The following is a 57671-nucleotide window of genomic DNA, read 5'->3' on the forward strand; positions in this document are numbered from 1 at the left end:
ACTGGGCAGCCCTTGCCTTTGGCTAACGGGCTGGTGCCACCTCGCCCGTATTGGACTTTCACCAACAAGTCAGCGCCCATGCTGGGCGCACCGCGCAAACCCCGCCGGGGGTTCCCGGCGGGGCAAGACCTGTCTGCGGCTTCCAGGACCGGGGCGAGCCGGGCCGACGGCTCTCCGGATGTATCGCGCCTCGCGCGCTCACGGCCGGGGCGGCACGTAGCGGGATGAGGCGCCAGGCCAGCGGATCACGTAGACCGCGTTGCCGTCCCAGCCGGCCGGGAGCCCGTCCCCCAGCTCGGTCCACGTGCCGTCGGCCAGGCTGTACACGAAGACGCCCTCCCACGGGCCCCGGGCGCCCAGGATCCGCCCTCCGGTCCCATCCCAGAAGGCCCGGCCGAACAGGGCGCCGGGGAGCGGGACCGCGGGGCTGCCGTCCAGCGGGATCACCCACGGGTTGTACCCTTCCGCGAAGGCCAGCACGCTGGCGCCGCCGGGGCTCCAGGCGAGGCGCGCCCCCCAGGCCAGGAGCGGCACCGGCTCCGAGGCGACCTGCCGCTCCCCCAGCTCCAGGTCGTAGACCACCAGGGCGCTCCGCCCGGCGCGCGCCAGCGGATCGAGCGCCGCGATCCTGCGCCCGTCGGGGCTCCAGGCCACCCACCGCCGCACGTCGCCCTTGCCCCGGAACCAGTTGCGGGCGAACCCCTCCACCACCTGCCGCTCGCCGGTCGCCACGTCCAGCAGGACCAGCGGCATCCAGAGCGGATCGTCCCCATACGGATCACCCTCGGCCTCAGGGCCCAGGTAGGCAGCCGTTCGCCCGTCCGGGGAGAAGACGGCCGTCCCCGGCACCGGCTCGTCCGGGACGAACGGCAGCGCCGCCGTATCGGGCGCTCCCGGAGCCCAGGCCTCCCAGCCTCGGTCAGCCACCCACCAGGGGGGGTGGTTGAAGAGACGGCCGCCGGCCCACTGGAGCGTGCCCGCCGGCAGCGGGGCCTCCAACAGGCGGTTCGCCGCGAGGTCGACCACCGCGCCCCGCTGCTCCCACATTTCGTTTCCCACGGCCTGCCACCCGCGCAGGGCGATGTAGGCCCCGTCCGGCGAAGGCCAGGCCTCGGTGATCTCCGGCGGCAGGGTCAGGAGTCGCTCGCCGGCGCCCGTGGCCAGGTCGACCCGCTCCAGGTAGGGCAGCGACGCCTCGCTGCGCAGCGTGACCGGGGAGTGGGCCACGGGCAGCCCGCTGCCCGATGCCACCACCCGGCGCAGGTCCAGCGTCATCCGGGCGGGGACCTGATCCATCTCCACCACCCAGCGGCTCGCGGACTCCTGCCTGACGATCAGCGGGTCGCCGACCCGCGCCTCCACGTCGGCCAGCCAGGCTGCCAGGCTCCCCTGCTCCACCGGCCGGTCGAACGACAGCTGAAGCCAGAGCGGGCCGTCCGGCAGCACGGCTTCAGCCCCCTCCAGGGACTGGAGCGCGCCGTCCGCGGCCCGGTAGGTGATGTATACCGTGGGCTCCGGCGCCCGGAGCAGCTTGGTGTGCGACCCGCCCACGCCCTGGAGCCACGCCTCAAACCGGTCCGGCAGCGGCGCGGCGAACCGGGCCTGGATGACCCCCAGCACCGTCCGGACCTCGGCGGGCTCGGCACCGCTGGTGCGCAGGAGCGCGCTGTACGGGCCGGCGTCGTGGGTGTCCAGCTGCCACGTGATGAGCACGTCTCCGGAGCCCACCGCCACCTCGGACTCCCATTCCTCCAGGGTGACGGCAGTCACGCCGTCGACGACGTCGGGCAGCGCAGCGGTGGGCCGGTAGACGATGCGGCCGATGAGGCGCGGCACGGCACGGGGCTGTCGGCCCTCGCCGGACGCGGCAGAAGCCGCGCGGTCAGCGCCGGCCCCGGCGGCAGATGCCCCGGCGGCCGCCCCCCCGCCGGGGGCAGCGCTGCCGCCATCCACCGGGGGCGCCTCCGGCACGACGGGTCCGCGGGAGGGCGAGGCACAGCCCACCAGCAGCAGCGACAGCGCCAGGAGCCAGCCCACGGGCTTCCGTCCCATCGTCGTCACCACCCTTTAGTAGTGTGACGATACAGGGCGGCGAGCAGTTCTCGCGGTCTTCTGACGACGGGGTGCTGCAACAGCAAGCGCAGCCCCCGCGCTGCGCGCGGCAGGCTGCCCGGCGGTTCATATCGCTTTCATCCCCTCAAACGGCTGGTGGCAGCCGTCGCAGTAGTAGATCGAGCGGCAGGCCGTGGGCCCGAACAGGTTCTCCAGGTGCGTGTCCAGCGAGCCGCAGTAGGGACAGGCCGGCGCCTCCGCCAGCGAGATGAGCGGCCGGGCCTCCGACGCGCACGGCGGCGGCGCGATGCCGAAGCTGCGCAGCCGCTCCCGGCCCTCGGGGGTGATGCGGTCGCTGCTCCAGGACGGGTCGAGGACGAAGTCCACCTCCACCTCGCCCACCCCGTCCAGCGCGCGGAGCCGGGAGACCACGTCCCGGCGGATGATGCCGAGCGCCGGACAGCCGACGAAGGTGGGAACGATCTCCACCCGCACCCGCACGATCCCGGTGTCACCTCGCTGCACCAGCACGCGGTGCACCATGCCCATGTCCACGATCGAGACCGGCGGGATCTCCGGGTCCTTCACGTCCGCGAGGGCGGCCCAGACGGCCGCCTCGCTCACCATGCCGCACCGGGGGCGATGCGGTAGACCTCCCCCATGGTCTCCAGCAGGCCGTCCAGGTCCGGCGTGTGCTGCCCGCGGCGGCCGTCCGGCCCGGTGAAGCCGCCGGGGACGGGACTGCCCGGCCAGTCGAACCCCACCTCGGCGAAGAGCGGCCGCATCGCCGCCGTCCACCGGTCGACCATCTCCTCGGCCGTGGCGGGGAAGAGCGGCCCCGGGACCACCTCGCCCAGGGAGAAGAGGCCGCCCACGTCGGGCCACGCCCGCGCGACGCCCGCCGCCAGCCGGCGCCGCGACTCGTCGGTACCGTGGGCCAGCCGGCGGAACCAGGTGGTGTGGTGGATCAGGTGGTACCGCTCCTCCCGCCGGATCCGGGCTGCGGCCTGCGCCAGCGGGGCGTGGCTGGAGCCGGCCAGCACCTCCAGCCGGATCTGGTCGAACAGGTCGTAGGCGAGCCGCCGGGCGATGGTGTAGCCCCAGTCGAACTCGGGGCGGTCCAGGTAGCTGCCCGGCCCGTTGGGCCGCTCCAGGAGCACGGCGTTGCGCCGCGCTGCGGCCGGCCGCAGGAAGGCCAGGTCGTCGGCCCGCCCCTCGCCCAGCTCCTCCAGGAGGTGATAGTAGAGGTTGGCGTGGCCCACCTCGTCCTGGGCGATGGAGGAGAAGGCCACGTCCTCCTCGATGTGCGGGGCAAGTCCCAGCCATTCCGAATCCCGGTGGCCGATCACCAGCTCGTCGTCCGCCAGCTGGTAGAGCAACGCGATCAGCGTCGGTCGATCCATCCCCATCCCCTCCCCCGGGCGCGGGGCGCCTAGTCCCGCACGAAGTCCTGCTCCAGGTCGAGCAGCGCACGCTTGTACCTGCGCCAGCGCTCAGCGTTGGCCTTGCTGTAGCCGGCCAGCGTGCGGTAGCGCTTGTCGGTCTCCTGGGCAAAGAAGTCCCGGTCGGCGTAGTCGGTCCGGTGGATGGCGCCCTGCTCCACCGCCCAGAGCGAGACGGCCGGGTCCCGGCGCAGGAACGACTCGCGCGCCAGCACCAGGGCGTCCTCCGGCGAGCCGGCGTCCACCGAGCCCACCCAGACGTGCGGGCTGCCGTGGTCCTTCTGCACGAAGATCTCGTACACCCGGAACTGCCGCCGCTCCTCCGAATGCCTCTGCTCCGCCACGGTTGATCCCCTCCTAGACCGCCTGCTTCGCCGGGGCCATAAGGGCCTCGCGCACCCAGCGCCCCTGTTCATAGGAGAGCCGCCTGAGGCCCAGCCGGTACTGGGAGAGCGGCCCCTCGTTGCGGGCGATGGCCTTCAGCTTGGACCAGTCCGGCGGGGTGTAGATCCACCTGCCGGCGGCCTCGTCGTACCGCAGGGCCGGGTCGGGGATGGTGAGGCCCAGGGCCTGGATGCGGGGCACGTACTTGGTGAGGAACTTCTGGCGCAGCTCCTCGTTGGTCTTGGTGCGGAAGCGGTACTTGAGCAGGATGGTGGCCGACGGCGAGTTGGTCTCCGCCGGGCCGAAGAAGAGCAGGAGCGCCTCCCACCACCGCTCCAGGGCCTCCTGCAGCATCTGCCGCTGGGCGGGCGTCCCCTCGGCCAGGGCGAGGCAGATCGACTCGCCGTGCTGGATGTGGAACCCCTCCTCGGCGCACACCCGCTGCAGGACGCGGGCGTAGGGGGCGTAGGAGGAGCCGAGCAGCGCCGCCTGGGAGATGACGGCCGCGCCGTCCACCAGCCAGCCGATGATGCCCGCGTCGGCCCAGGTGGGTGCGGGCATGTGGAAGACGTTGTGGAACTTGCACTCGCCGGTGAAGAGCTCCCCCACCAGCTCCTCCCGGCCCTTGCCCAGCGGCGCGGCCAGGTCCTCCGCCACCCGCAGGATGAGCTGGGCGTGGCCGACCTCGTCCTGGACCTTGGCCATCAGGCTCAGCTTGCGCGCGAGCGTGGGTGCGCGCGGCACCCATTCCTTCTCGGGCAGGGCGCCCATCAGCTCCGACAGGGCGTGCATCTGCATGAACCTGATCATGGTGGTGCGGTACTCCTCCGGCATCCAGTCGGTCGCCTCGACCTTGCCGCCGCCCTCGACGTGGGCCAGGAACTCGGCCCGCCGCTCGTCCGTGCGGTCCACCGCTATCCCTCCTGTTGGGCCCCTGCCGTCCGTGCACACCCCGGCAGGCGCTCACTCATATATCAAGTTTATTCTCACTACTCAGAACCGGTCAAGCGCCACTGACCGCCTCCCGGGCCACCGGGCCGCATCAGGGGTGGGCAGGCAGGAAACATGGATTCAGAAGGAGAATCGTATGGAGACTTTCCCCCAGGCAAGTGTACGACCAGCCAATTCCGGGAAGTATGGGATAGACGGAGGGATACCACCATGGCCGAAACCGCAGCCGCCGGCCGGGGCGAGGCGTACTATTCCACCGCCCGCACCCTCGGCACCGGTACGACCAGCACCGTCACGCTGCAGATCTGGCGGTTACTGGACGACTTTCTCGTGCAGCACGGGCGCGCGATGAGCGCTACGGAGCTTTCGGAGGCGACGGGGCTGACGGTCGAGCAGATCGACCAGATCTTCGCCCAGGAGTACTACCAGAAGCACTACGGGTTCCGGCGCTTCAACAGCCTCGAGGAGTGGCGGGCCTGGGCGCTGGAGACCGGCGTTCTCTACAATCCGGAGCTGCACAAGCCCGACCCGGTCCCGGAGGAGGAAGCCCCCGCTCAGGAGGAGGGCGCCGCCGGGGAGAGCGAGGCGTAGGACCCGGCGCAGCGGGCGCAGCCAGAAGAAGACCGCAGGGCAGCTTCCCTGCGGTCTCTTTCTGTCTGCTGTGCGGGTCAGCGGCCCAGCCCGAGGCGGGCCAGGCGGACTGTGTGCGCCGCGGCCCGCCGCAGCAGCTCACCGGCCCGGTCCATCGCCTCCTCGAGGCGCATCGGCCCCGTCGCCGTGCTGAAAAGGGCCGTGACGCCCTCCTCCACGAGCCGGTCCGCGTCGGGCGTCACGGCGCCTGAGAGTACGACGACGGGCACGCCGTGCCGGGCCGCAGCCCGGGCCACGCCGAGCACCACCTTGCCGGACAGCGTCTGCCCGTCGGTTCGCCCCTCGCCCGTGATCACCAGGGAGGCCCCCGGCAGCCGCCGATCCAGGCCGTTAGCGGCCATCACCAGGTCGATGCCGCGCCGCAGCTCCGCCCCCAGGAACGCCATGAGCCCGTACCCGAGACCCCCGGCGGCGCCGGCACCGGGGCTCGCGCGCGGGTCCCGCCCGAGGCTGCGCGCCGCCACGTCCGCCAGGCGGGTGAGGGCCCGGTCCAGCAGGGCGACGTCCTCCGGGCCGGCCCCCTTCTGGGGGCCGTAGACGGCCGAGGCGCCGCGCGGACCCGTCAGGGGGTTGTCCACGTCGCAGGCGACCAGGAGCTCGGCTCGTGCAAGCCGGGGGTCCAGCCCGCGCAGGTCGATCCGCTCCAGCTCCAGCAGCGCCGCGCCGCCCCGACCCACCTCGGTGCCGTCGGCCCGCAGGAACCGGCCGCCCAGCGCCTGCGCCATGCCGACCCCGCCGTCGTTGGTGGCGCTGCCGCCGATGCCGATGATGATGCGCCGCACCCCCACGTCCAGGGCGGCCCGGATCAGCTCGCCGGTGCCGTACGTGGTCGTCACCCGGGGGTTGCGCCGGTCCTCCGGCACCAGCAGCAGGCCGGAGGCCGCCGCCATCTCAATGGCCGCCGTCCGCCCGTCGCCCAGGAGGCCGAAGGCCGCCTCCACCGGGTCTCCCAGGGGTCCGGTGACCTGCGTCCTCACCAGCCGCCCGCCGGTGGCGGCCACCAGGGCGTCCACGGTGCCCTCGCCCCCGTCGGCCATCGGCAGGGCGATCGCGTCGGCGCCGGGGAGCGCGTCCAGCACGCCCTGACGCATGGCCTCGGCAGCGGCGACGGCGGTGAGGCTTCCCTTGAAGGAGTCGGGAGCCAGGATGATCTTCACGCGCGGTCCCTCCCGCAGGCGTTCATCTGCTGCCCACTTCGCCCCCGTCCGCGTTCATTCCTGTACCCGCCGGCCGGAGACAAGCCCTTGACGACAAATCAAATCTGACTGTATTGTGGGAATATATCGGAATCCAGGAAGGGAGGCCGCTGCGTGTTTGACTTCCTGCTGACCGCCGAACAGCGGGCGGTGCGCGACGAAGCCCGGGAGTTCGTGCGGAGCATCGATCCCCAGCTCCTGATCGACATGGACGAGGACAAGGTCCAGTACCCGCGCTCCTTCGTGGAAGAGGCAGCCGCCCGGAACCTGCTGGGGCTGCGCTTCGCGCCCGAGTGGGGCGGTCGCGGGCTCCAGTGGACCACCGAACTCGCGGTGATCGAGGAGATCGGCGTGCTCGGATCGGCCCTGGGGTGCCTCTACTCCCTCCCCTCCATCGTCGGGGAGGCGATTTACCGGTTCGGCACCCCCGACCAGAAGGAGCGCTACCTCCTGCCCACCCTCCAGGGCAAGAAGTTCACGGCGGAGGGCCTGACCGAGCCGCGGGGCGGGTCGGACTTCTTCGGCGCCACCACCACGGCCGTCCGCAAGGGCGACCATTACGTCCTGAACGGCCAGAAGCGGTTCGTAGTGGGGGCCGAGGGCGCCGACTACTTCCTGGTCTACGCCAGGACCGACCCGAACGGGCCGCCCCACGAGTCGATGTCCGTCTTCCTGGTGGACCGGGGGTCGGGCGTGCACGTGGCGCACCTCTACGGCCTGATGGGCGGCCGGGGCGGCGGCGCCGGGCGGGTGGTCTTCAGGGACGTGATCGTGCCCGTGGAGAACCGCATCGGTGAGGAGAACGGCGCCGCGCAGATCTTCTACCAGATGATGGTCCCCGAGCGGCTGACCAGCGCCGCGGGCGCCATCGGCATCGCCAGAGCCGCGCTGGAGGTGGCGGCGGTCTACTCCACCCGGCGGAAGGCGTTCGGCAGGAAGATCAAGGACTTCCAGGGAGTCAACTTCAAGGTGGCGGAGTCCATCACCAAGCTGGATGCGGCCCGGGCCCTGGTCTACGCCGCCGGGGCGGCCGAGGACTCGGGCCAGCCGCCGGAGCTGGTGCGCCGCCTGGTCTCGGAGGCGAAGAAGTTCGCGACCGACGCCGCCTGGGAAGTCACCAACCACGCGATGCAGATCATGGGCGGCATCGGCTACACCAACGTCTTCCCCGTGGAGCGGCTGGTGCGGGAGGCGCGCCTCACGCAGATCTGGACCGGCACCAACGAGATCATGAACCTCGTGATCCAGCACGAGTACTACAAGGAGCTGAAGAACCGGGAGCGCCGGGGCCGCGACGTGGAGCGTGATGCGCGCGGCGCTGCCCTCGAAGAGGAGAAGGTCTACGAATAAGGGGCAGAGGGAGGAACGGAGGATGGGAGAGCTCCTGCACCGGATGCTCGAGCGGAACGCGCGCAAGTACCCTGAGGCCGAGGCGCTGGTAGACCCTGCGGCCGGTGTGCGCTGAACCTGGGCGCAGCTGGACCGCCTGGCGACCCGGGCGGCCGCGGCGCTCCAGGAACGGGGGCTGAGGAAGGGCGACCGGGCCCTCCTCTACATGCCCAACCGGCCGGAGATGGCGGTGGGGCTCTTCGCCGTGTGGAAGCTGGGCGGCGTCGTGGTCCCGGCCAACCCCCGCTTCACCGGCTTCGAGCTGGCCCACCTGCTGCGCGACAGCGAGGCATCCTTGCTGGTCCACGACCCGGCGCTGGCGCCCCAGGTCAGCGAGGCGCTGGGTGCGGAGGGCATTCCGGCCGCTGCGGCGGTGCCTGCGCCTGAGCTGCTGGAGGAGCACGGCCGGGAGCCGGTCCTGCCGGACGACCTGTCGTCCGCGGACCTGGCGGAGCTCATCTACACCTCGGGCACCACAGGGGCGCCGAAGGGGGCGGCGCACACGCATGACTCGGTCTATGCGACGGCCTCGATGTTCGCCTACGAAATGTCGATCCGGCCGGGTGACCGCGTCCTCAACGTGATGCCCATGACCTTCTCGGCGGTGCTCAACCTCACGGTGCTGGGCGCCACCTACGCCGGCGCCACCAACGTCATCGGCAACTACACCCCGCAGCTGATGGCGCAGCTGATCCAGCAGGAGCGCTGCACCCTCGCCTTCGGGGCGCCGGTGGCCTACCTGATGATGCTCAAGCTGCCCAACCTGCACGAGTACGACTTCTCCAGCGTGAAGTCGTGGACCTACGGCGGTGCTCCCATGTCCCGCGAGCAGGTGCTGGCCATGCGGGAGCGGCTGGGGCCCAACCTCTACTGCCTCTACGGCCTCACCGAGGCCGGCCCCAACGGCACCTTCCTGGACCCCGCCGACCACGAGAAGCACGCCGGGTCGGTGGGGCGCCGGGCGACGGTCAACACCGAGATCCGCATCGTGGACGACGAGGGCCGGGACGTGGCCCCCGGTGAGGTGGGCGAGGTCCTGCTGCGCACCACGTCGGCCATGACCGGGTACTGGCGGAACGAGAAGGCCACCCGCGAGACCATCGTGGACGGCTGGATCCGTACCGGCGACCTCGCCCGGCGGGATGAGGAGGGCTTCATCTACATCGTCGACCGGCGGAAGGACATGGTGATCGTGGGCGGGATTAACGTCTATCCCCGGGAGGTCGAGGAGGCGCTCGCGACGCACCCCGGCGTGGAGGAGTGCGCCGTCTTCGGCATCCCCCATCCGGAATGGGGCGAAACCATCGTGGCCGCCTACGTCCCCCGGGGCGGTGCGGAGACGCCGGCCGAGGAGCTGCGCAGCCACTGCGCCGCCCGGCTGGCGGAGTACAAGATCCCCCGCATCTTCGAGCCCGTGCCGGCCCTGCCCCGCAACTCCAACGGCAAGGTGCTGAAGCACGAGCTGCGCAAGCGCTGGCTCTAATTCAGGGCGCCCCCGACGGGGCGCCCTCTTCGCGTCATTGTACCCCCTGCCCGACGAGGCGGTAGGAGTGCCCCATGTAGTCGAGGCGCAGCAGGACGTGGGGCGCCTCCGGGGAGTACCACGCCTGCAGCCGGTCGCCGAGTGCGGCCTGCCACGCCTTGCCTCCGCCGGCCGTGCCTCTGGTGAGGCGCAGCTCAGCAGACTCCACGGCCGGCAGCGAGGTCTTCAACCTGGGATCCCACTTGGAGGGCGACGCAAGCGCCACGGTGTACACATGCTCCTCGGCCAGCCCGGCCAGGGAGATCCGCCACGGCAGCTCCTCGGCCAGCACCGCACCGGCAGGCAGCCCGATTCCCGAGGTGCCCTCCCGGGCGCTGCGGTACACCGTGAGGCGCAGCCCGTCGCCCTCCGGTGCGATCCGGATCTCCTGGTGGAACCCGCCCTCCGCCGGCATCACGCGCTCGATGAGCTCCAGCAGCCGGAGGTCAGACCTGCTCCACCGCATGCTGATCTCCATGGCGACGGCGTCCGACTGGAAGACGGAGTTCTCCCGCTCGACGCGCCACGCCCGGATCTCGGCGCGGCAGTCCACCGCGTAGCTGGCGCTCTGGGGGGTCAGACGGCATTCCATGCTGCCCACGACCTCGTCGGCAACGTTGCGGACCTCGTATCGCCAGACCTCCGGGCGCTCGAAGACGGCGGCCTTCAGCGCCGGCGGCTCCTTCGGCACGGACGGCGCCGCGCCGGGAACGCTCAGGAGGCCGGCCTCGGCCCCCGCCGCGCACAGGTAGAGCACCGCGAACGGGATCAGGGGCCACAGCTCCCCAAGCCGGGCGCGGGCGGGACGCCGCCCGGACGCCTCTTCCCCTGACGGCGCAGGGCTCTGCTGCAGGAAGCGGCGGAAGGCGACGACGCCCAGCACGAGCATGGCCGGCATCATCCCCGCGAGCCAGGGAGCCGGCACCTCCACGCCGAGGGCGGCCAGCAGCGCGACGGTGGCCGGCACGGAGTTCTGCGCCGCGTGGGCCAGCACGCCGGGCAGCAGCGACCCCGTGCGCCAGCGGAGGATCCCCAGGGCGAAGGCAGCCGGCAGCAGGCCGGGCAGGCCCTGGAGCCGCAGGTGGTAGAACGCGAAGAGCAAGGCGGAGACCACCACCGCGGTGCGGGCCCCCCGCAGGGCGTACGCCCGGTAGATGTAGCCCCGGAACAGGACCTCCTCGCAGACCGGCGCGAAGAGCGTGAGGCCCAGGAAGAGGAGAAGGCCGGCGGGCGCGGACCCGGGCTGCGTCAGCCCCGGAGCCTCGTACCCGGTCAGGGCCACCACCACGGCGGTGATTGCCGCCCCCAGCGCCCAGGCGCCGAAACCGATGGGAACGGCCAGCAGCATCTGTTCCGGGCGGGCCGGGCGCCAGGCCACGGCCGCGCGCCAGTCCGCGCCCTCCCGCCGCAGCGCCAGGAGGGTCGGCGCGAGGATGCAGACGAGCTCGGTGAAGATGAGGCCGCTGCCGGCCTCCCGGCTCTGGGCGAATCCCCCCAGCAGAACCACCAGGAGGATGGTACCCAGGAACAGAAGGTTGGCGTTGCGAACCGCGCGCTCCTCGTACATGCCGGCAGGCCCCCTGATACGTGCAGTTATTCCGAGTATAGCTACATCAACACGGTGTGAACATGATGAAAAAGTGTCAGTTGAGCAAAAAAGGACGCTGCGGGGTCGTCCCTGCAGCGTCCTGACCGTTTCACCGGCTCTGAATGAACAGCTGCGTCCAGCCGTTCTCGTAGAAGCCCACACCGATCGTGTCGTAGTCCGGGTTCATGATGTTCCCGCGGTGGCCGGAGCTGTTCATCCAGTCCTTGTGGACCTCCTCCGGGGTGCGCTGGCCCCGGGCGATGTTCTCCGCAGCGCCCCGGTACCGGATGCCGAACCGGGCCATCATCTCGAAGGGGCTGCCGTAGGTGGGGCTCTGGTGGCTGAAGTAGCCCTGGGTCACGAAGTCCTGCGACTTCAGGCGGGCGACCCGGCTCAGGTCGGGGTCGAGCCGCAGGGGCTGCAGGCCCGCCGCCGCCCGCTCGGCGTTGACCAGCTCGGCCACCCGCAGCTCGAACTCGTGGAACTGCCACGCGCCCTGGCCGCTCTGATCCCCGGGACTCGGGCCGTCGCCGGCTCCGGGCCCCGGGCCCCCCTGGTCCCCCGGCTCCGGGTCGCCGCCGGGATGTCCGGCGCTCTGCGCCAGCCGGACCGCACGCGCGAGCATCACGGCGGCCTGCGCCCGCGTGGCGGTCTGCTCCGGGGCGAAGGTGCCGTCGCCCATGCCGCGGATGATCCCGTAGCCGGCGGCCTTCATGATGTACGGGCCGAACGGCGGCTCGTGCGGGTCCACGTCGGAGAACGTGACGGTCGGCGTCGGCGCCGGCGCCGTGCCCAGCTGGGCCTCGGCGGCCCGGGCCAGCATCCGGGCCAGCTCCGCCCGGGTGATCGGCTTGTCGGGGCGGAACCGGCTGCCGAAGTCGCCGCTCCGGATCACGCCCGCCTGCACGGCGCGGGTGACCGGCTCCTCGTACCAGCCTCCCCGGATGTCGGTGAAGGGCACCTTGACCGTTGGATCCGCCTCCAGGCTGAAGGCGCGCAGGATGGCGGTGACCGCCTCCGCCCGGGTGATCTGGTCGTTGGGCCGGAATGCCCCGGTGGCGGCGTCGCCCCGGAAGATGCCGGCCTGGCTCGTGAAGGCGACATCGGCTGCGGCCCAGGCCGGAATCTGGGCCTGGTCCGCGTAGCCCGCCGGCGCCGCGCGGGCCGTCGCGGCGACCAGCACGGCCGCGATCAGGGAGGTGGCCAGGGTACGCAGGTGTGAACGCATCGGCATGAGAGGTCCTCCAAGCGTAGGTGTAAGTTTCTACAATTGCACCTTTAACTTACCATAACGCTTCGGGCGGCCTCAACCGACGGGACAACTTCCCAGCTTCACCGCCCCGACCACATGCGGTCCACCCGACTTTCCGGACCGGAGACCGTCACCCGGTAGACATCGGGGGTGGTCATGCGCTCCCAGTCGGCGAACCCGATCGCCGGGTCGACGGCGCGCAGCAGCAGCGTCGCCAGGCACCCGTGGGTGACCAGGGCAAAGGGAACGCCCTCTGCTGCGGCCAGGGCCGCCTCCACCGCGGCCATCCCCCGGGCCGCGGCCTGCCGGCTCGACTCCCCGCCCGCAAAGCAGAGGTCAGGGTCGGCGAAGGTCTGCGCCAGCTTCTCCCGCCAGTCCGGCAGGGACTCGCCGGCGAGCACCCGCTCCACGAGGCGCTCATCTGTTTCCACCGGCAGCCCCAGCCGACGGGCCAGCGGTTCGGCGGTCTCCACCGCGCGCCGGTACGGGCTGGCGATGATCCGGCGGAGCCCCAGACCGGCCAGCTGCCCGGCCAGCCGTTCCGCCTGGGCCCGCCCCGCTGCGGTGAGCGGCGCACCCGGCGCCTGCCCCTCCGCCTCGCAGTGTCGGATCACATAGAACAGCCCCACGTCGCTCCCCCGCGCGCAGGAGCGGGGCTCACGCCCCGCTCCGGTTCTGTCAGCACGGCTCCAGCCACCACCCGCCCGCGCCAGGCCTGGCCAGGAAGGCGCTGCAGCGTCCGTCCGGCTCCTCGGCCACGACCCTGAACCCCGCAGCACATCCGCTCCCGGTGCCAGAGCGGCGCCGCCTGGGGCGGCGGGCAGCGCCACACCCTGCGGGTCTCCGTCCGCAAACTCGATCTCAACGCCAGACCGGAGCTCTCGCCAGTCAACCGCGTTCGGCCACATGTGCTTCACCCTTTCCCTTCTCGGTGTTGGCAGTACAACACCGGAGAAGGCGGGCCCCGGGCCTAAAGGGGTACCTGCGGGGGCGTCATCGGCCGGCCACCTCGCCATCCGTGTGGTGTGAAGTTCACTTGACCTGTTGCATCGGCGGATCCGAAGTCAAAGAGTTCAACCAATATTGGGTATATCCTGCATATGTACACGCGACAGTATAAAGACGCGGCATCGCCCTCGTCGGCGATGCCGCGTCCGTCTTGTTCCTTCGGCGCAGCCGGCCACGGGCGGGCGGCAGAGGGATGACCGCCAGCGCTGCCACCGGTCCCCCGTACGGCGCCGTGGGACGCTGCTACATCCCCCGCACCAGCAGCAGGATGATCGCGAACGCCGCCACGATGCCCCGGTACCCGGCGAAGACCAGGTAGGTCCCCCGCTGCAGGTACTGCAGCAGCATCGCGATCACCGCGTAGCCGCTCACGGCCGCCGCGGCCACACCGGCGAAGAATGCCGGGGTGAACATCGACGGGTCTGCGTCGGGGATCACCAGCAGGGCGCCGCCCAGGATGATGGGCCAGCCGAGGAGGAACGAGACCTTGGCCGCCGCCTCCCGCTTCAGCCCCAGCGCCAGGGCGGCGGTGATGGTCGCACCGGACCGGGAGACGCCGGGGATCACGGCCAGGGCCTGCGCCAGGCCGATCCAGATCACGTCCACGACCCGGATCTCCTCCAGCGACCGCCGCTTGGGCCCCAGCCGGTCGGCCAGGTAGAGGATGAAGCCCACCGCCGCCAGCAGGATGGCGATGGAGAGGACCGACTGCCGGAAGACCGCCTCCACCACGTCCTCCATCAGGTAGCCGAAGATGGCCCCCGGCACGGTGCCCAGCACGATCCCCCAGGCCAGCTTGCCCGTCGGCGTCCTCGTCCCCTTCGTCAGCCCCTCGACCGCGAGGTGGATCAGGTCCCGCCAGAAGTAGATGGTCACCGCGATCAGGGTGCCCGCGTGCAGCGCCAGGTCGAAGGCCAGGCCCGACGGCGACCAGCCCAGGAACCAGGGCACGAGGATCAGGTGCGCGGAACTGGAGATGGGCAGGAACTCGGCCAGTCCCTGCACGATGCCGAGGACGATGGCCTGAAGAACCGTCACGGAGATCCCTCCACTCTACTCATGCCAAACAGCCCCAGTGTACCACACGGTATGCAGGACAGGAACGGCCAGTCCGCGGCGCCGAGCCGATCCCGCTCTTCGGGCCCAGCGCTAGTCCGCCGCGCCCACCGGAGCCTGGGCTGCGGCCGGACCGGGGCCCCGCAGCGCCTCCGCCAGGAACTGCGATGGCCTGGTGATGACCATCTCGCCCCGCTCCGACCGCACCCGTGCGCCGGTCAGGTAGAGCTCCTCCCGCGCCCGGGTGATAGCCACGTAGCAGAGCCGCCGCTCCTCCTCCAGGTTCCCCTCCTCGAGCGCCCGCTGGTTGGGCAGGATGCCCTGCTCCATCCCCACCACGAAGACCACCGGGTACTCCAGCCCCTTGGCCGAGTGGATCGTCTGCAGGCGCACCACGTCGCCGCCGGACTCCTCGTCCTGCGCCTCGAGCAGGGAGAGGTGGTCCAGGTAGCCGCCGAGGCCGCCTGCGGGGGAGCGCCGCTCGTAGTCGTACATCGCGCTGATCAGGCTGCGCACCACCTCGGCCCGCCGCTCCGACCGGCGCTGGTCCTCCTGCTCCAGGTACTCCAGGTAGCCCGTCTCCTGCAGCAGCGCTTCCGCCGTGGCCGCGAAGCGGCCTGGGCGCCGGTCGAGGGCCGCCTGCGCCCGGATCAGCTGCTCGTGGAGGCGCAGGGCGCCCTCGGCCGCCTGCTCCTGCAGCTGGCCCTCCTCCACCGCCAGGCGGAGCGCCTGGATCAGGTCGACGTCCCGCTGCGCCGCCAGCGCCAGCAGCCGCTGCAGCCCCCGCTCGCCGATGCCCCGGCGGGGGGCGTTCAGCACCCGCTCGAAGTTCACCGAGTCCCGGGGGTTGTAGAGGAGCCGCAGGTAGCCCAGCGACTCCTGGACCTCCCGGCGGTCGTAGAACCGGGGCCCGCCCACGACCTGATACGGGATCCCGGCCTCACGCAGCCGCTCCTCGAACGGCCGGGACTGGATGCTGGTCCGGAACAGGATGGCGAAGTCGCCCCAGCGCCGGCCGGCGGCGACGCCCTGCTGGATGCGGGCCACCACGTCGTGCGCCTCGGCCACGTCGGTCTCCGACTCGAACGCCACCACCGGCCGCCCCTCGGGGGCGGTGGTGAAGAGCCGCTTGGGCCGCTGCCCGGCGTTGTGCGCGATCAGCCGGTTGGCGGCGCGGATGATCGCACCGGTGGAGCGGTAGTTCTGCTCCAGCAGGATGGTCCGCGCCCCGGGGAAGTGGCGCTCGAACTCGAGGATGCAGCGGATGTCGGCGGAGCGCCAGGAGTAGATGGACTGGGCGTCGTCCCCCACCGCCATCACGTTCTGCCGCTCGCCGGTCATCAGCTTCACCATGTGCAGCTGGGCCACGTTGGTGTCCTGGAACTCGTCCACCTGCAGGTAGGCGAAACGCCGCTGCACGTCGGCCCTGACGTCGGGCTGCTCCTGCAGCATGCGGGTGAACAGGTTGATCAGGTCGTCGAAGTCGAGGAGGTTGTTCTTCCGGAGCTTCTCCTCGTAGCGCTGCCAGATCTCCGCGGTGAGGCGGTTGACGTACCGGTCGGTCTCCCGGATCATCTGGCGGACCCGCTCCCAGTCCATCAGCCCGTTGGACGGCTGGCGGTAAAGCAGGGTTTCGGGGTCGGCCATCTCGTTCTTGTACCGGCTGATGCGCCACAGGAAGCTCTCGGGCCGGTTCGCCTTCAGGTCGAAGTTCCGCTCGGCGACGACCTCCTTCAGCAGGGCCAGCTGCACCGTCGGGTCGGCCACGGAGAATGCGGGCGTCCGGCCGCACTGGGGGAAGTGGCCGATGTACTGGCGCAGCAGCACCACGGCCGCCGAGTGGAAGGTGCGGATCATGACGCGCTCGGCCGTCCGGCCCACCAGGGCGACGGCCCGCTCCCGCATCTCCCGGGCGGCCTTGTTGGTGAAGGTGATACAGACGATCGCCTCGGGCGGCACGCCCCGGGCCAGCAGGCAGGCCAGGCGGTGGGTGGCGGTGCGGGTCTTGCCGGCACCGGCGCCGGCGATGACGAGAAGGGGGCCGTCCTGGTGCAGGGCGGCCTCCCGTTGCGCAGGGTTGAGGCTGCTGACGATCGCGTCCAGGCTGGACAATGCGGAACTGCCCCCCGTGGATGAGTTGACCCGGGGCATTGTAGCACCTGCTGAAGGACAGGGGTAGACTTGACATTCCGTTCCCGGCTGTGGAACGGAGCCCACCCGGCCCCTTCTTCCGCGAAGCAGGCGCCCCGCACTCACTGATCCCCGTGGGTCAGCCAGCCGTCGTAGACTCCGTCGAACTGGCGCGCCAGGGCGTCCAGCTCGTCCGAGAGGGCCAGCAGCCGGACCTCGTCCAGCAGCTCGAGGCGCACGACAACCAGCCGCCAGGTGCGGTCGGTGCTTCCGGGGTCGTAGCTCAGGCTCTCCACGCGGAAGCCCCGCTCCGTGAGCGCGGCCGTCAGGCCGTCGATGTCGCCTGCCTCACCCGTGAAGAAGTGCTGCTCCAGCACGAGGGGCTCCCGGGGTGGTCCCCCGTGATCCACCAGGGCGCGGTAGGCGGCCACGGTGGCGGCGTGCCGGGCCGCACGCTCGGCATCGGACTCGGGTCTCACGGCGACCTCCCCCTTCTGACCCAATCAGGTTGCCAGACCGTTGCCCCTCAATTATAACCGCCCCCTGCGCTCGCAGAGGGCGGTTCAACAGAAGATTTGGCCTCAATGAAGGTCCAGCCCGTGGCCCGCCGCGTAGAGGCCGGGAATCGCCACCGGCAGACGGCCCCGGGGCTCCGCCCGGCCGAAGAGCAGCGGGCCGACCCCTTTCAGGTGTGCGTCCCCGTCGCCGTACGCGGCGATGTAGGTTGCGATCTCCGGCACGGCGGTGAGCTCGCGGGGCATGCCCAGCCCCACCACCACCACCGGCCTGCCCCCGGCGACCAGCTCGCCCATCAGGGAGACGTGCTCCGGGTACTCGTGGCCATCGCTCACCGCGTAGACCACAACCGCCGCCTCTGCCGCCATCTGACGGGCGGCAGCCACGGCCAGGGCGGAGGGGCTGCGCTCGAGGGTGATCTCCCGGGTGTTCGGGTGCAGCTCCTTGATGGAGGCGCCGAGCGCGGTCACGACTCCGTCGCCCCGGTCGTGGCGGTTGGCATGGGCGGGGCCGATGACGAGGATCAGGTCGTCGGGATTCGGCGCCAGCGGCAGGTGGGCGTTGCGCACCAGGGTCAGGGCGTCGGCTCCGACGCGGTCCGCCAGCTCCTGGTGTACCGGCGCGCCGATGGGATCGTCTCCGCCGGTGGGGCCGCCTGTGGGCGCGCCCGGGGGCGCGCCCGCCACGATCTGGGCAGTGCGGGTGTGCTCGCCGCCAGCCGCATCAGGCAGGGGCGGGAGAAGCCCGCTCTTCTCCTTCAGCGCCAGCACCCGGGCTGCGGCATCCTCGATGCGGCTCTCCGGGATCCGCCCGTCCCGGACGGCCTGCAGCAGCACGCCGTAGAGCGCGTCCTCCCGTCCGAACGACCCGGGGATCAGCACGACGTCGGCCCCGGCCTGGATGGCCAGCACCAGCCCCTCCTCCACGCCGTAGGTCGCGGTGATCGCCGCCATGCCGTCCATGGCGTCGGTGATCACCACGCCCTCGTAGCCCAGCTCACCCTTCAGCAGGCCGGTCAGCATGTCGGCAGAAAGGCTGGCGGGCCTGCCGTCCTGTGCGACGGCAGGAAAGAGGATATGGCCGGCCATGATGGCGTCGCTGCCCGCCGTGACGGCCGCCCGAAACGGGACCAGCTCCACCTGGTCCAGCCGCTGCCGGTCGTGGGGGATCACCGGCAGGGCGAAGTGGCTGTCCACCTCGGTGTCGCCGTGGCCGGGGAAGTGCTTGGCCGCCGCGCCCACCCCCTCTGCCTGCAGCCCTTGAATGAAGGCCGCCGTGAGCCGCGCCACCAGCCCGGGATCCGCGCCGAAGGACCGGGTGCCGATCACCGGGTTGGCGGGATTATTGTTCACGTCGGCGACGGGGGCCAGGTTCATGTTCACCCCCACGGCCCGCAGTTCCCGCGCCATCGCACGGCCCACCTGCTCGGCGTACTCGGCGGATCCCGTGGCGCCCAGGGCCATGCTGGCGGGCCACTGGGTGAACGGGGGGCCGAACCGCTGCACCAGGCCTCCCTCGTGGTCGACGGCGATCACCAGGCCTGGCGTGGCCCGGTCCCGGGCGGTCGCCGCGCGCTGCAGATCTGCGGTGAGGCGGCGGAGCGTCTCCGGGTCGCTGCCCTGCCGTCCGAAGAAGATGCAGCCGCCCGCCTTTCCCTCGGCCAGCAGCTGCCCGGCCTCCGCCGTCAGCTCGGTACCCGGCAGCCCCACCCAGACGAGCTGCCCCAGCTTTTCCTCCAGCGTCAGGTACTCCAGCCAGTCGCCCACCACCGATTCCGGCGGGGCCGGCTCCCCGCCGGGCTCCTGCCCGGTACCGCCATCTGCGGTGGGCGGCGGCGACGGCTGGGGGCCGGGCGCGCCCCCCCGGCCGCAGCCCCACAGGCCGGTGGTGGCCAGGAGCAAGACGGACAGGGCGCAGCGCAGGAGCTTTGCGGAAAGGCGCACAGGCATGCGGCATTCCCCCTGGATCGAGCCCCAAGTGCAAGTCTGCATCACTTCGCGGCGCACGCCGCCTCCACTTCAGCCGCCAGGCAACCGTCACGTTCGACCCGTCAGCGTTCGTGCCCGACCTTGCGGCGAAACGCCCTGTCCGATAGGTATGGGCAGTCGGCTCAAGCCCTATTCGCCACCTGCCCGCGGGCCGGTCCACACCGCTTGAACTACCGCCAGATCGGTGCTGGCCGGCCGGTTTGGTCTCACCCGCGGATCGGAGAAGCACCCGTGCGACCGGCAACCACCAGCCAGTCCGCCCACCCTGGCGCGGCCACCGCCGGCCTACACCGTGAAGCCGCGCGGGAAGTTGAGCGCCTCCATGAAGACCTCCTCAAAGGCCGGGTGGGTCGCCAGTTCCACGAAGCGGGCGCTGCGGGCCAGTGCCTCGGCCCGCGCCCTGGCCGAACGGGAGAGGAGCACCAGCTTGGCCCCCGCGATGGCCGCGTTGCCCACGGGCCGGATTCGTTCCGGCGGGACGGGCGGCAGAAGGCCGACCGCGACCGCACTCTCCCGGCGCAGGTAGTTGCCGAAGGCACCGGCCAGCAGCACCTCGTCCAGCGCCCCGGCCCCGATGCCGGCCTCCTGCAGCAGCAGGTCGACGCCGGTCCGGATGGCCCCCTTGGCCAGCTGAAGCGCCCGGACGTCCTGCTGCGTGAGCCTCACCGCCGGTGCCAGCTCCACCGCCCGGCCATCCGGAGCGATCCGGTGGGCCGCAGGGCCAGTCGCCGTGAACCGGCCCCGCCAGTCCAGCAGACCGGCCTGCAGGAGGGCCGCGGCGGCGTCCAGCAGCCCCGAGCCGCAGATCCCCCGGACCGTGCCGCCAGGGTCCGGGATCACCGTCACGCTCAGGTCAGTCCCGTCGAACTGCACGGCCTCGATGGCGCCGGGGCCGGCCCGCATCCCCTGGCTGATCTCGCCCCCCTCGAACGCAGGGCCTGCCGGTGCGGAGCAGGCGTAGAGCCGTTCCCCGCGGCGCAGCAGCACCTCGCCGTTGGTGCCCACGTCCACCAGCAGGACCGTGCCGTCGCCCTCATCCAGCCCGGCCGCCAGGGCGGCGCCCACCGCGTCGGCTCCGACGAAACCGGCGATGTTGGGCAGGGCGTACAGCGGCGGGAAGCCGGGGAGGTTGAAGGTCTGCCCCTCCAACAGCGACGGCGTGTACGGTGCGACGGCCAGGTCGTCCACGGGGAGCCCCAGGAAGAGGTGATGCATCGCGGTGTTGCCCACCAGCGTCGCCGCCAAGACCTCGTCCCGGCGGGCACCGGCCTTGCTCAGCAGCCGCTCCAGCAGGCCCAGGGCCGCCTCCCGCACCTGGCGGGTCAGCTCTTCCCGCCGCTCCTCCCCCTGCAGGGCGTGGGCGAGGCGGCTCATCAGGTCGGCGCCGAAGACCGCCTGCGGGTTGGCGACGGCGTGGGCAGCCAGCTCCTCGCCGGTGCGCAGGTCGAGCAGCGCCCCCGCGAGGGTGGTGGTGCCCACGTCCAGGGCAAAGCCCAGCGACCGCCGCGAAGGGCTCAGCGGAGCCCAGGGATCCACGTCCACGGGGCCGCTCAGGCGGCCAAGCCTGGCCTTGCGGGCATCGGCGGCGGCGGCCGGTACCACGGCCACCTCCAGGTCCCCGGCCACCAGCAGCTGGCACGAGAGCCTGTACCCCCGGGCCAGCTCATCCGGCGACAGCTGCTCCCGGTCGGCGCTCGTCGGCTCGGGTGCTCCGCCGTGCACCCGCACCAGGCACTTGCGGCACTGCCCCCTGCCGCCACAGGGGGTCTCGACGAAGATCTCGTTCTGATTGAGCGCGACCGACAGGGGCGTTCCTGCGCGAACGGTGAACGCCCTCCCCGCCGCCTGGATGCGACAGTCCATGCGGTGCCCTCCTTTCCGGCCACGCCCGTTCGTCAAGAAAAACGCGAGATGCGCGGTGACAGCCCGCCGGTCTTCACTCCGTCTGCGCTAACCCTTCTCCATGCCGCCGCCCCGCCGCTCCTTCAGGATCTCCAGGGCCAGCGCCACCGCCTCCTGGGCGTCCCGCCCGTGGCCCCGGGCGCCGATCTGCTCGGCGAAGGCCCGGGTCGTCGCGGCGCCGCCGATCAGCACCGGGCAGTCGAAGCCCTCCCGGGCGAAGAGCTCGATCACCCGCTTCATCTGCGGCATGGTGGTGGTCATGAGGGCGGAGAGGCCCACGATGTCGGCCCCGGCCTTGCGGGCCTCCTCCAGCACGACCTCGTTCTTCACGTCGCGGCCCAGGTCGATCACCCGGAAGCCGTAGTTCTCCAGCAGCACGGCGACGATGTTCTTGCCGATGTCGTGGATGTCGCCCTGCACCGTGGCCAGCACCACCGTGCCGATCTCGGCCTGGCCCACCTTCGCCTTCTGGATCTCCGGCTTCAGCCGGGAGAAGGCCCTCTTCATGGCCTGGGCCGAGAGCATCAGCTGGGGGAGGAAGTAGATCCCCTCGCCGAAGAGCCGGCCCACCTCCTCGATGGCCGGGATCAGGTGCTGGTTCAGCATGGCCATGGGGTCCCGGCCCTCGGCCAGCCCCTGCTCCACCAGGGGCAGGATGGCGTCCCTGTCGCCCTCGAGGACCGCCTCGTAGAGCCTCCGGCCCAGTGCGTCGCCGGCGGGGTCAGGACCGGGCACACCCGCGTCCGGTGCGGGCGCGGTCGCTGCGGCCAACGCCGGCGCAGTCGATGCCGGCGTGCCGTCTGCGACCGGTGTGCCAGCGGTTGCTGGTGTGTCCGCTGCCACCCGCACGCCGTCCGCTGCAGATGTGTCGTCCGCCGCCCTTGCGCCGTCCGCCGCCCTTGCGCCGTCCGCCGCCGACGTGTCGTCCGCTGCCGACGTGCCTTTCGCAGCCGGGATGCCCGCCGCGCCCGGAGAAGCCGCACGGCCTTCGCCTGCGGCGATCTTCAGCGCCTCCTCCACCGTGTGGACCAGCCGCTTGGGCCCCACCTCCTGCATGTAGACCCGGGCGTTCCGGTCCCGGTTGAGGAAGAGCCGCAGGGCGCGGACGGTGTCCATCATCCGCTCCTCCAGCGGGTTCATGATCGCCATGGAAAGCCCCATGGTCACGGCCATGGTCAGGTAGACGGCGTTCAGGAACGGGCGGTTGGGCAGCCCGAAGGAGACGTTGGAGACCCCCAGGGAGGTCCGCACGCCCAGCTCGTCGGTGATCCACTGGATGGCCCGGAGGGTCTCCCGGGCCTCGGCCTGCTGGGCCCCGGCGGTGAGCGCCAGGGGGTCGATGACGACGTCGTGCCGGGGGATGCCGTATGCCTCGGCCGCTGCGACGAGCCGCCGGGCGATCTCCAGCCGCTGTTGGGCAGACGCCGGGATGCCCCGCTCGTCGATGGTCAGCCCCAGCACGGCGGCGCCGTAACGCTTCGCCACCGGCAGCACCGCCTCGGCCCGGCCCTCCTCCAGGGAGAACGAGTTGACCAGGGGCTTGCCGACGCACGCCTTGAGGCCGGCCTCCAGGGCATCGGCGTTGGGCGAGTCCAGGCAGAGGGGCACGTCCACCGCGCCCTGGATCACCCGCACCGCCTGCGCCATCGCGGCCGGTTCGTCGATGAGCGGCACGCCCACGTTGACGTCCAGCACGGCCGCCCCCGCGGCCACCTGCTTCTTCGCCTCGTCCCGCACCCGTGCGAAGGCGCCCTCCTTGATGTCCCGGGTGAGCAGCTTCCGGCCGGTAGGGTTGATGCGCTCGCCGATGACCACCGGCAGGTTCTGCTCCACGAAGAAGAGGGAGCGGGTACGGGAGGCGAGGCCCAGCGTCTCCGAAAGGGGCCCCGGCTGGCCTGTGGGCTTCATCTCCTCCACCGCGGCCCGCAGGCGCCGGATGTGCTCGGGCGTCGTCCCGCAGCACCCGCCGACCAGCGACGCCCCGGCCGCGACCAGCTTCGGCCCGTAGGCGGCGAACTCCTCGGGGCCCATGGGGAAGCGCGTGGTGCCGTCGGGCGTGAGCAGCGGCAGTCCGGCGTTGGGCTGCACCGAGATGGGCACCCGGACGACCCGCGCCATGCGGGCAACGGCGTCCACCAGCAGGTCGGGGCCAACGGAGCAGTTGAAGCCGATCACGTCCGCCCCCAGCGACTGCAGCACCAGACCGGCCGTCTCGGGGTCGGTGCCCGTGAACGCCCGGCCGCTGGGGTCGATGGTGATCTGTGCGATAATCCGGATGGACGGGGCGTGGTCCTTGCACGCCAGCACCGCCGCCCGCAGCTCGTTCAGGTCGGCGATGGTCTCGACGATGATGAAGTCGGGCCGGGCCTCGGCGAAGGCCCGGGCCTGGGCGGCGAACTGGGCGTAGGCCTCGTCGAAGGTCAGCTCGCCCAGGGGCTCCACCAGCGCGCCCAGGGGACCCATCGACCCCGCCACAAGGGCCCGTCCCTCCGCGGCCTCCCGGGCGCAGCGCACCCCGGCCACGGTGATGGCGTGGCACTTGTCGGCGAGGCCGTAGTGGGCGAGCCTCGCCGGGGTGGCGCCGAAGGTGTTGGTCTCGATGATCTGCGCCCCGGCCGCCACGTACTCCCGGTGGACGGCCACCACCGCGTCGGGCCTCTCCAGGTTCCAGAGGTCCGGGCAGGCGCCGGCGGGCAGTCCCCGGGCCTGGAGCATCGTGCCCATCGCACCGTCAAAGACCAGGACCGCACGGCCCAGGAGATCGTCCAGCCTCATCGCATCATGTCCTCCTCTGCATCGCTCGGCGCGCGGGCACGGTGAGTACCCTGCCTGCGGCTCGACGCCGGATCGGCGGGCGGTTGCTACCAGCGGACCGGCGCCGGGGCGGCCGGCAGGTGCCGCTAACGGCCGGGCACTGGGGCGGCAGACAGATGTCGCCAGGGGCTCGGCGCCGGGGCGGTGGACAGCTGTCGCCACGGGCTCGGCGCCGGGGCGGTAGGCAGCTGTCGCCACGGGCTCGGCGCCGGGGCCGTCAGCGCTGCGCGGCGGTCACCCGGTACGCGCAGTCCGCCAGCGTGCACCGGGTGCATCCCGCCGCCGGCAAGTCCCGGCCTCCGTGGGGGAGCCAGCCGATCAGCCCCACCAGGGACTTCTGGGGCACGAGATAGCTGGTGGGGGTACAGGTGAGGCCGATCGCCGGCCCGCCGGCCAGCACCACCAGCGGGCCCTGCTCCTCGATCGGCCAGTCCCCGTATCCGGGGCCGTACAGCGGGGTGAGCCGGGCACCGCCGGTGATCCCCGGGGCAGCCCCGGCATCGGGCCCAGAAACCCCCGGATCCACCGAGCGGGCGTGCCCGGATGGGTCGACACCCGCCGTTTCTCTGTACAGCCTCGCCCGCACCCATTCGGCCAGACCCTTCACCAGCGCCGACCCGGCGGCGTCCACGACCGTGGCGAGGGCGTACTCCTCACGGGCGAAGAGCTGCGCCGTCAGCTCCTCCACCCCGGGGCCGAGCGTGGCCGCCACCAGCGTGACGGCGTCGGCTCCCGCCAGGAGGCGCGCCAGGCTCCGCGAGCGCCAGCCGATGCCCGGCACCCCGGTGCGGACGCGGTCACCCTCCACCGCCACGGCGCAGTAGGCCAGGCTGACGGCGGGAGCGGCGGCCTCCCGGGCCAGGGCGATGCCGCGCGCCAGCAGGGCGAGGTCGCGCGCCGTGACCCTGGTGCGCCCCTCTTGGTAGCGGAGCAGGCGCATCACCTCGGGGAGGGGAGCGGCCAGTTCGGCTGCCCGCGGCCTCAGGATCGCGTGGGAGAGCATGGATGTCGCGACGCCTCCCTTCACCGGTCCGGCGCCTCCTACGCGCCGATCCGGCGGGCCTGGCGCAGCCCCAGCTCGTCCAGGATGTCGAGCACCGCCAGCGCCCGCCTGGCGCTGTTCATCGGGAAGATGTGGACGCCGTGGACGTGCGGGCCGATCTCCGCAAGGAGTTCGGCGACGAGCCGCAGGCCCTCCTCCTCGCCCCGGCCCCGCATGCGGTCGACGGCCCAGTGGGGGATGTGAATGCCCGGCACGTCCCGGTTCATCCGCACGGCGAACTCGTAGCTCTTCAGCGGCAGGATGCCGTAGAGGATCGGGATCTTCACCCGCCCCGCCAGCTTCGCCTGGAACCGTTCGAGCTGGCGCGGGTCGTAGATCGGCTGGGTCTGGGCGAAGTGCGCCCCCGCCTCCACCTTCTGCTCCAGCCGGGAGACCTCGGCCTCCAGGTCCGGCGCGGCCGGGTTGCAGGCGCAGCCGATGGCGAAGTCGGTGGCCTGGTCCAGGTCGCCGCCGGACGCCGTCTTCCCCCGGTTGAGCGCGGCGGCCAGCCGGATCAGCCCGACGGTATCCACCTCGAAGACCCCGCGCGCCCCGGGGTGGTCGCCCTGTTCGGGGTTGTCCCCCCGCAGGGCCAGGATGTTCCGGACCCCCAGCCCCGCCGCCCCGAGCAGTTCCGCCTGCAGCCCGATCACGTTGCGGTCGCGGGTGGTGAGGTGGAAGATCGCCTCCACCTGACCGTCCCGTTGCAGCAGATGCGCCAGGGTGATGGGGCTCATCCGGACGTTGGCCATCGGGCAGTCGGCCACGTTCACCGCATCCACCCGGTCGGCGAAGCTGCGCACCCGCTCGAGGGTCTTCGTCACGTTCGCCCCCCTGGGCGGGTCGATCTCCACCGTCACGCAGAAGGCGCCCTGCCGCAGCCGGTGCATCAGTCGTGCCATGTGCCCTGCCTCCCCCACTTGCGTCTCCCAAGCCGCTCGCCCACATACACAAAGAACCCTTCGAGAACGAAGGGTTCGCAGACGGCCATCTGCGCACGCTTCATCTCCCGGACGAGACGTCCGCTGGAATTGGCACCGTTCTCCTATCGGAGAGGTTGCCGTGGCTTCACCGGGCCAGTCCCTCCGCCACTCTCGATGAACCGAGCAGGGTATTCATTTATTAGAGGACAGTATAGCAACACCAGGGCGAACGGACAAGACCTATCACAAGAGTGCGGCAAGAAGGTCCAAAGGTTCCTGCGGTTCGCCGTTCACCCGGATCTCGAAGTGCAGGTGTGCGCCGGTCACCTGCCCGGTGGCGCCCACGCGGCCGATGGGTTCGCCGCGGGCCACCAGGTCCCCCTCCTGCACCTCCACCGCCGACAGGTGGGCGTAGACGCTGGCCAGCCGCCCCCCGTGGTCGATGACGACGACCTGGCCGTACGCCGGCAGCGAGGCCACCGCCATCACCTTCCCGTCGAGGCAGGCCACAGCCGCCGCTCCCTCCGGCGCACGGATGTCGATCCCCGCGTGCAGCCGCAGCCGCTTCAGCACCGGGTGCAGGCGGATCCCGTAGTCGGACGTGATCTCGGCGTGGTCCGGTACGGGCCAGGCCGGCTCGCCTTCCGGGGGCGGGGCCGCCGCGTCCTGGCGCTCCCGGATCCATTGGCCGATCTCGCGCGCATCCTGGCCGGGGTCCACGGCGGCCACCGGCCGGCTGCCCCACGCGGCCAGAGAGATGGCGAGGATGAGGAGAGTCACAAGCAAAGGTCTGCGAATCGACATGGCGGGCATCTCCCATGCGAGTTGATACCCCTACCATATCGTGCGGAGCTTAACGCTGTCTCACTTGAAGCTTACGGGTTCCTTAAGGTTTACCGAGGTCGGGTACCGAGCCCAAGCGGGCTGCGCCGTCGGGGTGGTCTCGCACCGGCGCAGCAGGATGCACCCCGGGTTCCGCCTCCAACCGCCTTGCAGTCCCCATCTCCTCATCGTCACTCGGGCAGCGTCGCACCTCATGCATGCAGCAACGGTTCCCACCTAAATATAGGGAAAAACTCCCCCTATTTTCCGGGCATTGTGGGGAATTTCTCCCCATATCCCCCGCCCTTGATACCCCCCGGGAGTATCATCCGCCCAGAAAAACACCCCTGATCAGCACTTCAGGGGCCCTTTTCGCCCTGGTACCGGGCCGAAAACCACCTGCAGAAGGCAAATAGGGGGATCTCCAGTTGGCCCGTCCTACCCCCGGGTCCCTGGCGCCAGTCGCCACCGTGGATACGCCATCACGGGCGGTGGCGGACAAAAAAAACCGTCCGACAGCCTCCGCCCACACCCTTCTTGCTCCAGAGGCTTCTCCTCCCCCATCCGGCCCCTCGCCGCAGGTGCCAGGGCGGCGCCATCACGGGTCGCGGACGACGGGACGGCCGCCGCCGCGGGCCGCAGGCAGAAAGGTGACAGCCCATCAGGCACCGTGCACGTCGGAGCGCGCCGGCGCTGCACCGAACGGCAGACGCACCTCGAACACCGTGCGATCCGTCTCGTTTATCGCCCGCACCGATCCCCCGTGCAGGGTGACGATGTTCTTCACGATGGCCAGCCCCAGGCCGGCGCCGCCGGTCTTGCCCGACCGGGAGCGCTCGCCCCGGTAGAAGCTCTCGAAGATGTGCTCCAACTGGTGCACCGGGATCGGGTTGCCCCGGTTGGCCACGCGGATCAGCACCGACCGGCCGGCCCGGTCCACGTCCAGCTCCAGTTCCACCAGCTTCCCCTCGCGCCCGTAGCGGATTGCATTGGAGATCAGGTTCTCCAGCACCCGGACCAGCAGGTCGGGGTCGGCGTGGATCGTCACGCGCGCCTCCGGCAGCCGGAGGCGGTACTCCATGTCCGCCTGCCGCAGGGCGGGCACGAACTCCTCCGCCACCTGCTCCAGCAGCTCGGCCGGGTTGATGGGCACAGGCCGGAGCACCAGTGCCCCGTGGCTCGTGCGGGTGAACTCGAAGAGCTGGTCGATCAGCCGCTTCAGCTGCCGCGCCTTCTCGTACGCCATGTCGACGTAGTAGCGCAGCTCCACCTCGTCCCTGTACTTGTCCTCGTCGATCAGCTGGAGGTAGCCGAGCACGGAGGTGAGCGGGGTGCGCAGGTCGTGGGAGACGGCGGTGATCAGCTCATACCGGGCCTGCGTCGCCTGCCGCTCCCGCTCCAGCGAGCTCTTGACCTGCCGGCTCATCGCGACCAGGTTCTGCCCCAGGAGCCCCAGCTCGTCCAGGCCGCGGGGCGGCAGCGTTACCTCGAAGTTGCCCCGGGCCACCTCGTCCATCGCCCGGCTCATCGCCTCGATGTAGCGGATGAGCGGCTGGCTGAGCAGGATGTACCAGCCGAAGAAGAGCACGAGGCAGACGAGCAGCATGACGGGCCAGGCGCCGACCGTCGCGGAGAGGAAGCTCAGCAGAGCGCCGAGCGGGGGGAGCACACTCGCCAGCGTCGCGGCGGCGACGAGCAGGAACATGGTCGAGGCGACAGCCAGGGCACCGCTGGCGGCAAAGGTGAGGATGAGGCGCCAGCGCAGGCTCAGACCGGCACTAGTTCTCAATCTTGTAGCCGACCCCCCAGACGGTCCTGATCAGCGTGGGGTGACTGGGGTCGTCCTCCACCTTCTCCCGCAGCCTGCGGATGTGGACCATCACCGTGTTGTTGGCCTGGAAGTAGCGCTCCTTCCACACCCGTTCGAAGATCTCCTCGGAGCTGAAGACCCGGCCCGGATTGCTGGCCAGGAGCAGGAGGATGTCGTACTCGGTGGGCGTCAGGGCCACCTCCCGACCGTCCTTGGTCACCGTGCGGCTCTCCCGGTCGATCTGCAGGCCGCCGACCGCGATCACGTCCGGGCGCCTGGCCGACGCCGGGTTCAGGGCCAGGTAGCGGCGGAGCTGCGCCTTCACCCGGGCCATCAGCTCCAGGGGGTTGAAGGGCTTGGTGAGGTAGTCGTCGGCCCCGGTCTTGAGGCCGAGGATCTTGTCCACGTCCTCGGACTTGGCGCTGAGCATGAGGATCGGCACGTTCCGCTCGCGCCGGATCGCGCGGCAGACCTCCAGCCCGTCCATCCCGGGCATCATGATGTCCAGGATCACCAGGTCGGGCTGCTCCTCAGCCACGATCCGCAGTGCGTCTGCGCCGTTGTCGGCCTTGCGCACCCGATAGCCCTCGCTCAGCAGGTGGATCTCGATCAGGTCCGCGATCGCCTGCTCGTCGTCCACCACCAGAATCAGCGGCTCTGCCATTCGCCCTCACACCCCGCTTCAACCACCGACAGCAATCCCGCGTACCCACCGGCCGGGCGGCCGCATCCCGGCCTCCTGCGCGTCCCGCCGCGCGCCAGTGTAACGCACGGATCTTACGACCACCCTGCGCCAAACCTTACGGCTTCCTTAAGCTGTTCGCCTTCTCCCGGCCCTGCTCCAGCAGCTTCCGGGCCGCGGCGATCGGCTGGTTCTCGATGTAGTACGCCACGGCCGCCTGCCCGAGGCCGTACGTGCCCCAGTAGGCCACGCCGGCGGAAACCAGCGAGCCGCCGCCCGGGACGAGCCACTTGGAGAGGCCCCGGGCGACCTCCCGCAGGGCGAAGCCGGCGCCCACGTTGACGCCGAGCGCCCCGATAAACTCCATGGCGCCCTCCCGGGAGAGCCGTCGCCCCGCCAGGTAGGCGATGCCGGTGACCATCAGCACCTGCATCGCGGTCAGGATCGGCATGTCCGCCAGCGGGATCGGCGTCGCAGCCACGGCGGCGGCGGCCGATGCGGTGGACTGGATCAGCGCGCCCGCGATCTTCATCTGCGCCGACCGGACCCCCGCCACCCGGCCCATGGTGAGCTGCGCCTCGTTGGGGAGAGTCTCCACCAGGTAGGCGACCAGTTCGTCGATGTTCCAGCGGCGGTCCACGACCAGTTCGCCGTCCCGGTAGCGCATGTAGGCAGAGGTGGCGAACACCCGCACCGGCTGCTCCAGCGAGAGCGCCATCCGCTCGGCCAGCTTCTCCTTGGCCAGTGCGATGTTGGCCTGCTTCTCCGGGTCGTCGTACGGGGGCGTGGCCACATCGGCCGGGCTCAGCAGGTCGACCTGCGTCAGGACGCCGATCACCGGCGGCCTCGTGCGGTGCCGCCGCGCGATGGCGTCGCGCAGCGCCGCGACCTGCGCCAGGTCCTCGTGGATCCACACGTCGACGTCGGCCGCCTTGATGACGAAGAGGATCGCGTCCGGGCAACGGTCGCGCACCGCCTTCAGGTTGGCGGCGACCGCCTCCTCGTCCTCCGCCCCCTCCGGCCTCCCGCCCTCGCCCAGCCCGCGGGTGTCCAGCACCTCCAGCGCACCGCCGGACCCCTCGTACTGGTACCAGGTGCCCGCCGGCGTGGTAGCCAGCACCGCCCCGGTCTCGGCCCGGGGCTCGCCGAAGATGGCGTTGACCAGGCTCGACTTGCCCGATCCCCGCCGACCCACCAGGGCGATGCGGGCCGGCCGGGCGTTGATGATATAGCTTTCGATCACAGCCAGTTCAGGCTCCAGGCGGCTCAGGACCACCTGGGGAACGTGGCTGCGGATGAACTGCACGACCTCCTTCAGTCGCGTGCGGTCGATCTCTTTCATCAGGGGCCTCCTCATTGCTGCGGTCTCTGCGTCATCCCGGATAGTTCTTGCATAGTGCGAATTTCCCTGCCCGCCCGAAAGGAAGGGGGCCAGGCTACTCGGCCTGGCCCAGAATCTCGTCGATCTCCTTCAGGTCCTCGGCGGAGAGCTTCATCCCCGAGGCCTTCACGTTCTCCTCCACCTGCTCGGGGCGGGTGGCACCGATCAGGGCCGAGGTCACCTCCGGCCGGCGCAGGACCCAGGCGATGGCCAGCTGGGCCATGGTGAGCCCGTTGCGCTCGGCGATGGGGCGCAGCTGCTGGATGCGCTCCAGCAACTCGTCGTCGCTCAGGTAGCGCTGGACGAACTTGCCGTACTTGGGGTCGGCGCCCCGGCTGCCCTCGGGCTGCGGCATGCCAGGCTTGTACTTGCCGGTCAGCACGCCCTGCGCCAGCGGCGAGTAGACGATCTGCCCGATGCCCTCGCGCTCGCAGATCGGCATGATCTCCTTCTCGATGTACCGGTCCAGCATGTTGTAGACGGGCTGGCTCGCCACCGGGCGGCGCAGGTTCCGCTTGTCCACGATGGCGGCGGCGTTCTCGAACTGGGCGGCCGTCCACTGGGAGAAGCCGTAGTAGAGGATCTTCCCCTGGGCCACCAGGTCGTCGAACGCCCGCAGGGTCTCCTCCAGGTCGGTAGCGGGATCGTAACGGTGCGCATAGTATATGTCGATATAGTCGAGCTTCATCGCCTTGAGGCTCATCTCCACCCGCTCGATCAGGTGCTTGCGGGACAGCCCCTGGTCATAAGTGGACGGCCCCACCTGCCAGAACACCTTGGAGGTGACGGTGTAGGTGTGGCGGGGAAACTCCCGAAGCGCCTCGCCCACCACCTCCTCCGCCTGATGAGGCCGCGCGCCGTAGACCACCGCGCAGTCGAAGTGGTTGATGCCGAGCTCATACGCCTTGCGGATGCAGGCCTTGGCGGCATCTGCCTCCACGCGCGAGCCGTAGGTCAGCCAGCTTCCCAGGGAGATCTCGCTCAGCTTCAGGCCGCTCCGTCCGAGTCGACGGTATTCCATGGCTCACCACACCTTTCACAGGATCTCGTCTCACCAACGGCAGTATACCACATTCCCCCAGGCCGAAGGACATACCTGCCCTACAACCTAAATTCACAGACCTCATTGACATTTTGTAGTTGTTCGATCTAATGTGGGAGGGTGAATCGGTCGTTGACGGGGGGTTGTCCATGCACGGGTTGGTTTCTGTCATTGACCAGGTCCTCGACGCGCTGGACCGCGGGCAGATCGAGGTGGCCAATCGGCAGGAACTGCGTGAGGCGCTGCTGGTGCTCCGCAGCATCGCACTGGAGGGTGACGCCGAGGACGGGGGCTCGACGGCTGACCCAGCCGCACCGACGTCCGTCACGCCCTGAACGCCGCGGTCCGGCACCTCAGGGAATGCGAGCCCGACTGAAGGAAGTGAGCGCATGAACCAGTTTAACCGTCAGCACATCGGCAAGCGAATTGCCGCCCTCAGGGCCGCTCACGGCGACTCGCTCAGGCAGGCCGCGGCCCGGACGGGTGTGAGCCATACCACGGTCGGCCGCCTGGAGGCCGGACAGTTCGGGACATCGCTGAACTCCACGCTTCGGAAGATCGCCGAGGGGTATGGCGTCACCGTGGAGTACCTGCTCACCGGGCGGGACCCCCAGCACGACTTCGAGTCGTCCCTGCGCCGCCTGCCGCCCGAGGAGCGAAACCGGCTCTACTTCGCCTCGCCGGTGACCCGGATCCGGATGCTCCTGCAGTTCCTGATGGCCGAGTACCCCGCCGAGTTCCCGCTGGACAGGCTGGCCGCCAGGCTGGGGATGTCGCCCGAATCCCTGCGGAGGCTGGTGGAGGGATGCGACGACCGGCAGTTCACGCCCGAGGAGGTCCGGCGCCTCGGCGAGCAGCTGGCGAAGGTCACCTCGATCCCCCTGCACTGGTTCCTGTCCGGCGACAGCGGCGAACTGGCCGCCGCCATCCCCCCGGAGATGCTGGGTGCGTACGTGCGGCTGATCAAGAAGGCGGCGGAGGCCGGTGTGCGCCCGGACCTGCTGGAGATGGCCATCGATCTGCTCATCCTGAAGCACAGGGAGATGCCGGCCGGAAGCCAGAACGGGCGGCGCGGCGGTTAACGGGATTCACCACGCCGGCGCTGCGGCGGAGGTCGGGACTCATCGGGCCAGCGCCGCGGCGAACTGCTCCCGGGCCGTGGCGAACAGGGGACGGTCGGCCTCCAGGCCGCGCCGGGGCGAGTCGGGGGGCTCCAGCGCCTTCTGCCGCTCGAGGGCGTCCAGGAGCGCGAGGCCGCGCTCGGCCAGGCGGGCGGCCGCCGCCGCGTCACCCGCGGCCCGGGCCCGCCCGATGTACTCCAGGTGGGCCGTCACCGCCGCCGCGTACGCCTCCGTCTCCCACGGCCAGAGCCGCACGTAGTCGGCCCAGGCGGCTGACGCCTCCTCCCAGCGCTCCTGCCGGCCCAGTTCCGACGCTTGCAGCGCCGCGTACCAGGGCTCCCGGGGCCCAAGGGCCCGTGCCCGGTCCAGGGCCCGCAGCCCCTCTTCGCCCCGCCCCGACCGGATGAGCGCAGCCCCCTTGTAGGCGTGGGCCAGGTCGTTCCACGGGGTGAGCGCAACTGCGGCCCCCGCGTGGCGCAGGGCGGCCTCCGGTGAGCCGCGCTCCAGGCTTCGGGCGGCGAGGTCGACCGCCGCATCGCCTGCCCCCAGAAGGAGGCTGCCCGCCAGCGCCAGGCCGGAGAGGGCCACCGTCAGGGCCCTCGGCCAGGTCCATCCCGACACCCAGCCATCGCCCGGCTCCTGTCCGGCGGGCGGCGCCGGCCCCTTACCCGGCCCGGGTTCGCCCGGGCCCCGGACCGGGGCCGAGCCGAGCAGGCCGAACCCGAACCATAGGGGCAGGGCGAAGAGGCCGTAGCTCAGCTCCCAGTCCACGAGCGCGTGCACGGCCAGGACGCCCAGCCCGCCCAGGGCCGCCGCCCGGGCGGGGGGCCAGCTGCGGGCGTGCCGCAGCCCCAGGAGGAACCGGACCGTCAGCAGCGCGACGCCCGCCGCTCCGGCCCAGCCGTAGGCGAGCGCGACGTCCAGCAGCGACGAGTGGACTTCGGCGGCGTAGTACGGGTAGCGGGCCGCCTGCAGGTGCAGGGCGGACCAGGCGCGGTAGCCCGCACCCAGAGGCAGTTTGGCGGCCAGGGCGAGGCCGTCCCGCAGGAAGATCAGCCGTTCTGCCGAGGAAGTGTCGGTCAGGGGCAGCGCCGAGGCACGGCCCAGCAGCCAGCCCCAGCCCGGGGCCAGCACCAGCGCCGGCAGCGCGGTGAGCACCACGGAAAAACGCATTCGCGCTGACCGTTGAAACCGAAGCGCGAGCGCAACCGTCAATAGGGCGAGCAGCAGTATCGGCCAGAGCCGCGCCGCGTCCCGGTCCTGCACGGCCGGCGCGGCCCACAGCGCGGCCGTCAGCCCGACCAGCAGCGCCGGCCAGGCGCGGGGCAGGGCTTCCCGCAGGAGCCGCGGCGCGGCCCAGGCGAGGAAGGCGCCCAGCAGCGCGGCCGCGGCCCACACGCCCCGCGAGCCGGAGAGCAGGGCGCCCAGGGTGGCCCCGAGGGCGAGGAACGCCGCCCGGGGCCGCCCCGCCGCGAGGTCGGGCAGCGCCCCCGCCAGGCCCAGGAGGCCGGCCATCCCCACGGCGATGGGATAGCCCAGGAACGAGGCCAGCCGGCCCGAATGGTGCGGCGGGGTGAAGGAGATCAGCAGCGCGCCGGAGAAAGCGAGGAGGGCTCCCGTGACCGCCCAGAAGCGGGCGAGGGCAGGCTCGGCCTCGCCGGGGCGGAAGGCCCTGCCGGCGACGAACGCCAGGACCCACCCGGCGGCCAGCACGGGCCCGTGGGCGGCCGCCCCGAGCGCCGCCGGTGCGATGAGCGCGCCGCAGGACCCCGCCGCGAGGAGCAGCAGGGCCAGCCATTCAGAAGGGGCCAGCCGGACGGAGGGCGCCGCCAGGGCCACCAGCGCGGCCAGGGCGACGCCGGCCATCTGCTGGCCGGGTGCGTAGAGGCCGTCCCAGAAGGCGCCCAGCGCCAGGCCTGCCAGGGCCGTGAACCCGACGATCTCTTTTCGCATCATCATACTGAATCACTTCGCCGCAGCACAACGGCGCGCCTGCGCCCGATCAGAAACGGAGGGAGCGGTCTGTACCAGCACACGTCTTACCATGAGCCGGCGGGGCGGCAGGGCGTGGCCCGTTGGCTGCTGCTGGCGGCAGGCCCCGCGGCCCTCGCCCTGGGGCTGATCGTGGGCGTCGCCATCTCCGCTTACGGACCGGCGCAGCCCGCGCCCGGGCCCGGGGCGCAGGCGGAACCGCAGACCGATACGCAGCAGCCCGGCTCCCCCGGCGGGCCGGCCGGTACGGAGACGGTGCAGCCCGGCCTCACCACCACCCCGGAGCCCGCCAGCGTCGCCGACAGCGAATCGGCTCCGCTGCTGCCGCCGCCGGTGGACGACTCCGCCTACGCCACCCCCGCGATCCCGCCGGCGGGCTCCCTGTCCGCGGCCGAGGTAAAGACCCTGGTGGATGCCCGGGCCGTGCTGACGGCGGAGTTCAGCACGTTCAGGACCGCAGGGGCGGCACCCTTCACCGTGGACTACCAGCTGGCCCGCGACATCAACTACGACACCATGCTGGTCGGCATCGTCAAGCTGGCCGAGTACAACAACTGGCTCAGCGCCGTGCGGGACCACGGCGACGAACTGCAGCGCTGGCTCACGGCGGCGGCCCGCCGCGTGCGCAGCGCCGCTGAGGCCGAGGGCTTCGGCCTGAGCTGGGCGATCTTCGAGTTCGTGCCGGACCGTCCCTACGGTTTCATGGCCAGCGAGGTGACGGCGACGCCGAACGGGCGGGGCTACCTGGTCACGCGCCCCCTGGCGGCGGTCACCGACTTCAGCGGACCCACGGTCACCATCGCCGCCCTCCCCGGCACCGGCCCGGTGACCGCGCCGGATCCGACCGCCGTCTACGGCCCGGTCCTCCGGTTCGACCCCACGGACCTCTACCGGCCGCGGGCCGCCACCCCCTGAGGCGGACAAAGCAGGAGAGACGAACACCCGCACCCGGTTCGGGTGCGGGTGTTGTGCTCCACCGCGTGGTCCCCGGCTCATCGCCAGATCCTGACAAGGCAGGATGCGAGCAGATTAGCGCCGAACCACTGTTGGAAGTGCGCATTCGAGGTGATCAAGGTTCAGATGGGTGAGCATCGCGAGGGGCAGTCCGCCCCGAATCAGAAGGCGCGCCGGTTCCGGGTAACCCGGCGAGTCAAGACGCGCGGGACCCCTGCGCGCATCGAGACCCGCGAGGAGCGGGAACTGCGGGAGCTCGCCGAGATGGGCGAGGACGCGGACCGGGGTACCCCCGAGCACGACCGGGAGCTGCGGGCCGGGTGCATGGCGATGGTGCGTGTGGTCGCCCTGTTCTTCGTGGTGATGATCCTGTCGATCATCATCACCTGGGCGACGCGGTAGCCTGCCACTGGAACGGGGAGATCCCACGCTCAGGCGCCTGCGTCCGGCGGAGGACGGCTGGGAGACAGGTGGAGGAGCCCCAAAGGGGGCCCCTCCACCTTCTTCGTGTGCGGCAGGCCGCACGCTTACTCCTCTTCCTTCAGCCAGCGGGCCACGTCCTTGGCGTGGTAGGTGATGATGATGTCGGCGCCCGCCCGCTTGAAGCCGGCCATCGTCTCCATCACGATGCGCCGCTCGTCGATCAGCCCCTGGGCCGCCGCCGCCTTCACCATGGCGAACTCGCCGGAGACGTTGTAGCAGGCGACCGGCAGGTTGAAGGCCTCCCGCACCCGGTAGATGACGTCCATGTAGGCCAGGGCCGGCTTGACCATCACGATGTCGGCGCCCTCCAGGACGTCCAGCTCCACCTCGCGCAGCGCCTCCCGGGCGTTGGGCGGGTCCATCTGGTAGGAGCGCCGGTCGCCGAAGGCCGGTGCCGAGTCGGCCGCGGCCCGGAACGGGCCGTAGTAGGCCGAGGCGTACTTGGCCGAGTAGGCCATGATCGGCACGTCCTGGAAGCCGTGCTCGTCCAGGGCGGCCCGGATCGCCGCCACCCGCCCGTCCATCATGTCAGACGGGGCGACCATGTCGGCCCCCGCCTCGGCGTGGGAGAGGGCCGTGCGGGCCAGCAGGCCCAGGGTCGGGTCGTTGTCGACGGTCTCGCCCTTGACGATGCCGCAGTGGCCATGGGAGGTGTACTCGCACAGGCAGACGTCGGTGATGATGTAGGTCTCGGGGAAGCGGGCCTTGATGGACCGGATGGCCTCCTGCACCACGCCGTGGGCGTCGTAGGCCCCGCTGCCCACCTCGTCCTTGGACTCGGGGAGGCCGAAGAGCAGGGCCGACCGGACCCCCAGCTTCAGCATCTCCTCGATCTCGCAGAGGATCGTGTCGGCGGACCAGTGGTAGTTGCCCGGCAGCGACGAGATCTCCCGCTTCACCCCGGTGCCCGGGGCCACGAAGAGCGGGTAGATCAGGTCGTCGCGGGAGACGGCGTGCTCCCGCACCAGGCGGCGGACCGCCTCGTTCCGGCGGAGCCGGCGCGGCCGAACAGTCAGGTTGCTCATGTCAGCGGCCTCCTTGCTCGCAGTCTGACACGATGGCCCGCAGCAGGCCATCCATGGTGTAGATCTCGGCCATGCAGTGAACCGGGAGGCCCCGGGCCTCCGCCGCGGCCGCCGTCTCGGGGCCGATGCAGGCCACCCGGGCCGGGCCGAGCGCCTCGGGTCCCCCCAGCTGATCCAACAGGTTGTGCACGGTGGAGCCGGACGTGAAGGCCACGTAGTGGATGGCGCCGGCCTGCAGCTGCCGGCGGAGCCCCTCCGCGTCGCCCCGCACAGGGACGTTGCGGTAGGCCACCAGGTCGTCCACGACGGCGCCCATCTCGGCCAGCGCGGACGCGAGGGCCGGGTTGGCCAGGTCGCCCCGGGCCATCAGCACCCGGTCGCCCGGCGCCAGGTCGCCGGCCAGCGCCTCGGGGATCGCCCGGCCGACGAAGCTCTGCGGCATCCGGTCCACCCGGATGCCCTCCCGCTCCAGCGCCCGCGCCGTTGCTGTGCCCACGGCCACGACGCCCACGCCGTCCGGCACCCGCCGCCCCGCCCGCGCGAGCCGGGCGGCGAAGCGCGCCGCCCCGTTGGGGCTGGTGATGACCAGCCAGCGATAGCGCTCCAGGCGGGCGATGGCCTCGTCCAAAGGCGCCCAGTCCTGCGGGTCCACGATCTGGATGACGGGGTAGGCGACCGCCTCGCCCCCCAGTTCGGCCACGGCCCGGATGAACCGCTCGGCCTGGTCGCGGGCGCGCAGGACCAGGATCCGCCTGCCCCGCAGAGGCTGTGCGTCACCATCAGCCACGGATCCACCACCTCGCCGTCTCTCTGTGGGCACGTCTCCCCTCGCCGGGTCAGCCGCGCGCGGCGTCCAGGATCTCCCGCCCGCCGTGCTCCAGCAGCCAGTCGGCCACCTCCGCGCCCAGCGACCGGGCGCGCCCGGCGTCGCCCTCGGCGGCATAACGGATGACCCGGGAGCCGTCGGTGGAGGCGATCAGCCCCTCCACCTGCAGGAGCCCGCCGTCAAACACGGCGTACGCCCCGATGGGCACCTGGCACCCGCCCTCCAGCCGGGCCAGGATCGCCCGCTCCGCCATCACCTCCAGGGCGGTGGGCATGTGGTGGATGCGGGAGACGACCTGCCCGATGCGGGCGTCGTCGGCCCGGATCTCGATGCCGAGGGCCCCCTGCCCGGGCGCGGGCAGGCAGAACTCGGGGTCGAGGTACTCGGTGATGCGGTCGCCGAAGCCCGCGCGGTGCAGCCCCGCGGCCGCCATGACCAGGGCGTCCACCTGGCCCTCGGAGAGCTTGCGCAGCCGGGTGTCCACGTTGCCCCGGATCGGCACGTACTCCAGGTCCGGCCGCTGTGCGCGCAGCTGCGCCACGCGGCGCAGGCTCGAGGTGCCCACCCTCGCGCCCGCAGGCAGGTCGGCGAAGGCGGTGCCGTCGCGGGTGATCACCACGTCGCGGGGATCCTCCCGCTCCGCGACGCAGCCCAGCACCAGCCCGTCGGGCAGCTCGGAGGGCAGGTCCTTCAGGCTGTGCACGGCCAGGTCGGCGCGCCCGTCCAGCAGCGCGGCCTCCAGCTCCTTGGTGAAGAGCCCCTTGTCGCCGATCTGCGACAGGGCCCGGTCCAGCACCATATCGCCGACGGTCTTGAACGTCTGCGTCTCGAACGTCAGGTCCGGATTGGCCTCCCGGAGCCGGTCGACCACCCACCCGGTCTGCGTGAGCGCCAGGAGTGAACCGCGGGTCGCGACCCGAATGACATTCACAGGTCCCTCAGCCTCCCCATTGCAGTTCTAGAAGCGGTGCACGCCGGAGGCCATGTTAATGACAAAGTAGTTGACCAGGATCGCCGTGCCCGCGCCCACCATCCACCAGGCCGCCCACCGGCCGCCCCACTGCCGCGCCTTCCGCATCACCAGGTAGCTGCCGTAGGTCAGCCAGAGCAGGAGCGTGAAGAGCACCTTGGGGTCCGCCGGCCAGAAGGTGGACCAGGTGCGCGACGCGAACGTAAGCCCTGCGGTGACGCCCAGCGTCAGCAGGGGGAACCCGATGGCGACCATGCGGCCCGCCGTCTGGTCGAGCCACTCCAGGGAGGGCAGCGCGTGGTAGAGGGGGCTGAACGCTTTGCGGCGCAGGTTGCGGTCCTGCACCAGGTAGAGCGCCCCCGCGACGGAAGCCCCCAGGAGGAAGAGGTAGCCCAGCAGCGTCACCCCGACGTGCCACAGCACCAGCCGCTCGGGATGCGCCCCCAGGTTGGGCGCCTCACCCGGGCGGGGCAGGATGAGCGACATCACCAGCACGGCGGCGATGATCGGGGTGAGGAACGAGCCTGCGGACTGGTTGTGCTTCACGTACTCGACGGTGACATAGGGGGTCAGGAGGAGCCACGCCAGGAGCAGGGAGACCTCGTAAAGGCTATAGACCGGGGCGCGCCCGCTCTCGGCCACCAGCAGCGCCAGCGCGGTCGTGTGGGCGGCCCACGCCGCCCGGGTCGACCAGCGGGCCAGACCCTCGTAGCCCCTGCGGAAGAACAGGGTGAGGTGGGCGACGGCGCCCAGGGTGTACAGGACGGCGGCGCCGCCGGCGACGGGGGTGACCAGGCCGGCGGTCATGGCGCGCTCCCGTTCTCCACCGCCGGCTCGGCCCTGTGCCGCTGCAGGTCGAAGAGGCGGTGCACGGTCTCGATCGCCTGGCTCGCCGATCCCTCGCCCGCCATGCCCTTCAGCTGCTGCGTGGGATCGTTGAGGATCTTGTTGATCAGCGTGACGGTCATCGCGGCGATGACCTCGCGCTGGTGGTCCGTCAGGTCGGGCAGGCGGTTGAAGGTCCGGGCGAGCTCCTGCTCCCGGATGGCGTCGATCTTCTCCCGCAGCATGCGGATCGTCGGCACCACGGCCAGCGAGGCGGCCCACTGCCGGAACCGCTCCAGCTCACCGGCGATGATGCGCTCCACCTTGCGGGCCTCCTGCGCCCGCTCGGCCAGGTTGGCGCTGATCACCGCCTCCAGGTCGTCGATGTCGTAGAGATACGCGCCGGCCACCTGGGCGACCGCCGGGTCGATGTCCCGGGGCACGGCGATGTCGAACAGGAAGATGGGCCGGCCCCGTCGGGCCCGCACGGCCTCCTCCACCTGCTGGCGCGTCACCACGTAGCCGGGCGCCCCGGTGGACGAGATGACCACGTCCACCTCAGAGAGCGCCTCCGGCACCTTGTCCAGCGGGATGGCGCGCCCGCCGATCTCCCGGACGAGGCTCTCGGCCCGGTCCAGGGTGCGGTTGGCCACGATGGGCTCCCGCACGCCGGCGGACAGCAGGTGGCGCAGCGTCAGCTTGGCGGTCTCGCCCGCGCCGATGGCCAGGCACCGCCGCCCCTCCAGGCTGCGGAAGACCTTGCGCGCCAGCTCGACGGCCGCATAGGAGACGCTGACGGCGCTCTGGCCGATGCGCGTCTCCGTCTGGGCCCGCTTGCCCACGGTGATGGCCTGGTGGAAGAGCTGGTGCATCACCTTGCCCACCGTCTGCGCCTGGACGGCGTCGCGGTGGGCGTTGCGCACCTGCCCGAGGATCTGGGTCTCGCCGATGATCATCGAGTCGAGGCCCGCGGCCACGCGGAAGAGGTGCTGCACGGCTTCGAGCCCGTGCCGCCGGTACAGGTAGGGCAGGAGCTGCTCGCGCGTGAGCTCCCGCCCGTGCAGCGCCAGGGCGAGACCGAGGAAGTAGTCCACCAGCGCACCGTCAACGCCGGCCGGGTCATCGACCACCGCATAGACCTCGGAACGGTTGCAGGTGGAAAGCAGGACGCCCTCGCTGATGGGGAGCGCCCTCAGGCGGGTGAGCGCCGCGGTCATGTCGGAGCCGGACACCGCCAGGGCCTCCCGCACCTCAACCGGAGCCGTCTTGTGGTTCAAGCCGAGCATGACGATGTTCACGACGGTCTCTCACTCCGCGCGGTCTGGACTATGGGCGGCTTCCCGGAACGTCAGGTACGCCCTTAGTCCGTTAGTGTAACGGCCTGACCGCGCAATGGTCAAGCCGGAGGGGGGAGCATGCTTTTACCCTATACCATTCGGGAGATTCGTGCTATCCCCATGTCGTACTAAATCGACTAGAACGCGTGGATCATTTCTTACCGTAATGTTACAGGCCACGTGACTGTGCCGCTCGCCCGAACATGCGCCGGCCAATGTAGGGCGCTGCCAGGAACCGTCGGCAGTCCTGGGGCATGGCCAAGGCCCGGTCGCACGGCGGAAAAAGCAGGACCGGGTGGTCCGGCCGGACAAGGCCGGAGACGCCCGGTCCGCTCCCGCGGTCCCACCGTGCAGCCGCCCGGTTGGCTACCGGCCGGCGGGCATGACCTCGTGGTCGACGTGACGCGCGCCCTTGACGGCGCTGATCAGGTTGATGGCGACGCGCGCGCCGTCGCCGGCGGTGATGATGGTGTGGACGCTGGTCCCGGCGCAGGTGCCGGCCGCCCAAAGGCCGGGCACACGGGTCTGGCCCGTGGCATCCACGGCCACCGCCTCCTTCATGCGCGGCTCCTTGGCCTCCACCACCTCGGCGCCGGCCTGACGGGCGAGGTCACACAGGGGTCCCGTGCAGAGGATGACCTGCCTGGCCTCGAACGCCCGGCCGTCCTCGGTCTGCAGCTTGAAGCCGCCGCCTTCGCGCCCGACGGATGTCACCTTGGCGGTGACCAGCTCCGCCCCGGCCCTCGTGGCGTGCTCCTTGCCCAGGTCGACGAGTTCCGGCCCGGAAATGCCCTGCGGGAAGCCCAGGTGGTTGGGAATCCAGGCCCGGCGCGTCATGGACTGGTCCGCGTCCACCAGCAGCGTCTTGAGGCCGGCCCGTGCAGTGAACGTGGCGGCGCTGGCGCCGGCAGGACCGGCGCCCACGATGGCGACATCGTACACCTGTCCCATCTCCTTCTCGGTTCGTGATGCGAAGGGTCCTCACCCATTAGGACGAGCGCTGCCAGGCCGGGGTGATGCCCCGGCGGCGGGCGATTACTCAGGATGTACGTTCAGCGGCTTCTCCATCTGGTGGCGGGTCACCTGGTAGCCCAGGGCGCCGTACAGGCCGCAGGCGGCGCGGTTGCTGGCCGTCACCATCAGGGTGACGGCGTGGCAGCCGAGCACCCCGAGGAAGGCCTCGCCGTGGGCCATGAGGCGGCGGCCGACGCCCCGCCGCCGCATCCGCGGGTGCACATAGATGGCCCGGACCTCCCCCCGCATCAGACCGCGGTAGTCCACCTCGGCCGAGACCCAGATGAAGCCGCAGAGGCCCGCCCGGTCCTCGGCCACGAGGATGGCCTGGCGGGGGTCGGCCGCGGCGACCCGCAGCCGGTCCCGGCTGGCCGCCAGGAACTGCGGGTCCGCCTGGAAGCCGGGGAAGTTGCTCTCGTACAGGTCGGGCAGAAACGCCAGGATCAGCCGCACGTCCCCGTCGCCCCGGAGGCGGCGTATCCGCACGTCCGCGGGCGGCGCGGCCTCAGCGGGCGGGCTTGGTTCCCACATGGATGGCCACCGTCCCCAGCATGAGCAACTGGTAGTCTGTCTGGGTAAAGCCGGCCTCCCTGAACATCTCCTCGAGCCTGTCCGGGAAGGGGTAGTTGTCGAGGGAGCGGGAAAGGTAGGTGTACGGCCGGATGCGCGCCTTGCCGCCCGCACGCACCACGAACCAGTCGATCAGCGGGAGGAAGGTCTTCCAGTAGAGGAAGAAGCCCATCCGGATGACCCGGCTGAAGGGCTTGGAGGCCTCCAGGCAGATGAAGCGGCCGCCCGGCTTGAGCACCCGGAAGATCTCGGCGAGGGTCTTCGGGATGGACGAGACGTTGCGCATCGCCCAGCCCATCGTCACCCCGTCGAAGGTGTTGTCGGGGAACGGCAGGTCCATGGCGTTGCCCACCTGGAGCGTGATCAGGTCGCGGTAAGGCGAGGCTGCCACCCGGCGCCGCCCGACCTCCAGCATCCCCTCCGAGATGTCCACGCCGATCACACGGCCCCCGGGCGCCACCTGTGCGGCGTCCAGCAGGGTGAGGTCGCCCGTGCCGCAGGCCACGTCGAGGATGTGGTCCCCGGGGCGGAAGTGCGTTTGCTTCACGAACTCCCGGTGCCAGCGCTCCCACTGGCCGGCCGACATCACCTGGTTCATCGCGTCGTAGTTCTCCGCGATCCGGTCAAACAGCTCGCGGACGTACTGCTCCTTCTCCTCCGGCGCCGGAGGCTGGTAGCCAGGGGCCATCAGAACGCCTCCCCGATAAATCGCGATCTAGCGCTGCCCCTCCGCCCAGGGGCAGAGGAGCCGCTCCGCAGCGTCCAGCAGCACGTAGAAGCCAAAGCCCATCAGGGCCATCGCCATCACGCCGGCGAACATCATGTCGTAGGCGTGCATCGACCAGGCGTCCCAGACGAAGGAGCCCAGCCCCTCCCGGGTGGCGTAGGTCTCGGCGAAGAAGAGGACGGCGACCGCGGTTCCCGTGGAGAGCCGCAGGGCGGTGAAGATGGCCGGAAGCGTGCCGGGCAGGATGACGTGGCGGTAGATCTGCCACTCGCCGCCGCCCAGCGACTGCACGGACCGGATCAGCCCCCGGGGCACGTTGGCCGCGGCGTCCTTCACCGTAACTAGGATCTGGAAGAAAATCACCAGGGTAATCAGGAAGATCTTGGACTCGTCGCCGATGCCCAGCACGACCATGATCACCGGCAGGAAGACCACCTTGGGCACGGGGTAGGTCAGGTAGACCAGCACCGAGCCGATCGGGCCGCCCGACCGCCCGAGGTAGAGGCCCAGCGGCACGCCCGCGGCCAGGGAGATCACGGTCGAGCAGAAGACGCGGTAAGCGCTGGCGAGGAAGTGCTTCACCAGCGGCCCACCGGGGCCCACGCCCTCGGCGAAGGAGGCCAGCGCCGGGGTCAGCGGGGGGAAGGCGGCGATGTCGAGGCCCCGGGCCAGCGCCTCCCATCCCACGGCGAGGATGGCCAGGGCGATGGCGTAGTGGTACCAGCGATATCTAGGCACCGCCGTTCACCCCCTTCTCGAGGGCGTCGCGCACGCGGTTGACCATCTCGTGGAAGGCCGCGGCCCGCCTGTCGCCCACCGTCGGGTTGCGGAAGAGACCCACGACCTGCCCCGGGCGGGGCGAGAGCACCATGATCTGCTGGCCCAGGTAGACCGCCTCGGTGATCGAGTGGGTCACCAGCACCAGGCTGGTCCTATGCCTGCGCCAGATGGAGAGCAGCAGGTCCTGCATCTCCTCCCGCGTCAGGGCGTCCAGCGCGGAGAACGGCTCGTCCATCAGGAGCAGGTCCGGGCCCAGCGCCAGCGACCGGGCGATCGCCACCCGCTGCTTCTGCCCGCCCGAGAGCTGGTGGGGCCAGCGACCGGCGAGGTCGGCTATGCCCACCTCGCGCAGCGCCTGGTCCGCCGCGTCCGGTTTCATCCCCCGGATGCGCAGGCCAAGCGCCACGTTCTCCCGAACCGTTTTCCAGGGCAGCAGGCCATAATCCTGCAGGATCAGCGCAGTTCCGGGACGGCGGGGCTGAACGGGTGCCCCGTCCACCCGCAGCTGCCCCGCGGTGGACGGCATCAGCCCGGCGATGAGGCTGAGAAGCGTGGTCTTCCCGCAGCCGGAGGGTCCCACCACGGCCAGCGTTTCCCCTTTGGGCAGGCCAAAGGAGACGTCGCGCAGGGCGACCGTCTCCTTGTAAGCATAGCTGATGCTCCGCGCTTCGATCATGAGCGCCCCGTCGGGGCGAGCCGCGCGCTCGCTCGCCCGGGGTCCCTCGGGGCGAACCGCACCGCCGGTCATCGCAGCACCTCCGGGGGCCTCCCCGCGGCGCATCATCGCGCCTGCGGGTAGAGCGTGGTGTTGACGATCTCGTCGTAAGACACCCGCTCCTTGATGTACCCCTTCTCCAGGAGCCACTCGACGACCTCTTCAACCTCCGCCTTGCCCGGGGCCTGGGCCGGCGAGAAGGTGATCACCTGCCAGGAGTCCTTGATCTCCGGCGGCAGGTTGGCCTTGGTGGCCATGAGCTCCTTGAACGCCTCCGGGTCCTGCTTGATGTCGATCACAGCCATGTTGTAGGCGACGAAGAAGCGCTTGATGGCCTCGGCCTTCTCCTTCACCACCTCGTCCCGGAAGACGATGACCGACTGCGAGTAGTTCCGCTTCGCCTTGGCGTCAGTCAGGACCACGGTGCCGCCCTTGTGGACCGCGAGGGAGAGGAGCGGCTCGGGCAGCGTGGCCGCCTGGATGGTGCCGTTCATCAGGCTCTCAAACCGCAGGGGGATCTGCGGGATGGAGATGGTCTTGATCTCCTCGGGCGCGAAGCCATTCTCCAGGAGCAGCTTCTCCGTGACGTAGTGGATGATGGTGTTGGTGGCGATGCCGATCTCGACGCCCTTCAGCTGCTCGGCGGTGGTGATGCCGGAGCCCGGGGCCGAGACGATGGCGAACGGCCCCTCCTCGATGGTCGCCCCCAGGTTGACGGAGGTGATCTGGACCGGCGTGCCGTTGTCGTGCAGCGTCACCGCGCCCATGATGTCCGTCAGGGTGCCGTCGATCTGGCCGCTGGCCAGGGCGGCGTCCCGCTCCGCGGCGGACTTGAAGCTCACCAGCTCCACGTTGACGCCCTGCTGGCGGTAGTAATCCTTGCTCTCGGCCACCCAGAAGGGCAGGCCGTCGATGGTCGCCATCTGCCCGATCTTCAGGCTCCCCACGGCCTCGGGCGAGGCCGGCACGTTGGGCTGCTTGTTGTACGCGTCCTGGGGCTTGGCGCCGCCGCAGCCTGCCAGGAGTCCAAGTACCAGCACGGCCGCCATGATCCGCAAGGTCTTGTACCTCATCGCGTGGTCGTCCTCCAGTTCACAAGTCTCGTCAGTCCGCGCGCCGACCGCGCGGCCCCGCTGTGGGAAAGAGCCGAAATCCTTACCCAATGTAACAATGGACTACGCGGGTGTCAACGAAAGGGCCATCGCCTGTCCGATTCCGGACACGGGCGGGGCATCTGCCAGCCCCAGCTCGGGGTGCCGTCGCGAGCCCGGCACGCCTGCCGGCTCGACCCGGCTCCCGTGTGCCGAGCGGGGTTGGCAACCCGGTCTGCCGGCGAGCGGCGTCCGGATCGGCCAACCCGGCCTGCCGGCGCGATGCGTGCTCGGTCCGATATCCCGGGGGAAGTCTTGTGAACACAAGCATGCCCAGTCAGCTGGGGATGCTCTCCATAGGCGTGCATGCCCCGCCAGTCCGGGCATGCCTCCGCCCCGCCGGTGCTGCGGCATGACGCTTGCAGAGCCCGGCACAGCCCAGCACAGCATCCCGAAAGCGAGACCCACCGCCTGGCCGGGCGGTGGGTGTTTCGACGCGACCCTCACTGAAGCGGCGTGCGCATCAGCTCGGTGAAGTGTTCGACCCCGTGGCGGAGCACCCGAAGTGCCCGGTTGAACACCGGCTTGAAGCCGTCGGCGGGGTCAAAGAGCAGCTCCACCGAAGCCCACACGTTGTCCTCCACCGGGTAGACCTTGACCACCTTGATCTCCGCGTTCACGCGGCACGCCGCCGCCAGCACCCGCTGGCGCTCCTCAGGACTCTCGATCTTCCAGAAGAACGGCAGCACCAGCCGGAAGTACTCGGGATCCTCCTCCGATGCGAAGAGGATGTAGGACAGCCCCTCGACCTTGAAGACGATGTCCCCGTCGTTGTCGTATCTTGGTACGTATCCCTCGTCCTTCAGGAACTCGAAGTACATCTCTGCTTTTGTCACGAGACACTCTCCTCGGGGGTTCTGCCTTGCGTCCTACCCCTCCCCTTCGCCTCGGCCAGTGGGTTCTCCTGCCGGTGCGGGCTAGTGGCAGTGGCAGCCGCCGCCGCCCTCCAGCCCCTCGTCTGTCAGCTTCAGGGTGCCGTTCAGGTAGTCCTGCAGCACGTCGGCAGCCTTGCCGTTGCAGCCCAGGATGTAATCAACGCCCCTGCTCCGGAACAGCTCCCGGGCGTGCGGCGGAATGCCCCAGGCCAGGACCAGGTCGACGCCCTGGTCGGCCAGGAAGAACGGGGGCGGACCGCCGGGCCCGTGACCGGGGTTGGCGACCTCTACCGAGCGTACGACCTGCTTGTCCTCCACGTCTGCGATCAGATAGGTGCGGCAGTGGCCGACATGGGGCGCCACCTGGTCCCCGGCCAGCGGGATGGCAATGCGCATGGATGGATCCTCCTTGAACGAGCTGGTTTGAAAGATAATCTTACCACATAGTCTCTCCACCGCAGGTGACGAAGCTCACAGCCCGACTGTTCTTCCCGGGCACGTCGCACCAAAGCCGCCCACTCCACCTACGTTACGGCTTCGCTGCGCCGTCCAGGTGTGGCGCCCACCGCTGCGCCTGTGCCATCCCCCGCTGCTCAGTCCAGGTGCGGCGCGGCCACCTCCACGCCCGCGGCGGCCAGCGACTCGCGGATCCGGCGGAGCCGCTCCACCGCGCCGTCGTGGTCGCCGTGGACGCAGATCGTGCGGGCCGCCACCGGAACCTCCTCGCCGGTCGCCGCCGTCACGGTCCCCGCGCAGGCCACCTGGCAGGCCTGGGCGGCAGCCTCCCCCGGGTCGCGCAGCACCGATCCCGGCCGGGACCGCGGCAGCAGCGTGCCGTCGGCGGCATACCTGCGGTCGGCGAAGGCCTCCCGCACCACCCGCAGCCCGGCGGCCGCCCCCGCCTCCTCCAGCGCCGACCCCGGCGGGGCGAAGAGGAAAAGCCCCCGGTCGAAGTCCGCGACGGCGGCGGCGATGGCCCGCGCGACGGCAGGATCGACCGCAGCGGTGTTGTAGAGCGCACCGTGGGGCTTCACGTGGCGCAGCGCCACTCCCTCCGTCTTGCAGAAGGCGGCGAGGGCGCCGATCTGGTAGAGCACGTCGCCGTAGATCTCGTCCGGGCTGCAGGCGATCGACCGCCGGCCGAACCCGGCCAGGTCTCGGTAGCCCGGATGCGCGCCGACGGCCACCCCGTGCTTCCGCGCCAACCGGACCGCCCGCCGCATGACCAGCGGGTCGCCGCCGTGGAAGCCGCATGCGATGTTGGCCGAGGAGACCAGGGGCATGATCTCCTCGTCGGCCCCGATGGTGTAGGCGCCAAAGGATTCACCCATATCGCAGTTGAGGTCGATCCGCGTCACCTCGCCACGCTCCTCCCTGATCCGCCCCGGGTCGCTGCGGAGGAGCCCCCGCCGCCCTCCGCTGGAGAGGCCCACGCACCCCGGGCTCCGCTCCCGCGCGCCTGCGCTTCGCTTGCGCGGCCTGTTCCCTCCTGCCGGATCAAGTCTCCCGGTCGAACCCCTTGAACCACGTGCCCTGCGACCGCAGCGTGCCGACGTCGCCCTCGGCCAGCATCCCATACTGGCTCCCCGGCACGGAGAACTCCTCCCGGCTGCCGTCGTCGAACTCGAACGTGACGTAGTACGAGGTGTGGGTGTGATGGTGATCGTCGGTGCCGCTGCTGCTCACGCGCATACGCCGCCCGACGACCCTGGCCCGGCGGCTCAGCAGCGGCTGCTGCAGGTTGTGGGCGGTGCGGATGATCAGGGAGCCGATGCCGAACAGGAAGCCGCCGATGACCAGCATCGGCACGATGGTGAACATCAGGTCGGCCAGGCCGTCGCCAAAGGAAGGTCCGAATGCGGGGTCAATGCGGACGGGGCCGCTGACCGGCACGCCAGACGGGCCGAAGGCGTACGACACAGCCGCTCACTCCCCTATTGCTCCTGCTGACCGTAAGACGCAGCACCCCCGGGCCGTGGTTCGGCGCAGGGCCCGGAGCCGGCAGCTTCGCCGTGGGGAGCGCCCTGACTCGGCCCTTTGTGGTCTGCGGAACCGCCCTTACGGGGCGCTTCCAACCGGCCGCGCCATCAGCCGAGGCAGCTCCGAAGATAGGGGGAGCGTCTCCCCATAATTTTCACGAAATGCAGGGAGGATTTCCCCATATCGTGCGCGGCGGGGGCCCCATCCGGGCCTCTGATTGGCTCAACTGGACGCTGGAGAGGCCTTTTCGACAGGATGTGGCAGGAGTCGATCCGGAGTTGGCTGGCGCCAACTTTACATAGCAAAGAATGTGGGGACAGTTTCCCTGTATCTCGTGAAAACTGCGGGGAGGTTTTCCCCATATTTCCGGCAGTCCATTGTAGGGAAGGTGGCCCCACGTTCTCGTGGCGTGTCTTGGGGACTGGAAGTGCGGCAGCCAGCAGGAATCTCCGGCTGAAGCCCGTGCAGGCGCGGAATCCGAAGACCTGGCGCTGGATCACCCTGATCCGGCGGGCTCATCGGCACCGGCGACGACGGGCCGCGGGCTGCCCGCCTGCCAGCTCGTGGCCCGCAACCGTTCCTACTTCAGCGCCTCCTGCCCGGCGAAGGTCCGCTCCGGCGTAAGCGCCCGGAGCACCGCTTCGTCGGCGGGGGTCAGCCCGCCGGCCACCATCCGGGCGAGCAGCTCGCCCACGCCGGGGCCGAGCATGAAGCCCTGGCCGCACATTCCCACGGCGTAGAGCAGCCCCTCCACCTCAGGTGCCCAGCCGACAATGGGCGAGCCGTCGGGGGTCATCGGGTACATGCCCCGCCAGGTGCGCCGCACCCGCAGGGGGGCGAGCCTGGGCATCAGGTCCAGCAGCCTTGGTGCCACCAGCGGCAGGAAGGTGCTGGTCTCACTGCGGTCGCTCCCCCAGATGGGCGGGTCCGGCGTGATGCAGAAGAGCACCTGCCCGGACTTCTGCTGGTAGAAGTAGAAGTTCGCCGACCCCGGGGCCGGCCGGATGTCCACCACCATCGGCCCCAGGAACCTGGCCACCGGCTCAGTGATGGCCGCCTCATGCAGGTCTGGGATCACCGGCACGTCGCAGCCGGCCATCTGAGCCACGGGCCGGGCCCACGCTCCGGCGGCGTTGACGACCACAGGAGCCGCGTACTCGCCCTTGTCGGTGCGGACGCCCGTCACCCGGCCGCCCGACACGTGAATCGAAAGCGGCTGCTCCCGGAAGCGGAACGCCGCACCGAGACGCTGCGCCTCCCGCCAGAAGGCGTGGATGCTGAGCAGGGGCGAGGCCGAGCCGTCCTCCGGCGAGAAGGTGCCGCCGATCAGGCCGTCGGGGTTCAGGTCGGGCACGATCTCCAGCAGGTCGTCCCGGTCGTACCAGTCGATGTTCAGCCCGTACGACTTCTGCGTGACCAGCAGGTCCTTCAGCAGCCGCTCCTCCCGCGGCGTGTAGGCGACGAACATGTAGCCGCCCTGCAGCCAGCCGATGTCCTCGCCGTGGATCGGCTCCCAGGTGGCGAAGATCTCGAGGCTGCGCATGCAGAGGCGGATCTTGGCCGGGTCCGAGTGCGTCGCCCGGATCCCGCCGATGGCCGCCTTGTTGGAGCCCTGCCCGGGGCTGGCAGCCGGGTCGATCACCAGCACCTTCAGCCCCTGGCCCGCCATCGCCATCGCCGCGGGGGTGCCCACGCTGCCGGACCCGAGGATGATCACGTCGTAGACGTGCCTACGCATCGCTGCGGCCCTCCTTTCCGCCCGTGGACTCCGACGCCGTCCCGGCGCCTCCAGCCTGCTCCCGCACGGCGCCGGCGAACCGCGCCAGTTCCACCTCGACGAAGAGCGGGCGCAGGGTCATGGGCGTGACCTCCTCCGGCCCCACGCCCTCCTCCCGGAGGAGCCGCAGCATCAGCGTGCCGCAGGTCTTGCCGCCGCAGGCGCCCATGCCGGCGCCGGTCACGGCCTTGATCTGGTTCAGGTCCCGGTAGCCCCGCCGGACCAACTCCCGCACCTCGCCCGCCCTCACGCGGTTGCAGCGGCAGAGGATGGCGTCGTCCTGCATCCGCGGCACGTACCGCTCCTCCGGCATCCCTTCCTCTGGCTGCTGGACCCGGATGCCGGCGATGCGGGTGGCGATCGCCTTGGGTGCACGGACCCGCACCAGCAGCGTCCGGTCGTTGGACTCGTGGATGCGCAGGTCCTGCACCACCGCCTCGCCCAGCTCGTGGCCGGTCGTGTCCAGCACGGTGACCATGTCGCCGGTGCGGATGGTGTCCTTCAGGAACTCGTACGGGATGGTCACGGTGGGGAAGTAGGGGTCGCGCCGGAAGTCGACCAGGGTGATGGCCAGGCCGGGGCAGTGGGCGACGCAGCGCTCGCAGCCGCCGCATCGCCGGCCCTGCTCGTTCCGCGGGGTGAACCGCGGCGTCCGGCGGATGTCCCCGGGGTCGATGCGGATCAGCCCGTGAAGGCAGGCGGCGGTGCAGGGGTTGCACGGGATCTCCTGCGTGCAGTGGAAGACCGGGAAGACCCCCTCCTCCGCCTGCGGCGGGCACTCCGGCGTCACGGCGCCAGGCTTGCTCTTGAGGATGCCGGCCATGTGCCGCCACTCCTCCGGCACCTCGTCCACGGGATGCCCCAGGGCCCGGGCCACTTCCCGCCCCGCGATCCGGCCGCTGAAGATGGCAGCCGAGGCCTCGGCAATCTCCTCGGCGTCCCCCGCCACGAAGGCCCGCATGCCGAACGCACGGGCCCGGCGGTAGAGTTCGTCCACCGGGTCCAGCCCGACGGCGATCAGCACCGTGTCGCACGCAAACGTCCGCTCCGTGCCCGGCACCGGCCGGAACTGCTCGTCCACCGCCGCGACGGTGACCGACTCCACCTCGTCCCGGCCGTTCGCGCGCACGATGGTGTGGCGCGTGTAGACGGGCACGCCCATGCGGACCAGCTTGTCCTTGTGGACCTTGTAGCCGCCGCACTCCGCCATGGCCTCCACCAGGCCGACGACGGTGATGCCCGCCTGCAGGGCGTGGTAACCGGCGATCAGGCCGACGTTACCGCCGCCCACGATGAAGAGCCGGCGGGCGGGCCGGATGAGGTCGCGGTTGACCAGGGTCTGGAAGGCGCCTGCGCCGTAGACGCCAGGCAGGGTATTGCCGGGGAAGACCAGGCTCTTCTCCCGGGCGCCGGTGGCCACCAGCAGGACTTCGGGCCTGACCAGCACGTACTCGTCGCCCCGGAGCACGCCCACCTTCCCGTCGCTGAAGACCGCCAGCGCCGTGCTGTTCAGCCAGACCGAGACGGACGGATGGGCGCGCACCTGCTCCTCCAGGAGCGTGGCGATGTCGATGCCCCGGCGCCCCGCCCAGACCGCCTCCACCGAGCCGAAGAAGCGGTGCGTCTGCAGGACCAGCTTGCCACCCAGCCGGTGCTTGTCGTCCACCAACAGGGTCTCGATGCCCAGCCTGCCCAGCTCCGCCGCCGCGGAGAGCCCCGCAGGTCCACCGCCGATGATCAGGACGGGCACGGCGACTTCGCGGATGGTGCCTGCCCTGGGCGGATGCGATGCCCCAGGGGGAAGCTCCGGCAGGCCGTCGAGCGGCTCCACCCGCATCCCGGGCCTGACCCGCACCATGCAGGCTTTCACCGGCCGTCCATCGGCCAGCACGAGGCATTGGGCGCACTGCCCGTTGGCGCAGAAGATGCCCTGGGGCGAGCCGTCCTTGTGGTGGTGGCCGAAGGTGCGGATGCCGTTGGCGAACAGGGCTGCGGCGATGGTCTCCCCCTCGCCGGCCGTGAGCGCCCGGCCCTGCCAGGAGAAGGGCACGGGAGCCCTCGGTGCCGTGGGAAGAATCGGGTGCGAGTCGATGCGGTAGGTCGTCGTCATCGGTGTCCACCGTGCCTCCTTCCAGAATCCGCCTCGTCAAAGCCATCGTAACACCCTGATTTGTGGCACGAAAGCAGGCACTTCGGCCTATTCGCAACGAACCGCCCTGCGGCGGGGCCGCAAGGCGGTCGATACCGTATGGCAGGGACGGCTCACACCGAAAGGCGCCGGATCGCACTTGGGAAGGGTAGGCTGGAGCGGGAATGCATGCCCGAACCCACGGTCAGTGCTCACACAGGGAAAGTCAGCTGTACTGAGCGAAGGCGCGGGTGCTGCAGCAGCTGGTCCAGCTCCTCGACGGAGCGCCGGTCCTCGGGGAGGATGGTCAGCACCCGGTACTCCAGCCCGGCCTCGGCCCGGATCGCCTGCGCCATGTCGTCGGGCACCAGGCGGGCACAGTGCTCCCGGACCCAGGCGTCGGCCGGGATGTCGCCCGCGTCCACGAAGGGGTAGAGGTCGCCGAGGAAGGCGCTCACCACCTCGCGGGCCTCGCGCAGCTGCGCCTCCAGGGCCGCCTTCTGCTCCGGGTCGTCGAGCTGGGCCGCCAGCTGTCGCTCCCGGGCGGCGAAGATCGCAGGCCACTCCTGCTCCAGGAACCGACGGGGCACCAGGTACTGCCCGTTCCACTCCAGCCCCTTCTCGGCCAGGAGCGAGTCCAGGTCGTCCTTGGCCCGGCTGACCACGTCCAGCCGGCAGAGGGTCACGTCCATGGGCCGCAGCCGGACGCCGCCCATGGCCAGCACCCCGAAGTCCTTGGGGTCGAGGCGGCGGCTGCGCCGGGTGCCACGGGCGCTGACGCGCACGAAGGCCCCGAGCCGGGAGAGCTCGGCGCCGACCCGGTAGGCGTCCCGCCGCAGCGCGACCCTGTCCTCCAGGGCCAGCCACTCCTGCGGCGAGAGGCGGCGCGCCGACTCCCACCACGCCAGGACGTCCGCCAGCACCGGGCCGGAATCGTCCAGCACCACCCCGTACTGGCGGGAGCCCTCCAGCCCCTCGGGCGTCAGGGGGCCGCTCCCCAGCACGGCGCTCCCCCCGGCGGCTGCGTAGACGCAGGCGCCGAGGTCGGTCAGCCAGCGCACCTCGCAGCCCGGCAGCCGCTTCAGGCGCTTGAGGGCGGCGAGCTCGACCCGCCCCTCGCCGATGGCCTGGTGCGACAGGTCGGTCAGCACCATCACCTCGCCCCCCTCCCGCTCCAGGTGGGGAAGCAGGGGGCGCAGGGCCTCGAGATGCAGGGCGGGAGAGACGAGCCAGAGCTGCCGCCACGGGCCTTGCACCAGCTCCAGCAGCGCGGTGCGCAGGAATGAGACCGGTCGGCCTGCCATCAGCTCCACCCCTTCTGCGGCTAGGCGCCCGCCGCGCCCGTGGCCCTCCTGGCCCCGTGGTCAGCGGCGCCTTCCAGCAGCGCGCGCATGTTCCTTTCCGCCAGCTGGCAGTACCCCGGGTCCAGATCGACGCCGATCCAGCGCCGGCCCAGCAGTGCGGCCGCCTGGCACGTGGTGCCGCTGCCGTTGAACGGATCCAGCACCAGGTCACCCTTATAAGTGTATAGCTTGATCAGCCGGCTCGGCAACTCCAGGGGGAAGGGCGCAGGGTGGCCCACCTTCCTGGCCGAGACGGTAGGGAACTCCCAGACCGACTTGGTGTAGGTGACGAACTCCTCGGGGACCAGGTCTGTCTCGCCCCGGTGGCCCATGCGCCAGTCGCCCTTGGAGAAGACCAGGATGTACTCGTGCAGGTCGCGCAGGGTGGGGTTGGACGGGCTGCACCAGGAGCCCCAGGCCGTGGACACGCCCACGGAGGCGCCCTTGTTCCAGATGATCTCGCCCCGCATGTTGAAGCCCAGCCGGTTCATCTGCAGCGTGATGTACGCGTGCAGCGGCAGGTAGGGCTTCCTGTCGACCCCGGCGACGTTGATGGCGATGCGGCCGCCGGGCGCCATGACCCGGTAGCACTCGCGCCAGACAGCCTCCAGCATGGCGAGGTACTCGTCCATGGAGAGGCTGTCGTCGTGGGTGGCGTACTTGATCCCCACGTTGTAGGGGGGTGAGGTCACCACCAGGTCCACCACCCCGTCGGGGATGAAGCTCATGTCCCGGGCATCGGCATTGTAGATGCGGTTGGCGTACATGCGTCTGGCCTCCAGTCATCCTCCGACCGCCGCGGTCGGGGCTTACGTGCAATGGCAACGCCTGCAATGGTCATGTTTGGTTTTATTTCGCGCCGGGGCGCGAAAATCCTCCTAACCATTGGCGCGACCTTATTCAATTTGGATTCCATCCCATTGTTACGCGCGCAAGTCCATGTGCGGCACCGCCCCAGGAGAGTATAGGCCGCGGTGCGCGCGAAAAAACCGGCCGGGGGAGCGCTCCCCCGGCCGGAAGGTTCCGTGCGGTTACAGCAGGATCTCGCCGATGTCGCCGTCCTTGATGCCGGCGGCGTTGGCCTCGTCGGTGTCGATGTGCATCTCGAGGGCCATGTCGTCCCGCACCCGGACGATCACGTCGTCGAAGGTGAGCGGGCGGCCGCCGTTGGTCTTCACCCGGACCACCTGGCGGTCGGTGACGCCGTACTTGGCGGCGTCGGCGGGCGTCATGTGGATGTGGCGGGCGGCCACGATCACGCCCTCGGTCAGCTCCACGCGGCCCTTGGGACCCTCGAGGATGACCCCCGGCGTCCCGGCGATGTTGCCGCTCAGGCGCACGACGGCGGGAATCCCCAGGGTGCGGGCGTCGGTGGCGGAGATCTCGACCTGCGAGGCGCCGCGGGCCGGGCCGAGCACCCGGACCTTCGGGAAGGAGCCCTTGGGCCCGATGACCGCCACGGTCTCCTCGGCGGCGAACTGGCCGGGCTGCATCAGTTCCTTCTTCACGGTGAGCTGGTACCCGGGGCCGAAGAGCGCCTCGACGTGCGCCGGGCTGAGGTGTACGTGACGGGCGCTGACGTTGATGATCACGGTACGTGCTTCGGACATGTCGCTTTGTCTACCTCCTGTGAACGCGGCTCCTGCGCTGTTGGGTTCCTGCGCCGGCCCTCAGCCTCTCGGGGTCGGCTGGTCAAACCTTAATGTCATTCGCCTTCACCCGGCTGTTTCCTGCCTCATCAGGTTTCCCCGACGATCAGTTCCTCCACCCGGGCGCTGTGGTCCTTGGGCGCCAGCACGAAGAGGACGTCGCCCGCCAGCAGCTTGGTGTGACCCCGCGGGGCCACCACGCGGCCGTCCCGGTAGATGGCGCTCACGGTGCACAGCTCGGGCAGGGCCAGCTCCGCGAGCCGCATCCCGGTGGCGCGGGAGGACTCGTTCAGCTCCACCTCCAGCATGTCGGCGTTCAGCCGCTCCATCGTCATCAGCTCGAGGCGCACCGGGCGAGGCGGCTCGCCCCTCAACAGCTGGCCGAGCTTGTCCGCCAGCCAGGAGATCGTCGATCCCTGCAGCGTGGCCGAGACCAGCACGACGAAGAAGACCACGTGGAAGATCATCCCGCTGTTGGGCACCCCGGCCACCATCGGATAGGTGCCCAGGATAACGGGCACCGCACCGCGCAGACCCGACCAGGCGAGCACCACGAACTCCCGCAGCGTGAAGCGCTGCCCCAGGGTGCAGAGCCAGACGGCCAGGGGCCGGGCGACGAGGATCTGCCCCGCCGCGATGGCCAGGGCCGGCACCGCAATCGGGCCCATCTGCGACGGGAACACGAGCAGGCCGAGCACGGTGAACATCACGATCTGGGCGAGCCAGGCCATGCCGTCGTGGAAGCGGAAGACCGACTGGCGGTAGGGGATCTCCAGCGTGGCCAGGTAGATGCCCAGGATGTAGACGGCCAGGTAGCCGCTGCCGTTGGCCAGCGACACCAGCGCGAAGACCGTGAACGCCACGCCGGTGAGGAGGATCGGGTACAGGCCGGCCGCCTGGAAGCGGATGCGCGGCAACAGCTTCTTCATGATCCAACCGGCCACCAGGCCCCCGACGACGCCCAGCCCCATCTGCCATACCAGGAAGCCGACGGCCCACAGGGTGGTCGGCGGCCCCTGGGTGATCCACATGATCATGATGGTCGTGAGGAAGATCGCCATCGGGTCGTTCAGGCCCGACTCGGCCTCCAGCGTGTACTTCAGGCGGGCCCTGAGGTCGGACGTGCCAATGACGGCGAAGGTGGCCGCGGCGTCTGTGGACCCGACGATGGCGCCGATCAGGAGGGCCATGGTCCAGTGGATGTCCAGCACCCACCAGGCGATCAGCCCTGTCAGCCCGCTGGTGAGGAGCACCCCGACCGTGGCAAGGATTGAGGAGGGGACGATGACCTTGCGCACGTGCTTCCACTCGGTCTCGAGACCGCCCTGGAAGAGGATCTCCACCAGTGCAATGGTACCGATCAACTGCGCCGCCTCTGCGTTGTCGAAGTAGATCCATCCGGAGATATCGCTGCCCAGGATCATACCCGCCCCGATGAAGAGCACCAGCGCGGGCACACCGATGCGGTCGGCCAGCTGTGAGGCCACCACCCCGATTACGAGTGCTACACCCAGGATGAGTGCAACCATGAACATTGCTGCTTGGTCTATGGCAATCCCTCCTCAGTCAGAATGGCGCAGTATATTAATAGTATGACAGAAAATGGCGGAGAGGGTCAACATAAAACCAAGGCAGGGCCGCCTCCGGCGCCTGCCTCGGACACTTGCAGTGACGTCAACGTTTCAGGGCGGGCACGTAGCGTGCCACGGGGGCTCCCTCTGCATCCGTTCCGAACAGCCGCCACACCGGCTGCAGGTAGACCGTCTCCTCACCGACGCTGCGCACCCAGACGAGGTCCGCCCGTTGGAAGCTGCCCCCACGCTTCTCCGCCAGGGCCAGGGCCTCCTGCTCACTAATATAGTCGGTGTAAGTGGCGTGGGTGGTTA

The 57671-nt window shown here is 70.7% G+C and carries 52 protein-coding genes and 1 riboswitch (1 of these 53 running past the window's edge); of the genes, 7 read left to right on the forward strand and 45 right to left on the reverse strand.

Features of this window, described 5'->3' with window-relative positions:
• Positions 1-198: 198 nt before the first annotated feature.
• The 5 genes from J2Z79_RS09845 to paaA all read right to left on the reverse strand — a co-directional run bounded on the left by J2Z79_RS09845 (position 199) and on the right by paaA (position 4790).
• Positions 199-2052 carry a TolB-like translocation protein gene (locus J2Z79_RS09845; RefSeq protein ID WP_209466706.1) on the reverse strand — a complete coding sequence of 618 codons (1854 nt, stop codon included), beginning with the start codon at positions 2050-2052 and terminating at the stop codon, positions 199-201.
• Positions 2053-2178: 126 nt separating this feature from the next.
• On the reverse strand, positions 2179-2679 hold the full coding sequence (paaD, locus tag J2Z79_RS09850; RefSeq protein ID WP_209466707.1) for a 1,2-phenylacetyl-CoA epoxidase subunit PaaD: 501 nt from the start codon (positions 2677-2679) through the stop codon (positions 2179-2181).
• Entirely contained in the window at positions 2673-3455 is a 783-nt protein-coding gene (gene paaC, locus J2Z79_RS09855; RefSeq protein WP_245302551.1) for a 1,2-phenylacetyl-CoA epoxidase subunit PaaC, read from the reverse strand. The genes paaD and paaC overlap by 7 nt, the downstream gene beginning before the upstream one ends.
• 29 nt (positions 3456-3484) lie before the next feature.
• Complete coding sequence (locus tag J2Z79_RS09860; protein ID WP_209466708.1) at positions 3485-3838, reverse strand: phenylacetic acid degradation protein; 354 nt, start codon at positions 3836-3838, stop codon at positions 3485-3487.
• Between the two features lie 13 nt (positions 3839-3851).
• Positions 3852-4790, reverse strand: a complete 939-nt coding sequence (paaA, locus tag J2Z79_RS09865) for a 1,2-phenylacetyl-CoA epoxidase subunit PaaA (protein WP_209466709.1) — start codon at positions 4788-4790, stop codon at positions 3852-3854.
• Positions 4791-5039: 249 nt separating this feature from the next.
• Here paaA and J2Z79_RS09870 point away from each other — a divergent pair, with 249 nt between their 5' ends.
• Positions 5040-5420, forward strand: a complete 381-nt coding sequence (locus tag J2Z79_RS09870; protein WP_209466710.1) for a hypothetical protein — start codon at positions 5040-5042, stop codon at positions 5418-5420.
• A 77-nt stretch (positions 5421-5497) separates the two neighbouring features.
• Here J2Z79_RS09870 and J2Z79_RS09875 read toward each other — a convergent pair whose 3' ends face one another.
• On the reverse strand, positions 5498-6637 hold the full coding sequence (locus J2Z79_RS09875; RefSeq protein WP_209466711.1) for a glycerate kinase: 1140 nt from the start codon (positions 6635-6637) through the stop codon (positions 5498-5500).
• Positions 6638-6790: 153 nt separating this feature from the next.
• Between J2Z79_RS09875 and J2Z79_RS09880 the strand changes: the two genes are divergently transcribed.
• Both J2Z79_RS09880 and J2Z79_RS09885 read left to right on the forward strand, forming a co-directional pair.
• Positions 6791-8026, forward strand: coding sequence for an acyl-CoA dehydrogenase family protein (locus J2Z79_RS09880; RefSeq protein WP_209466712.1), 1236 nt, complete (start codon positions 6791-6793; stop codon positions 8024-8026).
• 127 nt (positions 8027-8153) lie between these two features.
• Positions 8154-9548, forward strand: a complete 1395-nt coding sequence (locus tag J2Z79_RS09885) for a class I adenylate-forming enzyme family protein (protein WP_280953674.1) — start codon at positions 8154-8156, stop codon at positions 9546-9548.
• 34 nt (positions 9549-9582) lie between these two features.
• Here J2Z79_RS09885 and J2Z79_RS09890 read toward each other — a convergent pair whose 3' ends face one another.
• The 16 genes from J2Z79_RS09890 to J2Z79_RS09965 all read right to left on the reverse strand — a co-directional run bounded on the left by J2Z79_RS09890 (position 9583) and on the right by J2Z79_RS09965 (position 31522).
• Positions 9583-11154, reverse strand: a complete 1572-nt coding sequence (locus tag J2Z79_RS09890) for a type II CAAX endopeptidase family protein (protein WP_209466714.1) — start codon at positions 11152-11154, stop codon at positions 9583-9585.
• Positions 11155-11284: 130 nt separating this feature from the next.
• A complete protein-coding gene (locus J2Z79_RS09895; protein WP_209466715.1) occupies positions 11285-12409 on the reverse strand; it encodes an S-layer homology domain-containing protein in 1125 nt (374 codons plus the stop codon).
• A 98-nt stretch (positions 12410-12507) separates the two neighbouring features.
• On the reverse strand, positions 12508-13056 hold the full coding sequence (locus tag J2Z79_RS09900; RefSeq protein ID WP_209466716.1) for a histidine phosphatase family protein: 549 nt from the start codon (positions 13054-13056) through the stop codon (positions 12508-12510).
• Positions 13057-13678: 622 nt separating this feature from the next.
• Complete coding sequence (locus J2Z79_RS09905; RefSeq protein WP_209466717.1) at positions 13679-14473, reverse strand: undecaprenyl-diphosphate phosphatase; 795 nt, start codon at positions 14471-14473, stop codon at positions 13679-13681.
• Positions 14474-14584: 111 nt separating this feature from the next.
• Positions 14585-16603 carry an ATP-dependent helicase gene (locus tag J2Z79_RS09910; RefSeq protein ID WP_209466718.1) on the reverse strand — a complete coding sequence of 673 codons (2019 nt, stop codon included), beginning with the start codon at positions 16601-16603 and terminating at the stop codon, positions 14585-14587.
• 140 nt (positions 16604-16743) lie between these two features.
• Complete coding sequence (locus tag J2Z79_RS09915) at positions 16744-17100, reverse strand: ribonuclease E inhibitor RraB (RefSeq protein ID WP_209466719.1); 357 nt, start codon at positions 17098-17100, stop codon at positions 16744-16746.
• 102 nt (positions 17101-17202) lie between these two features.
• Entirely contained in the window at positions 17203-19086 is a 1884-nt protein-coding gene (gene nagZ / locus J2Z79_RS09920) for a beta-N-acetylhexosaminidase (protein ID WP_209466720.1), read from the reverse strand.
• A 324-nt stretch (positions 19087-19410) separates the two neighbouring features.
• The gene (locus J2Z79_RS09925; RefSeq protein WP_209466721.1) at positions 19411-20988 is read right to left on the reverse strand and encodes an ASKHA domain-containing protein; all 1578 of its coding nucleotides are present in this window, start codon (positions 20986-20988) and stop codon (positions 19411-19413) included.
• A gap of 87 nt (positions 20989-21075) precedes the next feature.
• Complete coding sequence (locus tag J2Z79_RS09930; RefSeq protein ID WP_209466722.1) at positions 21076-23802, reverse strand: homocysteine S-methyltransferase family protein; 2727 nt, start codon at positions 23800-23802, stop codon at positions 21076-21078.
• 256 nt (positions 23803-24058) lie between these two features.
• The gene (locus tag J2Z79_RS09935) at positions 24059-24868 is read right to left on the reverse strand and encodes a hypothetical protein (RefSeq protein WP_209466723.1); all 810 of its coding nucleotides are present in this window, start codon (positions 24866-24868) and stop codon (positions 24059-24061) included.
• A 14-nt stretch (positions 24869-24882) separates the two neighbouring features.
• Positions 24883-25785: a methylenetetrahydrofolate reductase gene (locus J2Z79_RS09940; RefSeq protein ID WP_209466724.1), complete on the reverse strand. Its 903-nt coding sequence runs from the start codon at positions 25783-25785 to the stop codon at positions 24883-24885.
• Positions 25786-25882: 97 nt separating this feature from the next.
• Positions 25883-25987, reverse strand: a riboswitch (SAM riboswitch).
• 62 nt (positions 25988-26049) lie between these two features.
• On the reverse strand, positions 26050-26610 hold the full coding sequence (locus J2Z79_RS09945) for a M23 family metallopeptidase (protein ID WP_209466725.1): 561 nt from the start codon (positions 26608-26610) through the stop codon (positions 26050-26052).
• Positions 26611-27289: 679 nt separating this feature from the next.
• The gene (locus tag J2Z79_RS09950) at positions 27290-28417 is read right to left on the reverse strand and encodes a sensor histidine kinase (protein ID WP_209466726.1); all 1128 of its coding nucleotides are present in this window, start codon (positions 28415-28417) and stop codon (positions 27290-27292) included.
• Entirely contained in the window at positions 28407-29102 is a 696-nt protein-coding gene (locus J2Z79_RS09955) for a response regulator transcription factor (RefSeq protein WP_209466727.1), read from the reverse strand. Before J2Z79_RS09955 ends, J2Z79_RS09950 begins: the two co-directional genes overlap by 11 nt.
• 136 nt (positions 29103-29238) lie before the next feature.
• Complete coding sequence (locus tag J2Z79_RS09960; RefSeq protein WP_209466728.1) at positions 29239-30462, reverse strand: GTPase family protein; 1224 nt, start codon at positions 30460-30462, stop codon at positions 29239-29241.
• A 94-nt stretch (positions 30463-30556) separates the two neighbouring features.
• A complete protein-coding gene (locus J2Z79_RS09965) occupies positions 30557-31522 on the reverse strand; it encodes an aldo/keto reductase family protein (protein ID WP_209466729.1) in 966 nt (321 codons plus the stop codon).
• 170 nt (positions 31523-31692) lie between these two features.
• Here J2Z79_RS09965 and J2Z79_RS09970 point away from each other — a divergent pair, with 170 nt between their 5' ends.
• Both J2Z79_RS09970 and J2Z79_RS09975 read left to right on the forward strand, forming a co-directional pair.
• Positions 31693-31878, forward strand: a complete 186-nt coding sequence (locus J2Z79_RS09970; RefSeq protein ID WP_209466730.1) for a hypothetical protein — start codon at positions 31693-31695, stop codon at positions 31876-31878.
• A 54-nt stretch (positions 31879-31932) separates the two neighbouring features.
• Entirely contained in the window at positions 31933-32625 is a 693-nt protein-coding gene (locus tag J2Z79_RS09975) for a helix-turn-helix domain-containing protein (RefSeq protein WP_209466731.1), read from the forward strand.
• A 39-nt stretch (positions 32626-32664) separates the two neighbouring features.
• On the opposite strand, the gene J2Z79_RS09980 is transcribed toward J2Z79_RS09975, so the two are convergent.
• Complete coding sequence (locus J2Z79_RS09980) at positions 32665-34620, reverse strand: O-antigen ligase family protein (RefSeq protein ID WP_209466732.1); 1956 nt, start codon at positions 34618-34620, stop codon at positions 32665-32667.
• Positions 34621-34731: 111 nt separating this feature from the next.
• Here J2Z79_RS09980 and J2Z79_RS09985 point away from each other — a divergent pair, with 111 nt between their 5' ends.
• Complete coding sequence (locus J2Z79_RS09985; protein ID WP_209466733.1) at positions 34732-35571, forward strand: hypothetical protein; 840 nt, start codon at positions 34732-34734, stop codon at positions 35569-35571.
• 165 nt (positions 35572-35736) lie between these two features.
• On the forward strand, positions 35737-36012 hold the full coding sequence (locus J2Z79_RS09990; protein ID WP_209466734.1) for a hypothetical protein: 276 nt from the start codon (positions 35737-35739) through the stop codon (positions 36010-36012).
• Between the two features lie 125 nt (positions 36013-36137).
• On the opposite strand, the gene hemB is transcribed toward J2Z79_RS09990, so the two are convergent.
• The 22 genes from hemB to J2Z79_RS10100 all read right to left on the reverse strand — a co-directional run.
• The gene (gene hemB, locus J2Z79_RS09995; RefSeq protein WP_209466735.1) at positions 36138-37118 is read right to left on the reverse strand and encodes a porphobilinogen synthase; all 981 of its coding nucleotides are present in this window, start codon (positions 37116-37118) and stop codon (positions 36138-36140) included.
• Between the two features lies 1 nt (position 37119).
• The gene (locus J2Z79_RS10000) at positions 37120-37905 is read right to left on the reverse strand and encodes a uroporphyrinogen-III synthase (protein WP_209466736.1); all 786 of its coding nucleotides are present in this window, start codon (positions 37903-37905) and stop codon (positions 37120-37122) included.
• 49 nt (positions 37906-37954) lie between these two features.
• On the reverse strand, positions 37955-38875 hold the full coding sequence (hemC, locus tag J2Z79_RS10005) for a hydroxymethylbilane synthase (protein ID WP_209466737.1): 921 nt from the start codon (positions 38873-38875) through the stop codon (positions 37955-37957).
• Positions 38876-38902: 27 nt separating this feature from the next.
• Positions 38903-39721, reverse strand: coding sequence for a cytochrome C assembly family protein (locus tag J2Z79_RS10010; RefSeq protein WP_209466738.1), 819 nt, complete (start codon positions 39719-39721; stop codon positions 38903-38905).
• Positions 39718-41037 carry a glutamyl-tRNA reductase gene (hemA, locus tag J2Z79_RS10015; RefSeq protein WP_209466739.1) on the reverse strand — a complete coding sequence of 440 codons (1320 nt, stop codon included), beginning with the start codon at positions 41035-41037 and terminating at the stop codon, positions 39718-39720. Before hemA ends, J2Z79_RS10010 begins: the two co-directional genes overlap by 4 nt.
• 405 nt (positions 41038-41442) lie before the next feature.
• Positions 41443-42018, reverse strand: a complete 576-nt coding sequence (locus J2Z79_RS10020) for an FAD-dependent oxidoreductase (RefSeq protein ID WP_209466740.1) — start codon at positions 42016-42018, stop codon at positions 41443-41445.
• Between the two features lie 93 nt (positions 42019-42111).
• Positions 42112-42621 carry a GNAT family N-acetyltransferase gene (locus tag J2Z79_RS10025; RefSeq protein WP_209466741.1) on the reverse strand — a complete coding sequence of 170 codons (510 nt, stop codon included), beginning with the start codon at positions 42619-42621 and terminating at the stop codon, positions 42112-42114.
• On the reverse strand, positions 42596-43348 hold the full coding sequence (ubiE, locus tag J2Z79_RS10030; RefSeq protein WP_209466742.1) for a bifunctional demethylmenaquinone methyltransferase/2-methoxy-6-polyprenyl-1,4-benzoquinol methylase UbiE: 753 nt from the start codon (positions 43346-43348) through the stop codon (positions 42596-42598). Before ubiE ends, J2Z79_RS10025 begins: the two co-directional genes overlap by 26 nt.
• Before the next feature lie 27 nt (positions 43349-43375).
• The gene (locus tag J2Z79_RS10035; RefSeq protein WP_209466743.1) at positions 43376-44125 is read right to left on the reverse strand and encodes an ABC transporter permease; all 750 of its coding nucleotides are present in this window, start codon (positions 44123-44125) and stop codon (positions 43376-43378) included.
• Positions 44118-44843: an ABC transporter ATP-binding protein gene (locus tag J2Z79_RS10040; protein ID WP_209466790.1), complete on the reverse strand. Its 726-nt coding sequence runs from the start codon at positions 44841-44843 to the stop codon at positions 44118-44120. The genes J2Z79_RS10035 and J2Z79_RS10040 overlap by 8 nt, the downstream gene beginning before the upstream one ends.
• Before the next feature lie 104 nt (positions 44844-44947).
• Complete coding sequence (locus tag J2Z79_RS10045; RefSeq protein WP_209466744.1) at positions 44948-45955, reverse strand: MetQ/NlpA family ABC transporter substrate-binding protein; 1008 nt, start codon at positions 45953-45955, stop codon at positions 44948-44950.
• 521 nt (positions 45956-46476) lie between these two features.
• The gene (locus tag J2Z79_RS10050; RefSeq protein ID WP_209466745.1) at positions 46477-46869 is read right to left on the reverse strand and encodes a T3SS (YopN, CesT) and YbjN peptide-binding chaperone 1; all 393 of its coding nucleotides are present in this window, start codon (positions 46867-46869) and stop codon (positions 46477-46479) included.
• An 81-nt stretch (positions 46870-46950) separates the two neighbouring features.
• Positions 46951-47304: a NifB/NifX family molybdenum-iron cluster-binding protein gene (locus tag J2Z79_RS10055; RefSeq protein ID WP_209466746.1), complete on the reverse strand. Its 354-nt coding sequence runs from the start codon at positions 47302-47304 to the stop codon at positions 46951-46953.
• 197 nt (positions 47305-47501) lie between these two features.
• Positions 47502-48266, reverse strand: coding sequence for a LamB/YcsF family protein (locus J2Z79_RS10060; RefSeq protein WP_209466747.1), 765 nt, complete (start codon positions 48264-48266; stop codon positions 47502-47504).
• Positions 48267-48405: 139 nt separating this feature from the next.
• A complete protein-coding gene (locus J2Z79_RS10065) occupies positions 48406-48828 on the reverse strand; it encodes a DUF2500 domain-containing protein (RefSeq protein ID WP_342589462.1) in 423 nt (140 codons plus the stop codon).
• Between the two features lie 640 nt (positions 48829-49468).
• A complete protein-coding gene (locus J2Z79_RS10070) occupies positions 49469-50626 on the reverse strand; it encodes an NAD(P)/FAD-dependent oxidoreductase (protein WP_209466748.1) in 1158 nt (385 codons plus the stop codon).
• Entirely contained in the window at positions 50619-52775 is a 2157-nt protein-coding gene (locus J2Z79_RS10075) for an FAD-dependent oxidoreductase (RefSeq protein WP_209466749.1), read from the reverse strand. Before J2Z79_RS10075 ends, J2Z79_RS10070 begins: the two co-directional genes overlap by 8 nt.
• Positions 52776-53005: 230 nt before the next feature.
• Positions 53006-54097: a hypothetical protein gene (locus J2Z79_RS10080; protein ID WP_209466750.1), complete on the reverse strand. Its 1092-nt coding sequence runs from the start codon at positions 54095-54097 to the stop codon at positions 53006-53008.
• 20 nt (positions 54098-54117) lie between these two features.
• Positions 54118-54903 (reverse strand): DNA-methyltransferase, encoded by a 786-nt coding sequence (locus tag J2Z79_RS10085; protein WP_209466751.1) that lies wholly within the window; start codon positions 54901-54903, stop codon positions 54118-54120.
• 264 nt (positions 54904-55167) lie between these two features.
• Positions 55168-55746, reverse strand: a complete 579-nt coding sequence (locus J2Z79_RS10090) for a phosphate propanoyltransferase (RefSeq protein WP_209466752.1) — start codon at positions 55744-55746, stop codon at positions 55168-55170.
• Positions 55747-55874: 128 nt separating this feature from the next.
• Entirely contained in the window at positions 55875-57314 is a 1440-nt protein-coding gene (locus J2Z79_RS10095) for a potassium/proton antiporter (protein ID WP_209466753.1), read from the reverse strand.
• A 145-nt stretch (positions 57315-57459) separates the two neighbouring features.
• Positions 57460-57671: the 3' end of a hypothetical protein gene (locus J2Z79_RS10100; protein WP_209466754.1), read on the reverse strand. Its footprint extends 922 nt past the window's final position; the window shows 212 of its 1134 coding nt (coding positions 923-1134); its start codon lies beyond the right edge, outside the window; the stop codon is at positions 57460-57462.

It is taken from the genome of Symbiobacterium terraclitae, from assembly GCF_017874315.1.
In the GTDB taxonomy this organism is placed as follows: Bacteria; Bacillota; Sulfobacillia; order Symbiobacteriales; family Symbiobacteriaceae; genus Symbiobacterium; species Symbiobacterium terraclitae.

What these genes read in the sequence shown, in the direction of transcription:
- J2Z79_RS10075 (WP_209466749.1), bottom strand. Translation starts at nt 52,775, where the DNA reads ATGACGACGACCTACCGCATCGACTCGCACCCGATTCTTCCCACGGCA.
- J2Z79_RS09960 (WP_209466728.1), bottom strand. Translation starts at nt 30,462, where the DNA reads ATGAAAGAGATCGACCGCACGCGACTGAAGGAGGTCGTGCAGTTCATC.
- J2Z79_RS09965 (WP_209466729.1), bottom strand. Translation starts at nt 31,522, where the DNA reads ATGGAATACCGTCGACTCGGACGGAGCGGCCTGAAGCTGAGCGAGATC.
- J2Z79_RS10010 (WP_209466738.1), bottom strand. Translation starts at nt 39,721, where the DNA reads ATGACCGCCGGCCTGGTCACCCCCGTCGCCGGCGGCGCCGCCGTCCTG.
- J2Z79_RS09990 (WP_209466734.1), top strand. Translation starts at nt 35,737, where the DNA reads ATGGGTGAGCATCGCGAGGGGCAGTCCGCCCCGAATCAGAAGGCGCGC.
- J2Z79_RS09895 (WP_209466715.1), bottom strand. Translation starts at nt 12,409, where the DNA reads ATGCCGATGCGTTCACACCTGCGTACCCTGGCCACCTCCCTGATCGCG.
- J2Z79_RS09980 (WP_209466732.1), bottom strand. Translation starts at nt 34,620, where the DNA reads ATGATGCGAAAAGAGATCGTCGGGTTCACGGCCCTGGCAGGCCTGGCG.
- J2Z79_RS09925 (WP_209466721.1), bottom strand. Translation starts at nt 20,988, where the DNA reads ATGGACTGTCGCATCCAGGCGGCGGGGAGGGCGTTCACCGTTCGCGCA.
- J2Z79_RS09845 (WP_209466706.1), bottom strand. Translation starts at nt 2,052, where the DNA reads ATGGGACGGAAGCCCGTGGGCTGGCTCCTGGCGCTGTCGCTGCTGCTG.
- hemB (WP_209466735.1), bottom strand. Translation starts at nt 37,118, where the DNA reads ATGAGCAACCTGACTGTTCGGCCGCGCCGGCTCCGCCGGAACGAGGCG.
- J2Z79_RS10080 (WP_209466750.1), bottom strand. Translation starts at nt 54,097, where the DNA reads ATGGCAGGCCGACCGGTCTCATTCCTGCGCACCGCGCTGCTGGAGCTG.
- J2Z79_RS09945 (WP_209466725.1), bottom strand. Translation starts at nt 26,610, where the DNA reads ATGTCGATTCGCAGACCTTTGCTTGTGACTCTCCTCATCCTCGCCATC.
- J2Z79_RS10045 (WP_209466744.1), bottom strand. Translation starts at nt 45,955, where the DNA reads ATGAGGTACAAGACCTTGCGGATCATGGCGGCCGTGCTGGTACTTGGA.
- nagZ (WP_209466720.1), bottom strand. Translation starts at nt 19,086, where the DNA reads ATGCCTGTGCGCCTTTCCGCAAAGCTCCTGCGCTGCGCCCTGTCCGTC.
- J2Z79_RS09970 (WP_209466730.1), top strand. Translation starts at nt 31,693, where the DNA reads ATGCACGGGTTGGTTTCTGTCATTGACCAGGTCCTCGACGCGCTGGAC.
- paaD (WP_209466707.1), bottom strand. Translation starts at nt 2,679, where the DNA reads ATGGTGAGCGAGGCGGCCGTCTGGGCCGCCCTCGCGGACGTGAAGGAC.
- J2Z79_RS10070 (WP_209466748.1), bottom strand. Translation starts at nt 50,626, where the DNA reads ATGCGTAGGCACGTCTACGACGTGATCATCCTCGGGTCCGGCAGCGTG.
- J2Z79_RS10090 (WP_209466752.1), bottom strand. Translation starts at nt 55,746, where the DNA reads ATGTCCGAAGCACGTACCGTGATCATCAACGTCAGCGCCCGTCACGTA.
- ubiE (WP_209466742.1), bottom strand. Translation starts at nt 43,348, where the DNA reads ATGGCCCCTGGCTACCAGCCTCCGGCGCCGGAGGAGAAGGAGCAGTAC.
- J2Z79_RS09890 (WP_209466714.1), bottom strand. Translation starts at nt 11,154, where the DNA reads ATGTACGAGGAGCGCGCGGTTCGCAACGCCAACCTTCTGTTCCTGGGT.
- J2Z79_RS10025 (WP_209466741.1), bottom strand. Translation starts at nt 42,621, where the DNA reads ATGTGGGAACCAAGCCCGCCCGCTGAGGCCGCGCCGCCCGCGGACGTG.
- J2Z79_RS09930 (WP_209466722.1), bottom strand. Translation starts at nt 23,802, where the DNA reads ATGAGGCTGGACGATCTCCTGGGCCGTGCGGTCCTGGTCTTTGACGGT.
- J2Z79_RS09975 (WP_209466731.1), top strand. Translation starts at nt 31,933, where the DNA reads ATGAACCAGTTTAACCGTCAGCACATCGGCAAGCGAATTGCCGCCCTC.
- J2Z79_RS10095 (WP_209466753.1), bottom strand. Translation starts at nt 57,314, where the DNA reads ATGGTTGCACTCATCCTGGGTGTAGCACTCGTAATCGGGGTGGTGGCC.
- J2Z79_RS09870 (WP_209466710.1), top strand. Translation starts at nt 5,040, where the DNA reads ATGGCCGAAACCGCAGCCGCCGGCCGGGGCGAGGCGTACTATTCCACC.
- paaC (WP_245302551.1), bottom strand. Translation starts at nt 3,455, where the DNA reads ATGGATCGACCGACGCTGATCGCGTTGCTCTACCAGCTGGCGGACGAC.
- J2Z79_RS10085 (WP_209466751.1), bottom strand. Translation starts at nt 54,903, where the DNA reads ATGTACGCCAACCGCATCTACAATGCCGATGCCCGGGACATGAGCTTC.
- J2Z79_RS09955 (WP_209466727.1), bottom strand. Translation starts at nt 29,102, where the DNA reads ATGGCAGAGCCGCTGATTCTGGTGGTGGACGACGAGCAGGCGATCGCG.
- J2Z79_RS10040 (WP_209466790.1), bottom strand. Translation starts at nt 44,843, where the DNA reads ATGATCGAAGCGCGGAGCATCAGCTATGCTTACAAGGAGACGGTCGCC.
- J2Z79_RS10055 (WP_209466746.1), bottom strand. Translation starts at nt 47,304, where the DNA reads ATGCGCATTGCCATCCCGCTGGCCGGGGACCAGGTGGCGCCCCATGTC.
- J2Z79_RS09940 (WP_209466724.1), bottom strand. Translation starts at nt 25,785, where the DNA reads ATGGCACGACTGATGCACCGGCTGCGGCAGGGCGCCTTCTGCGTGACG.